This is a genomic window from Streptomyces sp. NPDC053432 (assembly GCF_055585365.1).
Genome location: NZ_JBVJKF010000009.1, coordinates 259,635 through 305,963 on the forward strand (window position 1 = coordinate 259,635; position 46,329 = coordinate 305,963).

The following is a 46,329-nucleotide window of genomic DNA, read 5'->3' on the forward strand; positions in this document are numbered from 1 at the left end:
CACGTCTCCCTCCTCTCTTTTTAGAGGCGGTTGCGCTGGTTCCTGTGGGGGTTGGCTGGGGTGGTCTGCCCTCTGTAGCCGTGACCCAGCCAGGTCTTGGCCCCCCCCCCCGGGACCCCCGCCCTCGGCCGTATCCGGACGTGACGGACGGCCGGACCCCACCGCCTGTAGGGGCCCGGCCGTCCGGGTTCGCGGGACCTGCGCGGGGCTACAGCCCCTGCCAGGCCGGTTTGTTGGCGTAGGTGTGGCGGAAGTAGTCGGCCAGCTTCAGCTTCGACGCGGCGGCCTCGTCCACCACGACCGTGGCGTGCCGGTGCAGCTGCAGGGCGGAGGCCGGGACCAGCGCGGACAGCGGGCCCTCGACGGTCTGCGCGACGGCCTCGGCCTTGCCCTCGCCGGTGGCCAGGAGGATCAGGTGGCGGGCGTCGAGGATGGTGCCGATGCCCTGGGTGATGACGTGGTGGGGCACCTGGTCCATGTCGTCGTCGAAGAAGCGCGCGTTGTCCACGCGGGTCTGCTCGGTCAGCGTCTTGATCCGGGTGCGGGAGGCGAGGGAGGAGCAGGGCTCGTTGAAACCGATGTGCCCGTCGGTGCCGATGCCCAGCAGCTGCAGGTCGACGCCGCCGGCCGCGGCGAGCGCCCGGTCGTATTCCTCGCAGGCGGCGACGATGTCCTCGGCGGAGCCGTCGGGGCCCATGAAGGAGGCCTCGGACAGACCGAGGGGCTCCACGACCTCGCGCAGCACGACGGCCCGGTAGGACTCGGGGTGCCCGGCCGGCAGGCCGACGTACTCGTCGAGCTGGCAGATGCGGGCCCTGGAGGCGTCCACCTCGCCCGCCGCGACCTTGGCCGCGAGGGCCTCGTAGATGGGCAGCGGGGTGGAGCCGGTCGCCACGCCGAGCAGGGCGTCGGGCTTGCGGCGGACCAGGGCGGCCATGGCCTCCGCGATGAGCTCGCCGCCTGCCTTGGCGTTCGGGACGATGACAACTTCCACGCGGGCCTGCCAATCTCGAGTGCGGGTGGTATAGACCAATCTACCAGAACCGGGCTCCTTCCCGCTGGGCTCCGCCCAGTCCCATGGTGATCCGGACGGCCCCGTCCGGCCTCCCGGCCGAGCCGCTTCCCGGGGGCGCGGCGGCGCCGGGGCCGAGATGCCGCTGCGCGGCGCCCCGGGCTCCGCCCGGACCCGCTCCTCAAACGCCGGAGGGGCTGAATTCGGCGGACGCCAGCCGTCGGCTGCCGGCCCGTTCCGGCCTCCGCCGGGGCAAAGCCTGCCCCTCCGTCTGAGCCGCGCGGGCGGGCGGCACCGGGCGAAGCCGCCCCTCCGGCGTTTGAGGAGCGGGGTGCGGGGCGGAGCCCCGATCCTTGGGCCGCGCCGGCGGGCGGCCCGGCCCGAAAGCAGCCCCGCCGGCGCTTGAGGCCCGGGAACCGGTGGCTAGTGCCGTGACCGGAAAGGTTCACCGGGTCGCGCTGCCCGGCACGGCACCTCGCCGCGTTGTCGGACCACGGCGGTACGTCCAGTACGAGCCGTGGCCCTCCGCCTTGCGATGCACCGCACCGGACAACGCGACCCGGCAAACCCTTCCGGTCACGGCACTAGGCAAGGGCCAGCTGGAGGCCGCCCGTGGCGTTCAGGTGCTGGCCCGTGATCCAGCGGGAGTCCGGGGAGGCCAGGAACGCCACCACGTCCGCGACCTCCTCCGCCTCGCCGATCCGGTGGAAGACCGACCGGGACGCCAGGTGTGCACGGGTCGCCGCGTCGGCGAGGAGGCCCGCGTTCAGGTCGGTCTCCGTGATGCCGGGGCCGACCGAGTTCACCGTGATCCCCCGCGGCGCGAGCTCCGCCGCGAGCGACCGCGTCAGCGCGTTCGTCGCGGCCTTCGCCGTGATCGTGGCCAGGATCGCCGGCAGGGCCAGGTCCGGGGTGCCCGTCACGTTCACGATCCGGCCGCCGTCCCGCAGCCGCGCCAGCCCGTACTTGATCACGAAGAGCGGGGCCTTGGCGTTCAGGGCCATCGTCCGGTCGTACGTCTGCTCGTCGATCTCCCCGATGCCCGCGAAGGCCGCCGCCCCCGCGTTGTTCACCAGGACGTCCACGCCCTCCGTGTGCGCGGGATGCGCCTCGTACGCCGCCCACAGCGCCCGCGCGTCCCCCGGCACGCCCAGCTCGGCCCGGATCGCGAAGGCCGCCCCGCCGGCCGCCTCGATCGCGGCCACCGTCTCCTCGGCCGCCGCCTCGTCGCGTCCGTAGTGCACCGCGACCAGCGCGCCGTCCCGCGCCAGCCGCTCCGCCACGGCCCGGCCGATACCCCGGCTGCCGCCCGTGACCAGCGCCGTCTTCCCCTTGAGCACGCCCATGACGCGCCCCCCTTCGCAATTAGCTAGCGGTCGCTACAGAAAGGACCGTATCAGATTCACTAACGGCCGCTATAGAATTCGCGCATGGTGACAGGACAGCGCGGCAGGCCCCGCTCCTTCGACCGTGACGCCGCCCTCGACAAGGCCATGCTCGCCTTCTGGGAACGCGGCTACGAAGCGACCTCGATCTCCGACCTGACCGCCTCGCTCGGCATCGGCGCGCCCAGCCTCTACGCGGCGTTCGGGGACAAGCGCAAGCTCTTCGACGAGGTCGTGGGGGTCTACGGCCGCCGCTACGCGGACTTCGCGGCCGTCGCCCTGGCCGAGGAGCCCACCGCCCGCGCGGCGGTCGGCCGCATCCTGCGCGAGGCCGCCGGGATCTACACCGACCCGGCCCACCCGCCGGGCTGCATGGTGATCAGCGCGGCCGTCAACACCACCTCGCAGGAGGTCGCCGAGGCCCTGCGCGAACGGCGCAACGCCAACCTGGAACTCTTCGAGCGCCGCATCCGGGCCGACATGGCCACCGGCGCGCTGCCCGCGGACACGGACGCGCGGGCACTGGCCCGGTACGCCGGCGCCGTGCTTCAGGGGATGTCCCAGCAGGCGCGCGACGGGGCGGGCCGGGGGGAGCTGGAGGCGGTCGCGGCGCGGGCCCTGCTGGCCTGGCCGGAGTAGTTCCGCGGGAAGTCGTTCCTCTGGGCCACGGTGCCCGACGGGACCCTCAACCCGTCCGGCACCGTAGCCCGGAGTACTTACGGCCTGCGGGTGTGCGGTTCCCGCAGCCGTGGAGAGGTGCCTGCGCGGTCAGGGCAGATCACGCGGCTTACCTCGATCCGTCCTCCTGTGCGGGGAGGGCGGAGGCTTGAAAGCAATTGTGGACTAGACCATTCTGTTCTGTCCATCCAATGACGGGAGGATGAATCCCGTCGGTTCCTCCAACAGTACGCGGCCCCCGGGCATTCTGGATACTCCTGAGTACCGTCGTGGGGAAAGTCATGCGGCGTACCCGGGGTACGCTCGCCACGTGCCCTCCATGAACGACCTCGTACGCCAGCACACCGCTCTCGGTGAAACCGACCTGGAGTGGCTCCACCTGCTGGTCTCCGAGTGGCAGCTGCTCTCCGACCTCTCCTTCGCCGACCTCGTCCTGTGGGTTCCCACCCTCGACGGCAGTCGGTACGTCTCGGTCGCGCAGATGCGCCCGAACACCGGCCCCACCTCGTACCAGGACGACATGGTCGGCCATCTGGTCCCGCGCGGCCGCCGTCCGCTGCTCGACGCCGCGCTCGACGAGGGCCGCATCGTGCGCGAGGGCGACCCGGAGTGGCGCGAGGAGGTGCCCGTCCGCGTCGAGTCGATCCCCGTCCGCCGCGAGGGCCGGGTGCTCGGAGTGATCGCGCGCAACACCAACCTGCTCACTGTGCGTACACCGAGCCGGCTGGAGCTGACGTACCTCCAGTCCGCCTCGGACCTGGCCCAGATGATCGCGGCGGGCGCCTTCCCCTTCCCCGGCCAGCAGGTCGACATGGACGCCTCCCCGCGCGTCGGTGACGGCCTGATCCGGCTCGACGCCGACGGCGTGGTCACCTACGCCTCCCCGAACGCCCTCTCCGCGTACCACCGGCTCGGCCTCGCCTCCGACCTCGTCGGCCAGCACCTGGGCAACACCACCGCCGAACTCGCCCCGACCCGCGGACCGGTGGACGAGGCGATCGTGAAGCTCGCCAGCGGCTGGGCCCCCCGGGAGACCGAGGTCGAGGGCAACGGCGGGGTGATCCAGCTCCGCGCCATCCCCCTCAAGCCCAAGGGAACCCGCATCGGTTCCCTGGTGCTCTGCCGCGACGTCACGGAACTGCGCCGTCGCGAACGCGAATTGATCACCAAGGACGCGACCATCCGGGAGATCCACCACCGGGTGAAGAACAACCTCCAGACCGTGGCCGCGCTGTTGCGGCTCCAGTCCCGCCGGATGGATTCCCCGCAGGGCCGCGAGGCGCTCAACGAGGCCGTGCGCCGGGTCGGTTCGATCGCGATCGTGCACGAGACGCTGTCCCAGAATCTGGACGAGCGGGTCGAGTTCGACGAGATCGCCGACCGGGTGATCGCGATGGTCTCGGAGATCTCCCCGGGCAAGGTCGACTGCCGGCGCACTGGCCGCTTCGGGATCCTGGACGCGGAGGTCGCCACTCCGCTGTCGATGGTGCTGACCGAGATCCTGCAGAACGCCCTGGAGCACGCCTTCGCCCCGGCCGAACGGGGCACGGTGGAGGTCTCGGCGGTCCGCTCCGGCACCGGCCGGGCCGACGGCCGGCTGCTCATCACGGTGGTCGACGACGGCCGCGGCCTGCCCGAGGGATTCGACCCCCAGCGGGCCGGCAACCTCGGGCTGCAGATCGTACGGACCCTCGTGGAGGGGGAGCTGGGCGGCACCTTCGACATGGTCCCGGCGGAGCCGCACGGTACGAAGGTCGTCCTCGACATCCCCTCCAGCCCGCAGAAGTAGCAGCCGTACCGTCACTCAACGTGACGCGGCACCCCGGACAGCACTGAACCCCGGACCGAATGGTGATCGGTCCGGGGTCCAAGAGCACGTTGCCAAGCGCTTATTCGGGTACTACGCGCTGCACGTCGAGGCTCGAAAGTCGTTGTCAGGCGCTGGCGTTGCGCGCCCGGTTGCGAGCGGCGCGGCGCTTCATGGCGCGGCGCTCGTCCTCGCTGAGACCGCCCCAGACGCCGGAGTCCTGACCGGACTCGAGCGCCCACTGCAGGCACTGCTCCATGACGGGGCAACGGCGGCAGACGGCCTTGGCTTCCTCGATCTGCAGCAGCGCAGGACCGGTGTTGCCGATGGGGAAGAAGAGTTCCGGGTCTTCCTCACGACAAACGGCGTTGTGACGCCAGTCCATGGCTGCTCCATCTCCTTGTATTGCGGGCAGGTTGCTTGTGAATGTGAACGCTTTCACGAATCCCCCCGTGAGGGAAGGTCGACCGCCTGGTTTCCCGGGTGGTCAGTCAGAGATTCGTGGAGGGGTTCTGGCGCTCTGTGTGGGTGCCGGGTTCTGCGGGCTGTCCCGATCGCCATGAAGAGATTCGCAAACCTCGGACGGGGATACAACCCCTTCCGGAAAGTTTTTTTTGATTCGTCGGTGTCTACTAGGTCACAGCCCTACATCTTGAGGGTGGACCGGCGTGTAAACGTTCGAGTGAAAGGACTTTGGGCCCTTCTACTCACACAATCACACGCAGTGCTCGGCGTACGCCTGCGAACCGAACGCTGGTGCGCAGGCCGAGGTGATCGCCGTCCATCTGGAACGGGAGCGGAACCTTCGAATGCAAGGTGAAGTCGGTCAGATCGTGCAGAGTCACCGCATGCTTGCCGTGCGGACCCCGCTCAGGAGTCGAGGTCAGGAGCTGTGTCGCGTACCGCGCGACCGCCGGAGTTGACAAACGGTCCAGCGCCAATACGTCAAGTGCGGTATCGAACGAGGCTTCGGGGGAGGCGTAAAGCGGACGATTCCCCAGATACGTCCACGGGGAGGTGTTGCACACTATCGACAGCACCAGATCCGTCACCGGATCGGCTCCGGGGCGCTCCAGCGTGACCGTGCCGTGCCGCCGGTTGGGTTCCTCCCAGAACTGGCGCATCAGCTGTCGTACGTAGAGCGCATGCGTCGAACGCTTGCCCCGCTCCCGCTGCTGCTCGACCCGGCCGACCACTCCCGCGTCGAAACCGAAGCCGGCGCAGAAGGTGAACCAGCGCGACGGGACCGACTCGTCCTCCGTGCCCGGGGCGCCGGCGGCCAGGCCCAGGCCGATCGTCCGCTCGCGTTGCTCCCGCAAGGCGTCCAGCAATGCGCCGGTCGCCTCGACCGCGTCGTTCGGCAGACCGAGTGCGCGCGCGAACACATTGGTGGAGCCGCCGGGGACCACCGCCAGCCGGGGCAGGCCGTCCGGATCGGGCCCGTCGTGCAGCAGTCCGTTGACCACCTCGTTGACCGTGCCGTCGCCGCCCAGCGCCACCACGAGGTCGAGCCCCTCGTGCGCGGCCCTGCGCCCCAGGTCCCGGGCGTGCCCCCGGTACTCGGTGGTCACCGCCTCCAGCTTCATCTCGCTGGCCAGGGCGTGGGTCAGGACGTCGCGCGTGCGCGCACTGGTGGTCGTCGCTGCTGGGTTGGCCACGAGAAGTGCACGCATGGGCGCCAGCCTACCCACCCCCGCATATGCCGACCCTACTGCCCGTCCCCCTGCCCTTCTCTCCGGGGGACAGGGCGCGCGGCTACCCTGCTGGGGTGAGTAAGAAGCAGCCCGTCCAGGCCCCCGCCGCCGCACCCGCCGCCGCATCCGTCCCCGGCCCCGCGCTGCCCCGACGGCTGACGGCCGCCGCCGCGCTCACCGCCCTGGAGGGGCTGGCGCTGGCCGGACTCGGCGTCTACATGCTCTTCGTGGGCATCGCGGGGGACCCCGACTCCCCGCAGCAGGCCGAGACCGGCGGGATCACCCTCCTCGTACTCGCCGCGCTGCCGCTGATCGGCGCGCGCGGCCTGCGCCTGGGCCGCCGCTGGAGCCGCGGCCCGGCACTGATCACCCAGCTGATGGCGCTGCCGGTGGCCTGGACCCTGTACAACACGGGTGGCGCGATGATCGCGGCCGCCGTGGCGCTGGCCGTGGCGGCGGTGGCCGTCCTGGTGCTGCTGGTGAACCCCACCGCGACCGAAGCCCTCGGCATCGGGCCCGGCGAACAGGCCCGATAGCCCTCGTACGTCCTGCTCCTACCGCTCCGCCCGCTACCGCTCCGCCTACTCCTCGACGAGGAGCTTGTCGCGGAGCTGGGCCAGGGTGCGGGCCAGCAGGCGCGAGACGTGCATCTGGGAGATGCCGACCTCCTGCGCGATCTGCGACTGGGTCATGTTCCCGAAGAATCGGAGCAGCAGGATCCGCTTCTCCCGGGGCGGCAGCCCCTCCAGCAGCGGCTTGAGGGACTCGCGGTACTCGACGCCCTCCAGGGCCTCGTCCTCCGCGCCCAGGGTGTCCGCGACCGCCGGCGACTCGTCGTCGGTGTCCGGGACGTCCAGCGAGAGCGTGCTGTAGGCGTTGGCCGATTCCAGCCCCTCCAGCACCTCCTCCTCGGAGATCCCCAGTCGCTCGGCCAGCTCGTGCACGGTGGGTGAGCGGCCGTGCTGCTGGGACAGTTCCGCGGTCGCCGTCGTCAGCGAGAGCCGCAGCTCCTGCAGGCGCCGGGGAACCCGCACCGCCCAGCCCTTGTCGCGGAAGTGCCGCTTGATCTCCCCGACCACCGTGGGCGTCGCGTACGTGGAGAACTCGACCCCGCGGTCCGGGTCGAACCGGTCCACCGACTTGATCAGGCCGATCGTGGCGACCTGGGTCAGGTCGTCCAGCGGCTCGCCGCGGTTGCGGAACCGCCGCGCCAGGTGCTCCACCAGCGGCAGGTGCATCCGCACCAGGCGGTTGCGCAGCTCGGCCTTCTCCGGCGAGCCGTCGGGCAGCGCCCGCAGCTCGACGAAGAGCGCCCGCGCACCGCTGCGGTCGCGCGGGTCCGGCAGCACCGGCGGCACCGGGAGCCCCGGTGCCGCGGGCGCCCCGGCGCCCTCGGAGGCGCCGGGGAAAGCCTCCGGAGGCGTGGCAGCGGCCTCCGGGGGCTGTACTTGATCCTGCTGGTTCTCGCTCATAGGGCCCGCCCGTCGCTCCGCCGAGTCCAAAAAGCCGTCTTCCGCATCCGCTTCAGCCGGGTGCGGCCGGGCGTGCTGCTGTTCAGGGATGCCGCCGTCGACCTCGTGCCGTACCCGGGGCCGATCCCCGCCCCGCACCGGGATCTCCCCGCCGCTCACGCCGGGCCTGGTCCCGCGCCGCGCTGTTTGTAGAGGCTGATGCTCACCGTCCGGTTCTCCTCGACCGTGGCCTCGACCTTGCCGGCCAGCGCCGACAGGACCGTCCACGCGAACGTGTCGCGCTCCGGCGCGCGCCCGTCGGTGGTCGGCGCCGACACGGTCACCTCCAGCGAATCCCCGATGAGGCGGAAGACGCAGCTGAGGACGGAGCCCGGCACGGCCTGCTGGAGCAGGATCGCGCAGGCCTCGTCCACCGCGATGCGGAGGTCCTCGATCTCGTCGAGGGTGAAGTCCAAACGTGCCGCGAGACCGGCCGTGGCCGTTCGCAGCACCGACAGGTAGGCACCCGCAGCGGGCAGCCGGACTTCCACGAAGTCCTGGGTCCCGGGCTCGCCTGCGATCTGGGACACCCTCACCTCCAAGGTGGTACGAGCTCTGTTCGCCGGTGACGCTATCGCGATCCGGGCGATCGTGTCGCGGCACCCCTTTGGCCCCGCTGGAACACCCCGGCCGACCGTGCCGCTGCCCAGTGACTGATGGTAAGCCCATGGGTACGCACAGTGGCTAGAGGTCTGCGGGGTCCAAATCAGGGGAACCGGCGGAGGGTTGACCTACCCCGCCTCAGACGATCGAACCGTCGACAAAACACCACCGCCAGGTCTCTCCCGGCTCGAAGCTCCGCATCACCGGGTGACCGGTCTGCTGGTGGTGCGCCGTCGCGTGACGGTGGGGCGAGGAATCGCAGCAGGCCACGTGCCCGCACGCCAGGCACATCCGCAGCTGGACGGGGTGACTGCCGAGCGCCAGACATTCCGGGCAGGTCTGGGCAGAGGGGATGGGCTCGGGGCGCGGCAGTTCGGCAACGTGGGTGCACTCGCTCATGATGGCCAGCGTACGACCAGGGTGCGGGCGCGCGACGGATGAGGATGGATCTTCGATGGAGGTATTGCCGCTGGTGGCGCTGATCGCGGCCAGCGCCGCCGTAGCCGGGGCGGCCCGCCGTACCCCGGTGCCCGCGCCGCTGCTGCTCGTCGCGGTGGGACTGGTCGCCGCGTACGTGCCGGGTGTGCCCTCGTACGCCCTCGATCCGCACATCGTGCTGCCGCTGCTGCTCCCGCCCCTGCTGTACACGGCCGCCGTCGACAGCTCGTACCTGGACCTGCGGGCGAACATCCGGCCCGTCGCGCTGCTGTCGGTCGGCTACGTGCTCTTCGCGACGCTCGCCGTCGGCTACGCGGCGTACCTGGTGATGCCGGCCCTCTCCCTGCCGGTCGCCCTGGTGCTCGGCGCGGTCGTCGCACCGCCCGACGCGGTCGCCGCCACGGCGATCGCGCGCAAGCTCGGGCTGCCGAACCGGATCACGACCATCCTGCAGGGCGAGTCCCTGGTCAACGACGCCACCGCGATCACCGCGTACAACGTCGCCCTCGCGGCCGTGATCGGCACGAGCGCCGGCTGGGCGGGCGGGATCGCGGAGTTCCTGGTGGCCTCGGTGGGCGGGGTCGGGGTCGGCCTGCTGCTGATGGTGCCCATCCACCAGCTGCGCACCCGGCTGAAGGAGCCGCTGCTCCAGAACACCCTGTCGCTGCTGATCCCCTTCGTGGCGTACGCGGCGGCCGAGCGGGTGCACGCCTCGGGGGTGCTCGCGGTGGTCGTCGTCGCCCTGTACCTCGGACACCGCAACTGGCAGGTCGACTTCGCGACGCGCCTCCAGGAGGAGGCGGTGTGGAAGGTGATCGCCTTCGTGCTGGAGTCGGTGGTCTTCGCGCTGATCGGGCTCCAACTGCCGGTGGTCCTCAAGGGGCTGGGGGAGTACGAGGGCCTGAGCGCGGCCTGGTACGCGATCGCGGTGTTCCTCGCGGTGGTGGTGGCCCGCTTCGTCTGGGTCTTCCCGGCGACCTTCCTGCCGAGGCTCTCGGAACGTGTCCGCGACCGGGAGCCCGACACCGACTGGAAGGCGCCGGTGATCGTGGGCTGGGCCGGGATGCGCGGGGTGGTCTCGCTGGCCATCGCGTTCTCCATTCCGATCAGCGTCCCGCACCGCAACCTGATCCTCTTCCTGACCTTCACGACGGTCATCGCCACCCTCGTCGTCCAGGGCCTCACCCTCCCGCCGCTGATCAGGCTGCTGAAGCTGCCGCCGAAGGACGTGCAGGCGGAGACGCTGGCGGAGGCGCAGGCGCAGAGCGAGGCCTCGCGGGCGGCGGAGGAACGCCTGGCGGAACTCCTGGAACAGCCGGAGAACAGCACCCTGCCGCCACCGCTGGCGGACCGGCTGCGGACGGTGCTGGAGCGGCGGCGCAACGCGGTGTGGGAGCGGCTGGGGGAGGTCAACCCGGTGACGGGGGAGTCGGCGGACGACGTCTACCGGCGCCTCGCGGGCGAGATGATCGAGGCGGAGCGGGAGGTGTTCGTGCAGTTGCGGGACGTGCGGCGGATCGACGACGAGATGCTGCGGGTGTTGCTGCGCCGGCTGGACCTGGAGGAGGCGGCGGCCTACCGCGAACAGGGCTGACGCGGCGGCCGTCTGTCGGGCGCGGCCCCGCTCCCCGGGCTCCGCCCCGCACCCCGCGCCTCAATCGCCGGCGGGGCTCGATTTGGCCGGGGCCGTCTGCCGGGTGCGGCGCGGCTCCCGGGGCTCCGCCCCGCGCCCACCGGACAGGCGACGGGAACCCAGCCTCGCCGGCGTTTGAGGCGCGGGGTTCGGGGCGGAGCCCCGGTCTTTGGGCCGCGCTGGGCAGCGGGCAGCAGCCGTTTGAGGCGACGGGCTACGGGTGGCCCGTGATGACCGCGGTCAGGGTGGTGCCGTCCGGGAAGGCGCCGGAGGCGGTGAGGTCGGTCAGGGCCCAGAGGAGCTTCGCCACATAGATCCGCTCCACCGGCAGCGCGTGCCGGTGTTCGAAATCGGCGGCGAAGGACTCCAGCCGGTCCGGGACCCGGGCGTAGCCGCCGTGGTCGTAGCCCTCGGCAAGGGTCCAGGAGCCGGCCGGGCCGCCGAAGGCCCGCGCCTGGAGGGAACGTATCTCCGCGCCCAGGAACCCGCCCGCCAGCACCGGCACGCCCAGGGCCCGCTGCTCCGGCCCCAGCCCCGCGGCCAGGCCGGCCAGGGTCCCACCCGTCCCGCACGCCACGGCGACCACGTCGGCCGCACCGCGCAGCTCCCGGCCCAGTTCCGCGCAGCCCCGCAGGGCGAGGGTGTTGCTCCCGCCCTCCGGAACCACGTACCCGCCCTCCGCATCCGCCGCGGCCACCAGCCGCGCCAGCACCTCCGGCTCGGCCTTGCGCCGGTACTCCGACCGGGTCACGAAGTGCAGCCGCATGCCGTCGGCCGCGCACCGGGCCAGCGAATCGTTCAGCGGCCGCCCGGCCAGCTCGTGCCCGCGTACGATCCCCACGGTCTCCATCCCGAGCAGCCGCCCCGCGGCGGCCGTGGCCCGCAGGTGGTTCGAGTACGCCCCGCCGAAGGTGACCAGCGTCCCGTGCCCCGCCTCCACGGCGGCCCGCAGGTTCGGCGCGAGCTTGCGCCACTTGTTCCCGGGCAGCTGGGGGTGGACGAGATCGTCCCGCTTGAGCAGCAGCCGCACGCCGTGCCGGACGAACCGCTCGTCGCGGATCTCCTGCAGGGGTGAGGGCGGGCGGGGGCGCAGTTCGGGGTGGTCCACCCGTCCATTGTCATGGGGAAGTCCCGCCCGTCCGCTCGTCGCGGCGGTACTCACCGAGTGGGCGGCCGCCGTCGACCCTGAAGTGGATCTTGGAGCGCCGGAACCCGTCCGGGCCCGCTGTGCGGCGGTTCATGGACTGCCACGCGCGGCCGCAGGCTCCCACGAGTACTCCGACGGCGGCGAGGGTCGCCGCGCCCGTTCCGTGCAGGACGAGGGCGAGTACGAACACGAGGATGCAGGCGAAGATCACTCCGTTCCACAGCCGGGCCGGCATGGAGGGGTCGTGCGGCCGAGGCGCCGCCCCGCCGCTCTCCGGTTCCTGCTGTGAGCCGGGCGGGACGGTGGGATCATCCGGGTGGTGGCACATGACCGGGATCTGCTTCCTGTCGCTGGGAGGTATCGGGGGTGGCTGTTCAAGGCTCCCTCAGGGACGGGGCGTTGCAGCAAGCCGGACATGTTGACTTCCTGCCACAACAGCTGCGGAGGGGAAATGGCTGAGCTGGAACACGTGGGCGACGGAGTCGGCGGACGCCTGAAACCGATCGGTGACGACGTGTCGCCCGAGGCCAGGCGGTTGGCGGAGGAGCTGCGGACCGTGTACGCGGGGCTGGACATCTCGCTTCGCAGGTTCGCCGCCCAGTGCGGTTACGAGCCGAGCGCCGTCTCGCGCTATCTGAGCGGGAAGAGCGTTCCCCCGTGGGCGTTCGTGGAGAAGCTGATGGCCATGTCGGCCCGCCGGCTGGGCAAGGCGACGGCCCAGGACGCGGTGACCCATCTGCGCCGGGTGCATCGGCGTGCGGTGCCGTCGGGGCAGGCCACGAACAGGGTGCAGGAGCTGCAACACCTGTTGGAGGAAGCGGAACAGGAGGTCGACGGCTTCCGTGCGCGTGAGGCCGTGACCGTCACGTTGTTGCAGGAGCGGCAACAGCAGGTCGCGGCCATAGAGATCCAGCTGCGGTCCGTGGAGGCCGCTCGCGGTCTGGACCGTGAGGAGCACGAGGCCGCCATGGCCGACCACCTCAGGGAGGTGGAGGAGCTGCGCGCCGAGAAGCTGCGGCTGGAGCAACAGGTCGAGACCCTGCGCCTGGAGCTGGCGGATGCGCACCAGTCGGTGATCCTGGCGGACGCGAAATGCGAGCAGCTCGCACACCAATTGGAACAGGCCGAGGTCCGTGAAGCCGGTTCCGGGGACGTGAAGGAGGGATCCGCCGACGACTCGCTGTACTTAGAGGTGATCGCGGAGCTGAACGAGAAGATCAGGCTTCTCGAAGAGGCCAGGAACACGAGGGGAGCGGCGGAGCAGAAGCCCCGGTCCGCGGAAGACAATTCCCTCGTCCGGCCGTACTACAAGAGCATCCTGATTCCCCTCGATCCGTCGAGCGGGAAGCCGGACCCGCAGGAGTGGGCCCGGGACCAGGACCGCCCGCCGCCCCCGCCCGGCATGCGACTGCCGTTCGGTGTCGACTGGCCCGACCTGTGGGTGTTCGATCCCCTTGAGCAGGAGTACGTCCTGCGCCTGCCGCCGGGCATGGAGTTCCCGTCGTCGTAGCTGCGCTCCGCCGCCTTGCGCGGGGGCCGGGGCGGAGCGCCGCCCGGGCTACTTCAGGCGTTCGGCGACGCGGTCGCGCATCGACGCCATCGTGAAGCCCTTCGGGTCGATCTTGCCCGGCTGCCATTCCAGGTGGCCGATGACCGAGCGGGAGGTCCAGCCGTGGACCCGGCAGACCGCCGCCGCCGCGCGCGCGATGGCGTCCAGCTGGACCGCCGGCCACGGGTCCTTGCCGTCGCCGAGGTTCTCGCATTCGAAGCCGTAGAAGTGGCGGTTGCCGTCGGTGTCCGCCTCGTTGTCGGGCGGGAGGCGCTTCTCGGCGATGACCGCCGCCAGGACGTCGGAGTCCCCGGCGCCGGCGTGGTTGGCGCGGCCGTAGCCGACCAGGTGGACGCGGCCGTCCTTGGCGATCACGCCGTGGCAGAGGGGGCCGGGGAGCTCTTCGTGGCCGTCGCGGCAGAGGCGGACGGTGTACGGGGTGCCGTGCGTGACGGTGTGGTGGATCATCACCCCGTGCACCGGGCCCCACGGGCCCCTGTGGTTGCGGTTGTGGGTGCGCCAGGCGCCGACCTCGACGACGGTCAGGCCTTCGCGGCGCAGTGCGTTGATGAACCGGTCCGCGGACATGGGTGCGGCCATGGCCGCCTCCTTCGTTGCGGTGCTGACGGACACCCTGTGTGTCCGGCTGGTCACGCTACGGTTTAGCGGAGGCGGCCCTTCCGTCGCTAGGGCGGGATCCGGCCAGCTTCTAGGCGGAAGCCAGCCACATGTCGGGGCCGAACACCTCGTAGTGGATGTCCGCGGCCGCAACGCCCTTGGCGAGCAGTTGCTCGCGCACCGCCCGCATGAAGGGGAGCGGGCCGCAAAGGTAGGCCTTGGTGCCGGGGGCGACGGGGACGGGGCCGAGGTCCATGAGGCCGGTGCGGTGGCCGGGTTCGGCCGACTCCTCGTACCAGAAGTGGGCGGCGGCGTCCGCGAGCTTGTGGGTCAGGGCCTGGTGGTCGCCGCGCAGCGGGTGGTCGGCGGGGGAGCGGTCCGCGTGCACCACGGTGACCGGGGCGGTGTGCCCGGTGTCGGCCAGGTGCTCCAGCATCGAGAGCATCGGGGTGCAGCCGATGCCCGCGGAGGCGAGCAGGACCGGGGCGTCGGAGTCCCGCAGGGTCAGGTCGCCGTACGGGGCCGAGACGCGCAGGGTGTCGCCGACGCGGACGCGGGCGTGCAGGTGGCCCGAGACCTCGCCGTCGGGGCCCGCGGCGGCCGGGCCGTGCACCCGCTTGACGGTGATGGCGCGGACCGGGGAGCCGGGGGAGGTGGAGAGGCTGTACTGGCGGATCTGGCGGGCACCGTCGGGGAGTTCGACCTGGACGGAGACGTACTGGCCGGGCAGGTGCGCGGGGGCGGGCGCGCCGTCCGCCGGGGTGAGCCGGAAGGTGGCGCAGTCCGCGGTCTCCTCGATGCGGGCGGTCACCGTCCACTCACGCCAGACGTCGCCGGCCAGCACCTGCCGCTCGGCGTACAGGCGCTCCTCGATGGCGATGAGGGCGTTCGCCATGAGCCAGTAGACCTCGTCCCACGCGGCGGCGACCTCGGGGGTGACGGCCTCGCCGAGCACCTCGGCGATGGCCTCGAACAGGTGCTGGTGGACGACCGGGTACTGCTCACGGGTGACGCCGAGGGAGGCGTGCTTGTGGGCGATGCGGTTCAGCATGACGTCGGGGCGCGTGGCCGGGTGCTCGACGAGGTACGTGGCGAAGGTCGCGATGGAGCCGGCGAGGGCCTGCTTCTGGAGGCCGGCGTTCTGGTTGCCCCGGTTGAACAGGTCGCGGAGCAGCTCCGGGTGGGCTGCGAACAGCTTCGTGTAGAAGAGCTCCGTGATCTCGCCGATGGCGGCTCCGACGGCGGGCAGGGTGGCTCGTACGGTCGCCGTCGACTTCTCGGAAAGCATGCAGGACTCCTCGCGTGTGGTGGTGCGGCGGTGCGGATAATTGGCATCTGAGATGCGCATTTTGAGGCCGAAAAAAGGTCCGCCGCGGTGCGGACCTCCGTTCGGGCTTGCCGTCAGGCTGAGCCTAGGCGGGCCGAAGGTGAGCGGAAACCGGCCATCCGGCCCGGATCGTCAGGGCCGTTCGGCCCCTGTCGGAGGACCGCCCGAAATGCCCAGCAGCATCGGCCCCGTGGGGGCCGCGACCAGGTCGTCGACCGTCAGCGGGTCCAGTGCGGCGAAGAAGGCCTCCTGCGCCCGGCGCAGCGCGCCGCGCAGGATGCAGGCCGACCGCAGGGGGCAGGGGACGGTGCCGTCGCAGTCCACGACGTCGCCGGGGCCCTCCAGTTCGCGGACCACCCCGCCCACCGAGGCGGCCCGCCCGGCGGTGGTCAGGGTGAGCCCGCCGCCCCGGCCGCGCCGGGCCTCGACCAGACCGAGGTGCTGCAGCCTGGCGACCACTTTGGCGGTGTGCGTGTAGGGGACCTGTATGGTCGCCGCGACGTCGCGCGTGGTCGGCAGGTCCGTCTCCGCGACGGCCAGGCGCATCAGGATGCGCAGCGCCAGGTCGGTGAATCGGGTCAGCCTCATGGGCTGACCGTAGAAAACTTGCATCCTCAATGCAAATTAATGGCCGAAAGTGGTGGGGGCCCAGGGGCGTGCGGGGCGTGCGGGGGAGGGCGCGAGCCCCAAAGAATGCCCCGCACCCGTACGGAGTAGTCCCACCCTTTTGTGTAATGGTCTCATCACGCTACGTACTGAAAGGCTGCACCCCGCAGATCCATGGAGTGATCGAAGGGGAAATTCATGTCGGTCCAGGCAGGTTCCGAATCCGAGACCCGGACGCCGCAGCGCAGTCTCGGGACATCGGCCGCGCGGAACTTGGCAACCACGACCAAGTCCGCGCCGCAGATGCAGGAGATCACCTCACGGTGGCTCCTGAAGATGCTCCCGTGGGTCTCGGTGCAGGGCGGCACCTACCGCGTCAACCGCCGGCTCAGCTACTCCGTCGGCAACGGCATCGTCGAGTTCGTGAAGACCGGGAACCAGGTCCAGGTCATTCCCGCCGAGCTGGGCGAACTCCCCCTCCTGCGCGACTACGAGGACGAGGCGGTGCTCACCGAACTCGCCCAGCGGTGCCGCCAGATCGACTTCGAGGCCGGACAGGAGCTCACCTCCTTCGGCAGCCCCTCGGACCAGGTCTTCCTCCTCGCCCACGGCCGCATCGACCACGTCGGCCCCGGCCCCTACGGTGACGACGCCGTCCTGCAGACCGTCGCCGACGGCGCCTTCTTCGGCGAAGACTCGCTCGTCGATGAAGAATCGATTTGGGAGTACACCGCCCGCGCCGCCACCTCCGGCACCGCCCTCGTCCTCACCCGCCAGGACTTCCAGCTGCTCGCCGACCGGGTCGACTCCCTGCGCGAGCACGTGGAGCGCGTACGGACCACGCCCGAGCAGCGCACCAACAAGTACGGCGAGGCCGCGATCGACCTCTCCGCCGGACACCGCGGCGAGGCGGTGCTCCCCGGCACCTTCGTCGACTACGAGGCCCACCCCCGCGAGTACGAACTCTCCATCGCGCAAACGGTCCTGCGGGTGCACACCCGCGTCGCCGACCTCTACAACCAGCCGATGAACCAGACCGAGCAGCAGTTGCGGCTCACGGTCGAGGCGCTGCGCGAGCGCCAGGAGCACGAGATGCTCAACAACACCGACTTCGGCCTGCTCCACAACGCCGACTACGACCAGCGCATCCAGCCCCACGACGGCGCCCCCAGCCCTGACGACATGGACCAGCTGCTCAGCATGCGGCGCGGCTCCAAGCTCTTCCTCGCGCACCCCAAGGCCATCGCCGCCTTCGGCCGCGAGTGCAACAAGCGCGGGCTCTACCCGGAGTCGGTGGAGATCGACGGCCATCGCGTGCCGTCCTGGCGCGGAGTGCCGATCTTCCCCAGCAGCAAGATCCCGATCAGTGACGCCCGCACCACCTCCATCCTCTGCATGCGCACCGGCGAGGACGAGCAGGGCGTGATCGGCCTGCACCAGCCGGGCATCCCCGACGAGATCGAGCCGAGCCTGTCGGTCCGCTTCATGGGGATCAGCGAGCAGGCGATCATCTCGTACCTGGTCACCGCCTACTTCTCCGCCGCGGTGCTGGTGCCGGACGCCCTCGGCATCCTGGAGAACGTCGAGATCGGCCGCTGGCGCTGAGCGCGGGGAGCGCAGTGAAGGGGGGATCGCCGTGAACGCCATGAGCACCGCTCTGACCGCGGGCGAGGGCCAGGAGGCCGGGGTCCTGCTGGAGCGTGCGAGGGAAGCGGTCGGCCCGCGGCTGCGCCGGGCGGTGGAGAGCCTGCCCGGTTCGATGCGGCGGGTCGCGATGTACCACTTCGGCTGGGAGCACGAGGACGGCACGCCTGCCGCGGGCAGCACGGGGAAGGCCATCCGGCCGGCCCTGGTCCTGGCCGCCGCGCAGGCCCTGCGGGGGCCGGGCGGGGAGGTGGAGGACTCCGTACGGACCGCGGCGGTCGCCGTGGAACTGGCGCACAACTTCACGCTGCTGCACGACGACGTCATCGACCGGGACGTCCAGCGGCGAGGTCGGTCCACGGCCTGGACCGTCTTCGGCATCCCTGACGCGATCATCACGGGCGACGCCGTGATGGCGCTCGCGCTGCGGCTGCTCGCGGAAGACCCGCATCCGGCCTCCGCGGAGGCCGCGGCCCGGCTCACGGCCTGCGTCATCGAGCTGTGCGGGGGCCAGCAGGCCGACTGCGCCTTCGAACAGCGTCCGCACGTCTCGCTCGACGAGTGCCTCACGATGGCCACCGCCAAGACCGGGGCGCTGCTCGGCTGCGCGTGCGCACTGGGCGCGCTCTACGCGGGGGCCGGCCCTGAGGAGGTCGAGGCGATGGACGCCTTCGGCCGGGAGGCCGGGCTGGCCTTCCAGCTGATCGACGACCTGATCGGCATCTGGGGGGATCCGGGACACACCGGCAAGCCCGCCGGGGCGGACCTGATCGCCCGCAAGAAGTCCCTCCCCGTCGTCGCCGCCCTCAACTCGGGCACCTCGGCCGGGGAGGAACTGGCCGCCCTGTACGCGGGACCCATGACCGGGGACGACGTACGCAGGGCCGCCGAGGCGGTGGAGCGGGCCGGCGGCCGCGACTGGGCGCAGGCCCACGCCGCGGACCGGATGGGCCGGGCGGTGCAGCAGCTGTCCCGGGCCGTCGCGGACCTCGGGGCGGCAGGCGGGCTGCTGGCGCTGGCGGAGTTCGTCACGCGCCGCACGAGGTGAGCGGAAGGATTTGAGCGGGGGGAAGGCCTGTTCCGGCACCGTACGGCGCCGGAACAGGCCTTTCCGCATGCTGGGCCCAACTCTAGGATTCCTCAAGGACGTTGAGACTTGAGCGAAGGGTGTGCCCAGTGGTACTGGAGATACGTCAGGCCGGTCAGCCGGACCGGGACGCGGTGGCGCGGCTGCTCGACGAGGCCTTCCGCACCGACCCGGTGAGCAGCTGGGTCTTCCCGGACCCTGCCCACAGGGCCGCGGTCCACGGGAAGTTCCTCGGGGTCTTCGTCGACGTCGCCCTCGCCGAAGGCCGCGTCGACTACGCCGTGGACGGCTCGGCGGCCGCGCTGTGGCTGCGGATCCCGGCGGGGGAGCCGGAGGGCGAGGACGAGATCCCGGCGAAGATGCGGGCCGTGGCCGACCCGGACAACGAGCGCTGCGAGCTGGTCGGCCGGCTGACGGGCGCGGTGCACCCCACGGCGGAGGAGCACGAGTACCTGCTGATGATCGCCGTCGCCCCCGGCCGGCAGGGCCAGGGCCTGGGCTCCGCACTGATGCGCCCGGTACTGGAACGCTGCGACCGCGAGGGCGTACCGGCGTACCTGGAGGCGAGCAGCGAGCGCAGCAAGGCGCTCTACGAGCGGCTGGGGTGGGAGTTCACGGGAGAGGCGGTGCGGCTGCCGGACGGCCCCCTGATGTGGCCGATGTGGCGCAAGCCGCAGCCCTAGAGAATCGGCTTGTCTAACCACTGCAAGTGAAGTACTTTACTCGCAGCGCCCCGGGGCGGGGTGCTGCCCAAAGGAAGAGACTCGCTTGCGCAAGCTCACGTACTTCATCGCCACGTCGGTCGACGGCTTCATCGGAGCCCCCGACGGCGACGGTGACTTCTTCTACTCCCACGTCGATCCCGAGTTCCTCGACCTCCTCACGGCCGAGTACCCGGACACCGTCGCCCGCCTGGGCCGCGACCACCTCGGGATCGCCGACGCGCCGCTCCAGCGCTTCGACACCGTGCTGATGGGCCGGGCCACCTACGACGTGGGGTTCAAACAGGGCGACAGCAACCCGTACGGCCACCTGCGCCAGTACGTGGTCTCGCGCTCCCTCACCGCCTCCCCGGACCCGCAGGTCGAGCTGATCGGCGGCGACGTGGTGGCCAAGGTCCGCGAGCTCAAGGCCGAGGACGGCCTCGGCATCTGGCTGTGCGGCGGAGCGGACCTCGCCACCCAGCTGATCGACGAGATCGACGAGTACATCGTCAAGACGTACCCGGTGTTCGTGGGGACCGGCATGCCGATGTCCCGCGCCGGATTCGGGGTGCGGCCGCTGGAGCTCACCAGCTGCACCGCCCTCGGCGGCGGCCAGGTCATCACCTCGTACGCGGTCAAGCGCTGACCGGGCGAAAGCGGGAAACCGGCCTACCGTAGAGGTATGGCCGGTGAACAGCAGCAGTGGCGCCCGCACGAGACGATCGCCCCGCACGCCGGGCACGAGCAGCAGACGTGCCCGACGTGCGGGAGCCCCGTCGATACGGTGCTGAGGCGGCGCAAGTCCCTGGGGATCTTCATCCCGTACTGGACTCCGGGCCCCTGCCGGAACCCGGAGTGCCCGGAGTACACCGCCCCGGAGGGCTAGGTCAGCCCTTCGTCCCCATTCCGGAGGCGACCAGGCCGTTGGCCCACAGCTGGTTCACGCGCGAGCGCTCGGTGCTGTTCGGATAGGCGTTCGTGCACGACGTGCCCGGGCCGCCGCCCGACATCAGCTCGCTGCACGGCCCCGAGTAATGGTCCGGCAGACCGAGCACGTGACCGGTCTCGTGGGCGGTCACCCGGGTGGAGTCGTACTGCTGGTTCTGCCGGTAGTCCAGGAAGATGTACCCCCGGCCGTGCCCGTCCGTGCTGGCGTAGGAGCCGCGCGAGTCGTTGCCCTCGTAGTACGAGAAGTTCCCGCCCGAGGACACCTCCTGCAGCTTCACGTTGGACACCGAGCTGTTCCATATCTGGGTGGAGCGGGCGATCTGCGTACGGAAGCTCGGCGCGTTGCGGGTGTTGTAGGTGACGGTCACGGCCAGCACGCCGGGGTTCGCGGCGCGCTGCTCGGCGACCGAACGCTGCACGGCCTCGAAGAATGCCCGGTTGGCGGCCTCGTTCTCCGTCGAACGCTCGTACGCGGCGTACGTCGAGGCGTTGCCGGCGGCGGGCGCGGCGCTGGCGGTGGGGGCGATTCCGCCGAGGGCGGCGGCGAGACCGAGGCCGATGGTTCCGGCCAGAGCGGCCTTACGGGAGTGGCGCATGTGGGGGAGCTCCTACTCGTCCGGTGCGGTGGGGGGTGGTCGTTCGGTACCGGAGTCTGCGGGAGCGGAAGCGGGCGGCGGATGATGTCAGCCGCCGATAGCACGGACTTATCGGGGAGGTTTCGGAAGGCCAACCTCCGTGAGAATGGCGGGATTCGAGGGCCTGAAGACGGCTGGTGCGGTTCGCCCGGCCCGGCCTACCCTCTGGGGCATGGAGCTTGAGGTCAGGCACCTGCGGGCGCTGTGCGCCATCGCCGACGCCGGCAGTCTGCACAAGGCCGCCCGGCAGCTCGGCGTGAGCCAGCCCGCCCTGACGACTCAGCTGCGCCGCATCGAACGGGCCCTGGAGGGCGAACTGTTCCTGCGGGAGCGCACCGGCTGCCGGCCCACCCCCTTCGGGCACACGGTCCTCGGCCGGGCCCGGCCGCTGCTCGCCGAGATGGCCGCGCTGGTCGCGGAGGCGCGGGCGCAGGCCCGCGGACACCGGCTGAGCATCGGCTCCACCGCCAGCCGGGCCCTGCCGGGCTGGCTGCGCCGGCTGCACCGGCGGCTGCCGGACACCGAGACCTCCCTGGTGGTGGACGTCTCCGCCAACGCGCTGCTGCGGATGGTCGCTTCCGGGCAGCTGGACGTGGCGTTCGTGCACGAGGTGGAGGGCAGCCCGCTGACGGTGCCGGCGGGGCTGGAGCTGCGGGTGCTGATGGAGCGGGAGCCGCAGTTCGTCTCGATGTCCAAGGACCATCCGGCCGCGAGCTCGCCCGTGGTGGCGTTACGGGACCTGGCCGGCGACCGGTGGACGGTGGACCCCTCGGTGGACGGCGAATGGGACGGCCTGCGGCGGGTGTTCGCGGGCGCCGGACTCGACCCGCCGGTGCTGCACGCGGACTACCACACGGCGACCTCGCTGATCGTCTCGGGCGAGGCGGTGGCGCCGTGCCAGCCGACGTCCGGGCCGCGGGACGACATGGCGATCCGGCCGCTGTCCGGGGATCCGCTGGCGGTGCGGCTCCTGTTGGCGACGCGGCCGGGTGCGCACGCGGAGGTCTTCGAGGACCTGCGTGCCGCGTACCGCGAAGCGGCCCTGCGTGCCGCGCCGTACCGTGCCTGGCTCCGCCACCACGCGAGCCCCCTCCTGGAAGCGGCCTAGCCCACCCGCCCCCCCGGGGCTCCGCCCGGGACCCGGTGCCACGCGCCCCGATCGCCGGCGCGGCTCAGACCCCCGGGGCTCCGCCCCGGACCCCGCGCCTCAAACGCGGGCGGGGCTGTATGTGCCCCCGGCGCACCCGCCCGACCGGGCGGCGCCGCCCGGCCCCGGACCCCGCGCCTCAAACGCCGGCGGGCTGGTTCTGCGCGCTGTCGGCCCCCATGTGCGAGTAGTTCCCGGGTCCGGGCGGAGCCCGGGGAACGGTGGAAGGGCGGGTAGGGGAGCGGCTCCGCGCAGCGGCACCACGATCGGCGGCCCCCCACGGCATCGCGCTTGACTTCACCCAACCGCGATATATCGTGTTCACCAGAAGACGCGATATGTTGCGAGCGTCCTCGCGAGAAGCAGCCCGGTCCCGCACGCACCGAGAAAGGATCAGCACCATGGCAGAGCAGAAGACGTGGTCGGCCGCCGAACCGCAGAAGCTCACCTTCGAGGAGCCGGTGACCGAGCTCCGCGTCCGGCTCGTGAGCGGCACGGTCAACGTCGTCGCCGCCGAAGACGGCCCCGCCCGGCTGGAGATCGGCGAGGTCGACGGCCCGCCGCTGTACGTGGTGCAGGAGGGCGGCACCCTCACCGTCTCCTACGAGGACCTGCCATGGAACGGCGCGCAGGGCTTCAAGGAGTGGTTCGACCGCAAGCCGTGGAAGGCGTGGTCCGGCAAGTCCGCGACCGGCCGCAAGGCATGGGAGCGCAGCGCCTCGGTCACCCTCACCGTCCCCGCCGCCACGCGGGTACGCGTCGGCGTGGTCGACGCGACCACCTTCGTGTCCGGGATCTCCGGCGGCACCGACGTCCACGGGGTGTCCGGCGACGCGACCCTCGTGGGCCTCTCCGGCCAGGTCAAGGCGCACACCGTCTCCGGCAGCGTCGAGGCCCAGTCCGTCACCGGCGAGCTCGGCTTCCACTCGGTCTCCGGCGGTCTGACCGTGGTCGACGGAACGGCCACGAACGTACGCGCCGACTCGGTCAGCGGTGACATGCTCATCGACCTGGACCTCGACCCCGCCGCCGCCCGGCCCGTCGACATCGCCCTCAACTCCGTCTCCGGCCAGGTCGCGATCCGCCTCCCGCACCCCGCCGACGCGCGGATCGAGGCCAACACCGCCACCGGCGGCGTCTCCAACGCCTTCGAGGACCTGCGGGTCTCCGGCCAGTTCGGCTCCAAGCGGATCACCGGCACGCTCGGCGCCGGCACCGGCACCCTGCGGGCCACCACCGTGTCCGGCGGGATCGCGCTGCTGCGCCGGCCGGCCGCCGACACCTCGGAAACCCCCCTCGCGCTCGACAAGAAGGTGCTCTGACATGCCGCCCGTCTTCGCCCACGGCCGCCTCCGCCTCTACCTGCTCAAGCTCCTGGAGGAGGCGCCCCGCCACGGATACGAGGTGATCCGCCTCCTGGAGGAGCGTTTCCAGGGCCTGTACGCCCCTTCCGCGGGCACGGTGTACCCGCGCCTGGCCAAGCTGGAGGCCGAGGGTCTGGTCACGCACGCCACCGAGGGCGGGCGCAAGGTGTACTCCATCACCGAGGCCGGCCGCGCCGAGCTGGCCGACCGCAGCGGTGAACTCGCCGACCTGGAGCTGGAGATCCGCGACTCCGTGACCGAACTGGCCGCCGAGATCCGCGACGACGTCCGGGGCGCCGCGGGTGACCTGCGGCGCGAGATGCGGGCGGCGGCGTCCGCGTCGGCGACCCGGGTCGACGACGAGTCCTGGAAGACGATCAAGGAGGAGATGGGCAGGGCGCGGGCGGAGTGGAAGGAGCAGGCGCGCCGGGCGAAGGACGAGAGCCGCCGGGCCCGTGAGGAGGCGCAGGCGGCCCGCCGCCAGGCCAAGGAGGCGCAGGAGCGGGCCCGCGAGGAGGTCCAGCGGATCGCGGGGCAGCTGCAGGAGCAGTTCGCCAGGTCGGGGGGCGTGCTGGGGAACCTGGCCGGTGCGTGGCTGGGTGGCTCGGCACCGAGTGCGCCGTCCGGCTCGGCCGCCGTGACGGACTGGGCCGAGGACCTGGTCCCGTCCGGGGACCCGGCCCGTGACCTCGACCGGCTGCTGGACCGCTTCCGCGACGAGGTACGTGATGCGGCGCGGGACCACGGAGTGACGGCGGCCCGGGTGTCCGAGGCCCGGGCCGACCTGGCGGCGGCCGCGGCCCGCCTCTCGGCCACCCTCCGCGGCAAGCCGTAGCCCCGGCCGCGGCCCGCCCGCAGGGGCTCCGCCCCGGCCCCCGCTCCTCGGACGCCCGCTCGGGGCTGGGGGCCGGTGCGCCCGCGCCGGGGGTCAGGCCGCCAGGGCCGACTCCGCTGTCGAGTAGGTGACTCCGTGGTCCGTCAGGACCTCCGCCGGGGTGCCGGGGCGGGAGAGGAGGGCCAGGAGGAGGTGCAGGGTGCCGATGTGGCGGTCCTTGCGGCCGAGTGCGATGCGCAGGGACTGCTCCAGGGCCTTCTTCGCCCCCTGCGCCAACGGGACGTGGCGGCCCTCCGGTTCCGGGCGGCCCAGGGCCGAGCGGAGCGAGGAGCCCAGGGTGCGTCTGCGCGGTTCCGGGGCGGACAGGGCTCCCTCGCCGTGCGTCTCCTCGACGCGCGAGACGATCTCGGTGAGGTCGATGCCCAGGTCCGCCAGGGCCTCCTCGTCGGCCCTGGACATGCCGCCCCGGCGGCGGGCCGCGGCGAGGTCCGCCGCCACCGCGGCCCGGTCGACGCCCAGCGGGTCCAGGGCGCCCAGCGCCAGCAGGGAGAGGAGCAGGTGCTCCTCGGTGACCGTGGCGGCGCCCGCCCCGCGGGCCTCGGCGACGGCGCCCGTGACCGCGGCGCGTGCGTCCCCGGTGAATCGCTCGAACATCAAAGCCTCCCATGCTTCTTGTGCACGGCCTGCCGGCTCACACCCAGCTCGGCCGCGATCTCCTGCCAGGACCACCCCTGCGCGCGGGCACTGCGTACCTGTACGGCCTCCAGCTGCTCCAGCAGTCTGCGGAGGGCGGCCACGGCACGCAGGCCCACGCGCGGGTCGCGGTCACCGGCCCGTTCGGCGAGATCGGTAGCTTCCGTCATGCATGTCAATGTAGGTTGACGCGGGAGGGGCGTCAACCCCAGTTGACACGCGGGAGGTGGGAGGCGGATGTCAGGGAGTGAGGACCACCTTGCCGAAGAGGTCGCCCGATGCGACCTTCTCGAAGCCCTCCCGCGCCCGGTCCAGCGGCAGGACCTCGTCGATGACCGGCCGCAGGCCCGTCGTGGCGCAGAACGACAGCAGGTCCTCCAGCTCGTCCTTCGAGCCCATCGTCGAGCCGACCACCTTCAGCTCCAGGAAGAAGATCCGGGTCAGCTCCGCGTGCGCCGGCCGGTCGCCGCTCGTGGCGCCGGAGATGACCAGGGTGCCGCCGGGGCGCAGGGACTTCACCGAGTGCGACCACGTCGCCGCACCGACGGTCTCGATCACCGCGTCGACCCGGTGCGGGAGACGGGCGCCCGGCTCGAAGGCGTCCACCGCGCCCAGTTCCACGGCCCGCTTGCGCTTGCCCTCGTCGCGACTGGTGGCGTAGACCCGCAGGCCCGCCGCCTTGCCCAGCGCGATGGCGGCGGTCGCGACCCCGCCCCCCGCGCCCTGGACCAGTACCGAATCACCGGGGCGGACGCCCGCGTTGGTGAAGAGCATGCGGTACGCGGTCAGCCAGGCCGTCGGGAGGCAGGCGGCCTCCTCGAAGGACAGCTCGGCGGGCTTGCGCAGCACGTTCCAGGCGGGCACGGAGACCTGCTCGGCGAAGGTGCCCTGGTAGCGCTCGGTCAGGATCGAACGGGGCTCGTCCGGGCCGACTCCGTGGCCGCTCTGGCCGATCACGGAGTGCAGGACGACCTCGTTGCCGTCCTGGTCGATCCCGGCGGCGTCGCAGCCGAGGATCATCGGGAGGCTCTCCTCGCCGAGGCCGACTCCGCGCAGCGACCACAGGTCGTGGTGGTTGAGGGAGGCGGCCCTGACGTTCACGGTCACCCAGCCGGGCCGGGCCTCGGGTGCGGGGCGTTCGCCCAGCACGAGGCCGTTCAGCGGCTGGTCACGGTCGATTCGGGCGGCATAGGCAGCGAACATGCGGCGACGCTACCGCTGGGTAGGCGCGGGGTTCCAGCCCCTTCGGGACCGGGGAGGTGAGGTCTTCGTCGCACCCGGCCGGTACGCGGGCGCGGTCCGCGGCGGCTGCCGGGCCGGCCGGCGGCACACGCCGCGACCCCACCGGGCGGGCCGTCGCGCACGAAGGCGGGGCCCCGGCCGGATCACTCCGGCCGGGGCCCCGCCCCCACTGCTCAGCTCGGCGCTCAGGCCAGGCGGGCCACGCCGTCGGCCTTCGCCGCCGCGGCCACGGCCGTGGCGACGGCCTCGGCGACGCGCGTGTCGAACGGCGACGGGATCACGTAGTCGGCGGTGAGCTCGTCGTCCGCGACGACACCGGCGATGGCGTCGGCGGCCGCGATCTTCATGTTCTCGGTGATCCGGGAGGCGCGGACCTTGAAGGCGCCCGCGAAGATGCCCGGGAACGCGAGCACGTTGTTGATCTGGTTCGGGAAGTCCGAGCGGCCCGTGGCCACGACCGCCGCGTACTTGTGCGCGACGTCCGGGTGGACCTCCGGGTTCGGGTTCGCCATGGCGAAGACGAACGCGTCCTTCGCCATCGAGGCCACGGCCTCCTCCGGAACCGTGCCGCCGGAGACGCCGATGAAGACGTCCGCGCCGGCCAGCGCCTGCTCCAGCGAACCGGTCTGGCCGGTCTTGTTGGTCAGGCCCGCGATCTCCGCCTTGACGTCCGTCAGGTCGGTGCGGTCCGCCGAGACGACGCCCTTGCGGTCGGTGACGCAGACGTCGCCGATGCCCGCGTCCACGAGGATCTTCGCGATGGCGATGCCCGCGGCGCCGGCGCCCGAGATCACGGCGCGCAGGTCGCCGAGCGTGCGCCCGGTGAGCTTCGCGGCGTTGCGCATGGCGGCCAGCGTCACGATGGCCGTGCCGTGCTGGTCGTCGTGGAAGATCGGGATGTCGAGGGCCTCCTGGAGGCGGCGCTCGATCTCGAAGCAGCGGGGAGCGGAGATGTCCTCCAGGTTCACGCCGCCGAAGGACGGCGCGAGGCGGATGACCGTCTCGACGATCTCGTCCGTGTCCTTGGTGGCGAGCGCGATCGGAACCGCGTCCACGCCACCGAACTGCTTGAAGAGGATGGCCTTGCCCTCCATCACGGGGAGGGAGGCCTCGGGACCGATGTCACCGAGTCCGAGCACGGCCGTACCGTCGGTGACGACGGCGACCACGTTGGACTTCCAGGTGTACTCGTTCACGAGCTCGGGCTGCTCGGCGATGGCGGTGCACACCTTCGCCACGCCCGGCGTGTAAGCCAGGGACAGGTCGTCCTTGTTGTTGACCGGCACGGTGGCCTGGACGGCCATCTTGCCGCCACGGTGCAGCGCGAACACCGCGTCCGGGTTGTTGTCCGTAACGCTGCTGTCACTGCGAGGGTTGACGATCTCCGCTGCCACTTGATGTGACCCCTTAAGTCCTTTGAATCGTTGAGGGTGGCCACTCCTGGTTAAGGGGTGGGCGGGCACCGAGTACGTACTCCGCTTCGACGGTTGGCCCGTCTCCGCGGAGGGGAGGTTCGTACGCGCGGGCGCGCCGCACGCGCGCCCTGAGCCCCGGATGAGGGGTGTAAGGATCTGTTCTACCCGAAGAACACTCACCCAGACGAGTCGATTCCGTCTCGACTGTAGGTCTTCTGTCCCGCTTTTGGCCAAAAGTCCAAACCTTGATGTCCGGCAGGCGAGACGGACCGAAGAAACTCTTGAGAAAACGCCTGGTCACGGCAGTATCTGCGGCAGCGACGGCCCTGTCCCGCAGTCCTGTTGGGTCACCCCGGTCGCCCGTTATGCGATTTTGACCTGACGGGCAGCCTGAATGTCTCAGTCCGAATGGCAAGATGCCGTAATCACACAAGGTCGCGACACTCGATGGTGCGTGTCCGACCGCTTCTCGATCCTTTTCCACCAGCCGGAGGAACGAAGCCATGACCGCAAGCACCACCCGTCGTACGACCGCCGCCCGGTCCCGGATCGCCGCGGTCGGCGCGATCGCGGTCGCCGGCGCCCTGGTCCTCACCGGCTGTGGCGACCAGACGAAGAGCAGCAGCTCCTCGACCCCCTCCGGCGGCACGCAGAAGGACAGCTCCGCCCCGCTCTTCTCCGCCCTGCCGAAGAAGATCCAGGACGCCGGTGTCATCAAGGTCGGCACGGACTCCGCCTACGCCCCGATGGAGTTCGTCGAGAACGGCAAGATCGTCGGTGTCGACCCCGACATCGCCGAGGCGCTCGGCAAGCAGCTCGGTGTGAAGTTCCAGTTCACCGCGGGCACCTTCGACGGCCTGATCACCTCGATCTACACGGGCCGCGAGGATGCGATCATGTCCTCGATCACCGACAACAAGAAGCGCCAGGAGGGCCTGGACGACAAGGGCCAGAAGATCGGCAAGGGGATCGACTTCGTCGACTACTTCTCCTCCGGCCTCTCGCTCCTCGTCAAGAAGGGCAACCCCGAGGGCATCAAGTCCATGGACGACCTCTGCGGCAAGACCGTGGCCGTCCAGCGCGGCACGATCTACGAGGACACCTTCAAGGCCCAGGCCGAGAAGTGCGGTGACAAGAAGCTCACCATCCAGGCCTTCGACACCGACGCCGAGGCGCAGACCCGCGTCAAGGCCGGCGGCGCCGTCGCCGACCTGAACGACTACCCGGTCGCGGCCTACACGGTGAAGACCTCCGGTGGCGGCAACGACTTCGAGATCGCCGGTCAGCAGAGCGACGTCGGCCTCTTCGGCATCGGCGTGAGCAAGGACAACACCCAGCTCCGCGACGCCCTGAAGCAGGCCCTCGACGCCGCGATCAAGGACGGCTCCTACGCCAAGGCGCTGGAGAAGTGGAACGTGCAGGACAGTGCCGTCAAGTCCGCGACGATCAACGCCGGCCAGTAGGTCAGTCCCGCCCCGCTCCACGCTCCACTGAAGGGCAGTCATTGTGACTGACAAGATCGAAAAGGGTCCGGCCGACAACCCGCCGGCCGGGCCCGGCGCCTCGGGTACCCCGTACGAGGCCATCAAGGCCATCCCGGTGCGGCACTACGGCCGCTGGGTCAGCGGCGTCGTCGTCGTCGCGCTGCTGGCATGGATCGTCTACGCGTTCTACAACGGCAACGTCATCTGGGCCACGGTCGGCGACAAGCTGTTCGACCCGGCGGTTCTGACCGGTCTCGGCAACACCGTGATCATCAGCGTCTCGGCGATGGCGCTGGGCCTCGCGCTCGGCATCGTGTTCGCGGTGATGCGCCTCTCCAAGAACCCGGTGACGGGCGCCGTCTCCTGGCTCTACATCTGGTTCTTCCGCGGCACCCCGGTGTACGTCCAGCTGCTGGTGTGGTTCAACCTGTCGCTGATCTTCCAGTACATCAACCTCGGTCCGATCTACAAGAACTACACCGTCGACGTCATGACCCCGTTCATGGTCGCCCTCCTGGGCCTCGGCCTGAACGAGGGCGCCTACATGGCGGAGATCGTCCGCGCCGGCATCCAGTCGGTCGACGAGGGCCAGACCGAGGCCGCCCACGCGCTGGGCATGCCGCAGTCGAAGACCATGCGCCGGATCGTGCTCCCGCAGGCGATGCGCGTGATCATCCCGCCGACGGGCAACGAGTTCATCAACATGCTGAAGACCTCCTCCCTGGTCTCGGCGGTGCAGTACACCGAACTCCTGCGGGCTTCGTCGAACATCGGCAACACGGCCGGCGCCATCATGGAGATGCTGTTCGTGGCCTCCTTCTGGTACCTCGCCCTGACCAGTGTGTTCAGCGTCGGCCAGTACTACCTGGAGCGCCGCTTCGCCCGTGGTTCCACCCGGAACCTGCCGCCGACGCCGTTCCAGCGTCTGAAGGCCAACCTGAACATGTTCCGCCGCACGGAGGTCGCGCGATGACCGCTCAGCCGATGGTCAAGGCCGAGGGCGTCCACAAGTCGTACGGCGCCGCCCACATCCTCCGCGGAATCGACCTGGAGGTCGCCCCCCGCGAGGTCTTCTGCCTGGTCGGTCCGTCCGGCTCCGGCAAGTCCACCTTCCTGCGGTGCATCAACCACCTGGAGCGCATCAACGCCGGCCGGCTCTCGGTCGACGGCGAGCTGGTGGGGTACAAGCAGAAGGGCGACAAGCTCTACGAGCTGAAGGACAGCGAGGTCGCGGCCCAGCGCCGGGACATCGGCATGGTCTTCCAGCGCTTCAACCTCTTCCCGCACATGACGGCCATAGAGAACGTCATGGAAGCCCCGGTCATGGTCAAGGGCGAGTCCAAGGCGGTGGCGCGCGAGCGCGCCGTGCGCCTGCTGGACCGCGTGGGCCTCGGCGACAAGGGCGGGAACTACCCCTCCCAGCTCTCCGGCGGCCAGCAGCAGCGCGTGGCGATCGCCCGCGCGCTGGCCATGGAGCCGAAGCTGATGCTCTTCGACGAGCCCACCTCGGCGCTCGACCCGGAGCTGGTGGGTGACGTCCTGGACGTCATGCGGGACCTGGCCGAGTCGGGCATGACCATGATCGTGGTCACGCACGAGATGGGCTTCGCCCGCGAGGTCGGCGACAACCTGGTCTTCATGGACGGCGGCGTCGTGGTGGAGTCCGGAAACCCGCGCGACGTGCTGGGCAACCCGCAGCACGACCGCACCAAGGCGTTCCTCTCCAAGGTGCTCTGAGCGCTCCGCGGGAAACGTGGTCGGGGAGCTGTGGGCCGGCCGTGGCCGGTCGCGCAGCTCCCCGCGCCCCGGAAGGGGCAGCGGCAAGGGGCGGTACGGATATTCCGTACCGCCCCTTGCCGCTGCCCCGTGAAGTTACTGCTTCAGACCTAGGACCAGTGCGTCCGAGGGGGAGCGCCAGACCGTGCGGGCCTCCGCGAAGCCGGCGTCGAGCAGCGTGCGGACGTGCCAGGCCTCCGGCGGGGTGTCCCCGTCGGCGTGCTCGCCGTAGATCGCGAAGCGCTGCTTCACCGGCTCGGCCAGCAGCGGGTCCGCGGCCGCCAGGGCCCACCACTCGCGCCAGTCGGCGACCCCGGCCGCCTTGGCCCTGTCCATGGCGGCGTGCCGGTGGGCGTGCTCGGCGGCGTCGATGCGCGGGGTGGCCGGGTCGGGCATGTGGTCGGCGTTCATGAACACCCCGCCCGGGGCCACCAGCGGCGCGAGCTGCCCGTAGAGGACGGCGAGGTCCTCGCTGTGCAGCCAGTGCAGGGCGGTGGCCGTCAGGACCGCGTCGTACGTCCCGTGGGGGAGCGCCGAGCGCCAGTCCGGGTCCTTGAGGTCCGCGGCGACGAAGGTGACGCGCGGGTCGTCGGCGAAGTGGCCCGCGGCGATCGTCAACAGGGCCGGGTCCAGATCGACGCCCGTACTGGTGGCTCCCGGGAACCGCTTGAGGACGCGGTCCGTAATACTTCCCGTACCGCACGCGAGGTCCAGTACCCGGGGGGTGGGGCCGACCAACGCCTCGACCATGTCCAGCATCACCCGGAACCGCTCCTCGCGGTCGGGCATGTACCACTCCTGCTGCCTGTCCCAGCTGTCCTGCCAGGCCTGCCAGTACCCCGCGGTGGTGTCGGTCGTCGTCGCCGCAGCTGCCGCATCCGTCGTATCCGCCATCACGAACCCCCTCGTACGTAATACCCTCGAAGACGTCTCAGCCGTTACCGAGACACTAATCCGCATCCGTAAGGACTACAAGTGGAACTGGCCCATTACTCGGACTTCGCCGTGCGCCTGGTCAACACCGAGGAGCCGGCCCGCAACAAGGACTCGCTCACCTCGGTGGACGCCGTCCGCGCCCTGTTCGGCGCCAGCCAGCAGATGGCCCGCCGCGTCACCGACACCGACGTGACCCGCTTCCGCAACGTCCGCGCCCGGCTGCGCGCCGTCTTCGAGGCCGCCGACGGCGGCGACCACGTCCTCGCCGTCGACCTCCTGAACTCCCTGCTCATGGAGTTCCCCGTCAGCCCCCAGGTCTCCGGCCACGAGACCCTCGACGAGACCGGACGCCCCGACTGGCACATCCACCTCGCCGACCACCCCTCGAACGCGTCGGCCGGCTACGCCGCCATCGCCTCCTTCGGGCTGGCCTTCCACCTCACCGAGCACGGCCCCGACCGCCTCGGCCTCTGCCAGGCCGCTCCCTGCCGCAACGCCTACCTCGACACCTCCACCAACCGCTCCCGGCGCTACTGCTCCGACCGCTGCGCCACCCGCGCCAACGTCGCCGCCTACCGTGCCCGCAAGCGCCTGGAGGCCGAGGCGTCCGCCCGCAGCGGCCGCAGCGCCGACACCGCCCAGGACAGCCACGCCCTCAGCGAACGCTGACCCTCCTCGCGCGCCCGCAGCCGCAGGACCGCCGTCGCCAGCACCAGCTCGTCGGGCACCGGCCCGTAGACGGTGCTGTCGCCGGTCTCGTTGTACGGGTTGTCGCCCAGAACCCACCAGCAGCCACCCGGCCGCCGCTCCGCCGCCCGCTTCACCACCAGCAGGTCCTGCTGGAAGGGGTGACGCAGCACGACCACCGAACCCGGCCGCACCCGGGCCCCGTAACGGACCAGCAGCTGGTCGCCGCTGAGCAGCGTGGGCACCATCGACGCCCCCGTCACCTCGACCAGCCCGAACTGCTTCCGCGGGCGTCTGTTCTCCACCATCCGTGTCCTCCTCGTCACACCCGCATGCTGCCGCACGGCCCCGTACGTTCGCTCACCGGTCCGGCCGAGCACCTGGACTTTTGTCCTAAGCCCATGGGGGCGCCCGCGAAATCCGGTTCCCCAGCGAGTAATCTCCCCCCTGAGAAGACGATCACGAGGAGGACACACTCCAATGCTTTCCCGCCTCTTCGCCCCCAAGGCGAAGGTCTCCGCCCACTGCGATCTGCCGTGCGGCGTGTACGACCCTGCCCAGGCCCGCATCGAGGCCGAGTCCGTCAAGGCCGTGCAGGAGAAGTACCAGGCCAACGACGACGCCGACTTCCGCGCCCGCGCCATCACCATCAAGGAGCAGCGCGCCGAGCTCGCGAAGCACCACGTCTCGGTGCTGTGGAGCGACTACTTCAAGCCGCCGCACTTCGAGAAGTACCCGCAGCTGCACACCCTGGTCAACGACACCCTGAAGGCCCTCTCGGCCGCCAAGGCGTCGAACGACCCGGCGACCGGCGCGAAGGCCCTTGAGCTCATCGCCGAGATCGACCGCATCTTCTGGGAGACCAAGGCCGCCTGATCCGGCGCCCTGTGCACCCGGTGCGCCGCTGCCCGGCGCACATGCGAGAACGGCCCGACTGCCTGCGTGGCAGCCGGGCCGTTCTCGTCAGCGCTTTCGCTCAGTCGTCGGCGTCGTCGTCCTCGTCGTCCAGACGGGCCAGCCAGGTCGCCAGGCGCTCCACCGGGACCTCGAAGTCCGGGTTCAGGTCGACGAAGGTCCGCAGCTGCTCGGCGAGCCACTCGAAGGTGACCTCCTCCTCGCCGCGCCGCTTCTCCAGCTCCTCGATGCCGCGATCGGTGAAGTACAAGTCGGGCTCCGTGTCCAGGGGGGTGTTTCCCGCCAGGATAATCCGCCTGCCCGCGGGAACCTCCCGTCAGCGGCGGCCCCGGGTCTAGCCTGGACGCCCAACGAGCGGGGGGCGTGGATGACGGACGGGCGCACGGGCGGATCCGGACGCGCCTACGAGCTCCTGGAACCCCTCGTTCTGGCCGCGACCGTACGCGTCCACGCCCCGCCGGACGGGTATGGAACCCCTGGGCCCACTGCCACCTGGGGGAGCGGCTTCTTCGTCGCCCCCGGCTGGGTCCTGACGTGCGCGCACGTGGTCGGCGAAGGGGGTGGGGCCACCATGCGCATCACCGGGCGCGAGGTCGGCATCACCTACCCCTCGGGAGCCGGCGGCGCCACCTGGACCGTCGTCGGGCGGGTGGAACGCGTACTGCCCGAGCGGCTGGAGGAGCGGCGGCCCGCCCGCGGCGCCCTGTGGGACCTGCCCGACCTGGCCCTCGTGAAGGTGCTCTCGCCCGTCTCCCACGCCTGCGTCTGGCTGACCGACCGCTCCAGGCCCCGCTTCGACGAGGCCGCCTACTTCGGCTGCACCGAGGACCTCGGCACCCCCGAGATCACCGGCCGCACCACCCGGCTGCTCGGCGTCGCGGGCAACGGCGCCGCCATCCGGCTCGGCGACGACGACGAGATCGAGCCCGGGATGTCCGGCGGACCCGTGGTCGACCTCACCCGCGGCGAGGTCGTCGGCGTGGTCAAGGCCCGCCGGAACACCGGCGGCGGCGGACTCGCCGTGTCCGTGGTCCAGCTCAGGACCCTGCCCGCGGGCGGCGACGGGCAAGCCGGGCTCTACCAGCGCGTCATGCAGGCCCACGACCGCCACCACTACGACGAACACCTCAGCGACCTCGACACCCGCCGGACCTGGACCGACGTGCAGGACGAGCTCGCCGCCCCGGACGGAGACCCCTACGGCGGCCGCGGCCGGCTCGCCCCCGGCGAACGCACCACCCTGTTCGGGCTGCTCGCCGAACTGCCCCCGCCGGGCTCCTCCGAGACCGTACGCGCCCTCGTCGAGGCGGCCCGCGGCGAGGAACCGGACCCGCATCCGCCCGCCCCGCTGAGCTGGCGCGACGGGATCGGCATGCTGTACGACCCGCCGAGCGGGCGGGGCGAGGCCGAGGCGATGCTCCGCTACGCCACCGACGTGAGCGTGGCCGACCACCGCGAGCCGTCCCCCGCCGGCGCGGACGAGGACCTGTGGGAGTGGACCCGGGCCGCCGCCGTGCGGCTGTGGCGCCCCCAGCGGCGCGAACTGGGCGAACGCCGTGAGCGGGGCCTGCTCGACCGGGCGGAGCGGCTGCACGCCGTCGCCGGGCGGGTACCCCGCGGGCCCGGGACCCGGCAGCCGGGCGGCCCGCCCGCCGGGGCCTCGGCCCTGCTGGAGCTGTGGGCGCACGCCTGGGAGACCGACGTCTACGACTGGCGGGTCTCGGTGCTCGCCGGCCCCGCGCACCCGGGGCGGCTGACCCCGGTGGACTCGGGCGTACGGGCCGTGATGCGCGAGCTGCCCGAGGTGCTGCGGGACCCGCTCGCCGAGGCCTTCCGCCGCGCGGACACGGACGAGGCGGCCGCCATGCTCGAAGTCGCCGTCGGCCCCGAGCTGTTCGGGGCCGCGGTCGACGAATGGAAGCTGGCGGGCGGCCTGCCCGTGGGGGTGCAGCGGCCGGTCGTCTTCCGGTGGGCGGCGGGCAGCCGGGCGCCCGTGCCCGCGGCCGCCGCCCGGTGGGCCCGCGTGCAGGCGGGGCCGGTCCTGGACGAACGGGCCGACTGCGTGCGCGGCCGCCCCCGCAGCCCGTCCCCGTTCTGGCTGGCCGCGCTCCCCGACAACACCGTGCCCGTGCACTGCCGGGCTCCCGCGCGGGAACCCGCCCTCGGCTCGCTGCACGCCGTACGGGACGCCGGCTACGGGGTCGTGATGCTCCGGCGGCCCCCCGCCGACCCGGCGGCCCCGTGCGCGCCGTACCACCGCGGGCAGCGGGAGGAACTGGGCGACGCCTTCCGCGGCGAGACGCTGCCCAGCCGCCTGCAGCACCTGCGCAGACGGCTGTACGACGCCGATCCCGACGCCTACTGGGCCTCGGGATCGGGACTGGTGTGGGAGGACCCGGCGCGGCCGCTGCCGGACGACGAGCCCCTGCAAGGGGATCTGTGACGGCGCGGCGGGACTCGACGAGGGAGCATCCATGAACGACGAGTGGCTCATCTACCGCGGTGTCGGCGAACCCCACGACGGGATCGACGCACTGCCCGACCCGCCGCCGTGGCGGGACTTCGACGGCGCCCCGGCCGGCGAACCGGACGGACCCGGAGCAGCGGACACGGCGGCCGGGCCCGCCGACGGGGCCATCGCGCGGCGGCTCGGGGCGCACCGGCAGGCCGCCGAGCTGCACCGGCCCGAGCCCGAGGAACTGGAAGCCGTCAACGCGGCGTTGTACCTGCGCCGGCCCCTGCTCGTCACCGGCTTCCCCGGTACCGGCAAGTCCACCCTCGCGCACGCCGTGGCCCACGAGCTGAAGCTCGGGCGGGTGCTGCGCTGGCCGGTGGTCTCGCGGACCGTGCTCCAGGACGGGCTGTACCGCTACGACGCCCTCGCACGCCTCCAGGACGTACAGATCGCGGCGACCGGAGGCGCCCACGGCGTCGGCCCCGGCGGCGTGCCCGGCATCGGGAAGTACATCCGGCTCGGGCCGCTGGGGACCGCCCTGCTGCCCACCGAGCGGCCCCGCGTGCTGCTGATCGACGAGCTCGACAAGAGCGACATCGACCTGCCCAACGACCTCCTCAACGTGCTGGAGGAAGGCGAGTTCGCCCTCCCCGAGCTGGAACGGGTCGCCGACACCGAACCCGAGGTACGGGTGCTGACCGACGACGGCGCGAAGGTGACCGTCCGCGGCGGCCGCGTGCGCTGCCGCGCCTTTCCCTTCATCATCCTGACCAGCAACGGCGAACGGGACTTCCCGGCCGCCCTGCTGCGCCGCTGCATCCAGCTCAAGCTCGGCCAGCCCGGCGAGAAGCGGCTCGCCACCATGGTCCGCGCCCACCTCGGCGAGGAGGCCGCCCGCGCGGGCGCCGACCTGATCCGGGAGTTCCTCAGCCGCTCCCAGTCCGAACTGGTCGCCGCGGACCAGCTGCTCAACGCCGTCTACCTCACCCACTACGCCGCCCCGCCCACCCGGGAGGACCTCGCCGACCTGCTCATCCAGCGCCTCGACCGCCCGAGGTGACCGGCCGTGCCCGAACCTGACCCAGCCGTGCCCGAACCGGCCGTGCCCGAACCGGCCGTGCCAGAACCGGCCGTGCCAGAACCGGCCGTGCCAGAACCGGCCGTGCCAGAACCGGCCGTGCCCGAACCGGCCGTCCACGGATCCGGCGTGCCCGAGCCCGCGGCACCCGGCATCCGCGAACTGGCCGCGCTGCTGAGCGCCGCCGGGCTCGATCCGTCCCCCGAGGAGATCGCCGACGCGCTGTGGCTCGCCGGGCGGATCCGGCGCCCGGTGGAGCGGACCGCAGCCCCACCCGCACGGGTCCGGGCGCCCGGGACCGAGGAGGAGGAACCGGTCCGGCCGCCCCCGGCGGAGCCCGAGCGGGCCGAGCCGGAAGAAGAGGACCAGGTAAGGCTCTACGCACCCGGATCGCGCCGGCCCGCCGAGACGGAAACGCAGGGCACCGGGTTCCCCGGGCAGACCGCCGTGCCCGTACGGGTCCCGGGCGCCGCCGCACTGCCCCGCATCCTCGACATCCAGCGGGCCCTGCGCGCCCTCCAGCGGCACCGGCCGCCCGCCCCGCCCACCCGCAGGGTGCTCGACGAGCCGGCCACCGCCGAGGCCAGCGCACGCGCCCTCGGCCTGGTCATCCCCGTCCTCAGGCCCGAGAGCCGCCGCGAGGCGACCGTACGGCTGGTGATGGACGCGTCGCCGTCGATGGCCGTCTGGCAGGACATGTTCGAGGAACTGCGCTCCGTCTGCGAGCGGCTGGGCGCCTTCCGGGACGTCCAGGTGCACTACCTGCACCGGCTCGACGACGGCACGGTGGTCCTCGGCCGCGGCCCCGTCGCGGGCGCCGGAGCCCGCTCCGCGGACCAGCTGCGCGACCCGACCGGCCGGGCCCTGACCATGGTGGTCTCCGACTGCGCCGGACCCATGTGGCGCGAGGGGTCCGCCCAGCGGCTCCTGCACCGGTGGGCCGAATGCACCCCCTGCGTGGTCGTCCAACCGCTGCCCCAGCGCCTCTGGGGGCGCAGCTGGCTGCCGACCGAGCGCGGCACCCTCGCCCGGGTCGACGGAGGCGGCGGGAAGCTGCGGTTCCGGCCGGACCGGCCGCCCCTGCCCGGACGGCTCACCGGCGGCCTGACCGTGCCCGTGCTGCCGCCGAGCGCGACCGCCCTCGGGGCCTGGGCCCGCCTCGTCGCCGGGCTCGGCAGCGGGCCGGTGCCGGCCGAGGTCGGCCGGGTCCTCGCCGACCACCCCGGCGCGCCCCCGCCGCCGCCCAGGGCCGCCCGGCCGCCGCGCGAACTGGTCGCCCGGTTCCGCTCCTCGGCCGCGCCCCGGGCGGTACAACTCGCCGTGTACCTCTCGGCGGCCCCGCTCACCCTGCCCGTCATGCGGCTCGTCCAGCGCACGATGCTGCCCGACTCGGAACCCTCCGACCTCGCGGAAGTGCTGCTCAGCGGGCTGCTGCGGCGCACCGGGCCGACCGCCGGGCAGTGGTACGAGTACGCGCCCGGCGTCCAGGACGTCCTGCTGGGCCCCCTGGGGCGGGACGAGGCCGCACTGGTGCTCAAACACTGCTCGGAATACGTGCTGGCGCACTTCGGGCGGGGCGTGCGCAACTTCCCCGCCCTCGCCGTCTCCCAGCTCACCGGAGCCCCCGCGCCGACCGCCGACGCCCCGCCGGACGCCACCGCCGGGGAACGCCTCGGGCGGCTCCCGCAGGCCTTCGCCGAGGTCTCCGCGAAGGTCGTACGCCGCTACCTGCCCGGCGTCCCCGGAGAGGAACCGGGGGAGGGCCCGCCGGCCCGGGAACCGCTGCCGCCGCCCGTACGGGCCCGGGTCGTACGGGCCGCCCGCGCCCGGCTCGCCGACGGCGAGACCGACGGGGACCCGCGCACGCTGTACGAGGCCGTCGCCCTGCTGCGGCGGGCCGTCGCCGCCCCGCCCGGCCCCGGCGACCCGCCGGAGGAGGCCGAGACCGAACTGGCCGTGGCCCTGCTGCGGCTGTGGGCCGCCCAGCGGGACCCCGAGCTGCTCACCGAGGCCGAACGGGCCCTGGCCGGCCTGCGGACCCCGCTCGCGCGGGCCGTCCGGGGCCGGGTGCTGTACGAACGGGCCCTGGCGGCCGTACCCGACGCGGAACTGCTGGAGGCGGCCGACCGGGAGTTCGCCGCAGCGGGCGCCGCCGCGGCCGCCCCGCGGCTGCGCCGGGACTGCGCCGTCCGGCGCGCCGACACCCTGATCCGGCTGAGCGCCCTGCGCGAGGACCCCGCCGCCCTGCGCGAGGCCCGCGCCGCCCTCGAACCCCTGGCGGGGGCGGCCCCCGGCCCGAGCCCCGTCTTCGTCCCGCACCCGGAACTCCAACTGGCCCTGGGCCGCGTCCTGCTGGCGCTGCTGCCCCACACCCCGGCCCCCGCCGACCGCACGGCCCTGGCCGAGGAGGCCGCCGCCCGCCTGGCCACGGCCCTCACCGCCCTCCTGGCCGGCGCCGACACCGCGAGGGTGGCGGGCGTACGGGTCGAGCTGGCCGGGGCGCTGCGGTACCTGCCGTGGCGGCTGGGAGAGGCGGCCGGGCTGGTGGCGACCGCCCTGGAGGAGGCCGGCGGGGACCAGGAGCTGCGGGTGGCCGCCCTCGTGTGCCAGGCCCGGCTGCACCGGGCGCGGTACGCGCGGGACGAGGACCCGGCGGCGCTGGAGGACGCGGCCGAGGCCTACGGCCGGGCCCGGCGGCTGATCCCCCGCGACGCGGAGGCCTTCGCGGAACTGCTGTACGAGTGGGGCGACGTACTCCTGGACCGGGCGCGGGCCGCCGACGGGCGGCCGTTCACCGGCGCGGCCGTGCGCGTACTGCGCGACAGCCGGTCGGCGGTCCCGCAGTCCGACCCCCGGGCCGCGCACCGGCTGCGGCGGCTGGCCACCGGGCTGCGGCTGCGCCACGCGTACGAAGGCGACGCCGTGGACCTGCTGGAGGCCGAACACCTGCTGGAACTGGCCGCCAGGCAGAGCCGGAGCCCCCTCGACCGGGCCCGGGCCCTGCGGGACCACGGCGACGTACAGCAGGAGCTGCACGCCCACACCCGGACCCTGGACCGCCTCGACCGGGCCGCCGACTCCTACCGGCGGGCCTGGCGGGCGGCCCTGGAAGCCGACCGGGCCGACGGGCCGGAGCACGGGGAGCACGGGGAGCACGAGGAGCGCGCGGGCACCGCCCTGCACCTGGCGGCCCGCGTGCAGGAGCAGCGCGGGGAGGTCCTGGAACGCCTCGCCCGCCCCCGGGCGGCCCTCGACGCGTACCGCTCCGCCCTGGACCTGTGGACGCGGCTCGGCCCGGACGCCGACGAGGAGCGGCGCGAGGCCGTGCGCGCCCGTACGCGTGCCCTCGAAGCCGACCTCTGAGCAGTTTCCGCACGCCGGAGGAGGGAAAAGGGCAGTGGACCGTCGAAGCCGCAGGAATCCGAAGCAACAGGGGGACGGGCAGCCCATGGTGACTCAGCATCAGGAAGCGGTCTCGCGCCGCGAGTGCTCCGGCGCGCTGCCGGACCTCTCCGGGCTGGACCTGGCCGCACTGCGCGGGATCGACGACTCCGTCCTCGCCCACGTGATCGAGGGCATGGTCGAGCGCGTGACCCACCCCGCGGAGATCCTGAACGCCTACGACGACCCGACGTAGGCGTTGCGCGATACCGACGCTGGTTTGACCACTTTCCGCCGTTAGCCGGGACCTGCCGGAGGGCAGGGATGGACCGTCCACAGCGGGGAGGTGCAGCGATGAGCCGAACGATCACGAGCCGGCACGGGCCCGCCGCACGCCACCCGGCGGGGCCGTCTGCCGGTGCGGCGCCGTTACCGGGGCTCTGCCGCTGGATTCGGCTGGTGTCCGTCGTTCGGTGCGGCGCCGTTCCGGGGGCTCTGCCCCCGCGCCCCCGCTCCTCAATCGCCGGAGGGGCTTGGGTTTCCCGGTCGGGGGCTTCGATCGTGCGGGTCGGTCCGCGGGGGCCCTCCGGGGCGACTCCTCGTCGCCGCGCCTGCGGCCGCGGCGCCATGGGGAGGGTGGTCGCGCGCTCCTCCCGCGGGGACGCCCCTGCGCGCCCCCGCTCCCCCCGCACCGGGAGGGCGCGGCCGGGGTGGGGCCGCGCAGGAGGGTCCCCGCAGGAGGAGCGCGCAACAGGGCCCGGCGGTCTTGCCGCGGCCGCAGGCGCGACGACGAGGAGTCACTCCGGAGGGGCCCCGCCCCAACTGGCCGGTCCCGCCCGGGGACACCCCCCAGCCCCGCCGGCGTTTGAGGCGCGGGGGCGCGGGGGCGGAGCCCCCGGAACGGCGTCGCACCCGCCGCACCTGCCGCACCCCGCCCCGCCGGCGTTCGAGGCGCGGAACCCCCGGACGCCCGCGCGAGCAGGGGCGGGGCCGTGACCGCCGTGCCCGCCGCCTTCCACGTGCCCACCCGCACCCTGCGGGCCATCGCCTCCACCGAGCCCAGCACCGACGGCACCCGACTCGTGCGCGACGTACGGCGCTCCAAGCGGCTGCTCCTGCTGCGCGCCGTCCTCGACGCCGCCCCCGGCGGCCGCTCCGGGGCGGCCGCCGACCACTGGGCCCTGCTGGAGGAGGCCGAGCGCCGCGATCCCGACGCGGTGCGCGACGTCCTGCACTACCCGGCCACCGGCGTCTGGGCCGAGGAGACGCTGCGCCGCCTGCACGCCCCCTCCGGGCCCCCGGCCGACCTCGCGCACCTCGGGGCCCTCGCCGTCGCCGCCGCCCTGCGCGCCCGCATCGCCTTCACCCACACCCTGCGGCCCCTGCACGGCCGGCTCGTGCTGCCCACCCTCGGGCTGCTGCGCCCGGACCGCCCCGGCCCGCTCACCCTCACCGAGCGCTCCTGGGACCCCGAGGACCCCGCCATCCTGCCCCTGCACGCCCTGCCCGGAGGCCGCACCGCCCTCGACGACCTCGACCCGTACCGGGCACCCGGCCCCGCCCGCCCCGCCCCCGTCCGGCCCGCCCGCAGGCTCACGCCCCGGGGCCACAAGCGCTGGGACACCCAGTGGACCGGCGCCCTCACCCTGCTCCGGCGTTACGACACCGCCCGCGCCCAGGAGACCGTCCAGCTCCTGCGCTCCGTCGTACCCCTCGGCGGCGGCTCCCGGTCCAGCGGCGCCACCCTCCCCGCGGCCGCCGGCTCCGTCCTGGCCCGCGCCCAGGCCCCGCCCGCACTGGCCGCCACCCTCGTCCACGAGGTGCAGCACGGCAAACTGACCGCCCTCACCGACGTCCTGACCCTGCACACCGCCGACCGCACGCCCCGCCACTGGGCCCCCTGGCGCAACGACCCCCGCCCGCTGGAGGGACTCCTCCACGGCACCTACGCGCACCTCGCCCTCGCCGGGTACTGGCAGCGCGCCGCCCTCTACGGCGCCCGCGGCGCCTGGGCCCAGCACGCCCGGATCCGCGCACAGGTGGCCTGCGTCCTGCCCGTCCTGTGCGCGCACGAGCGACTCACCCCGGCCGGAAGGGAGTTCACCGACGCCATGGCAGCCGCCGAACGGGCCATGGATGAACTCCCGCCCCCCGGTGACCACCACACCGCCGCCCGCCGGGCCGTCGACCGCGAACGCCGCGCCTGGTGCCAGGAACACCCCGAACTCGCCCCGTTCGTACGAGGTTGACGGAGCGTCCGCTGCGGTAGGTTTTCAACCCCGTCCACTGCCACTGCCCGGATTCCAGGGAGACGGCCGTATGACCACCGGTACTCGGCAGGACCAGGGCCCAGCCGCCGGCCCGCAGCGCTTCGTCATCAGCTTCGCGGGCTTCAACCGCCCCTGGGCCGTGTGGATCGCCCACCGCCTGGAGGAGCACGGCCACCGCGTGTCCCTCCAGCGCTGGGACCCGCAGAACAGCACCGGCCTCGACCAGGCCCTCGACGACCTCGCCCGCTCCGGCAGCCGGGTCCTCCTGGTCCTGTCCGAGCGGTACTTCTCCGCCGGCACCCACACCGACGAGGAGTGGAACGCCGCCCTGCGCACGGTCACCGACGACCACCCCGACCGGTTCGCGGCCGTCTGCCTCACCGATGCGCCACTGCCCAGCGCCGTGGCCGTGCTGGAGAAGACCGACCTGTGGGGCCTGGACGCCTACGAGGCCGAGTACCGCGTGCTGCGCCGCCTGGAGCTGCCCACCGAACGGATCGGCACCGAGACCGGCCGCCGCGGCCCCCGCTTCCCCAACGACCCGCCCGAGATCTGGGGCCGCGTCCCGCGCCGCAACCCCCGCTTCACCGGCCGCAACGACGTCATCGGCACCCTGCGCCAAGCCCTCGTCGAGGCCCCGCCCGGCGCGTCCACCGTCACCCTCCTCGGGCTCTCCGGCGTCGGCAAGACCCAGGTCGCCACCGAATACGCCTACCGCTTCGCCTCCGAGTACGACGTCGTGTGGTGGGTCCCCGCCGAAGACCGGCCCACCCTGCGCGAACGCCTCGCCGACCTGGCCCCCGCCCTCGGACTCCCGCGCGGCGCGGGCAGCTACGGCGAGCAGATCCGGGCCGTACTGGAAGCGCTGCGGCGCGGATCCCCGTACAGCCGCTGGCTGATGGTCTTCGACGGCTGCGACAACCCCGACGACCTCATCGACCTGCTGCCCTCCGGCGCGGGCGACGTCATCATCACCTCCCGCAACCGTGAATGGGCCACCCGCCACACCAGCCTCGTCGAAGTCCCGCTCTACGCCCGCCCCGAGTCCGTCACCTTCATCCGCCGCCGCGCCCGCCGCCTCACCACCGACGAGGCCGACCAGCTCGCCGAGGCGCTGGAGGACTACCCGCTCGCCCTCGACCAGACCGCCGGCTGGCTCGCCGACTCCCCGCTGACCGTCGGCGACTACCTGGCGCTGCTCCAGCGCCGGCTGGACTCCCGCGAGGCCGTCACCGTCTCCGACGACTACCCGCTGCCCTTCCCCACCGCACTGGCCATACTCCTCAACAACGTACGGGAGAACTTCCCCGACGCCCTCGCCCTGCTGCGGCTGTTCGTCTTCTTCGCCCCCGGGCCGGTGCCGCTGCGGCTGCTGCGAGAGTTCCCCGCCGACGACGTGCCCGAGCAGCTCGCCGGGCTGATCAACGACCAGATCCGGTGGAACGCCGCCCTCAACAAGCTCGTCCAGTTCTCCGTCGTGCGCCTTGAGTACTCCGACCTGTCCGTCGACGAGGGCGGCGGCGGCCTGGAAACCGTGCAGCTGCACCGCATGGTCCACGGCATCGTCCGCGAGAACCTCTCGGAGGAGGAGGCCGAGCCGCTCTCCCGCGCCGTCCGCCAGGTCCTCGCCGCGGCCGACCCCGGCCGGCCCGCCGACTCCCGGCTCTGGCCCCGCTACGCCGAACTCATCCCGCACCTGGGCCCCTCCGGCGTCGTCACCAGCAGCAACCCGCGCATCCAGACCTTCCTGCTGCACTGCCTGCGCTACCTCATCCTCGCCGGGGAGTACCGCACCTGCCTGAGGCTGTCCGAGGAGACCGACCTGGTCTGGCGGACCATGCTGGGCGAGGACCACCCCAAGGTCCGCGAGCTCAGCTACCACTACGGCGGAGCCCTGCGGAACCTCGGCCTGTTCCGGCGCGCCGAGGCCCTCACCCGGGCCCGCGCCACCGAACTCCAGCAGGAGCGGGGCGACCGCGACCTGGAGACCCTGCGCGCCAGCAGCTCGTACGGCGGGGTCCTGCTGTGCATCGCCAAGTTCGAGCCGGCTCGGGAGATCTTCGAGCACTGCCTGACCACCTACCGCGAACTGCTCGGCGAGGACGACTCCACCACCCTGGCCGCCCAGAACAACCTCGCCGCCACCTACCGCCTCCTCGGCCGCTACCAGGACTCCTACGACCTCGACCTGGACACCCTGCGGCGCCGCGAACGCGTCCTGAAGGCCCACCACATCTCCACCCTGTCCTCGGGCATCGCCTGCGCGATGGGCCTGCGCCTGATGGGCCGCTACCGGGAGGCGCAGACCCGCCAGGAACAGGGCCTCAAGATCAACACCCAGGTCCTGGGACTCGACCACCCGCAGACCCTGCGGGCCGAGCACAACCTCGGGCTGTGCCTGCGCCGCTCCGGGGACATCGCGGGCGCCGGCCAGCGGCTGCGGATCGTGTGGGAACGGGCCACGCGCGTCTTCGGCGTCGACTACCCCTGGACGCTGATGGTGGCCTCCGACTACGCGACGTACCTGCGGGAGTACGGGGACGTCGGCGAGGCCCGCCGGATCTCCGAGGACGTGGTCCGCGGCTACCAGTCCCAACTCGGCCTCGCCCACCCGTACAGCATCGGCACGGTCGGCAACCTCGGCCTGATCCTGCGCGCCCAGGGCGAACGGGCGGAGGCCCTCTCCCTCGCCGAACAGGCGCTCGTCGGCATGCGGGGCGCGCTCGGCGACCGCCACCCGTGGACGCTGGGCTGCGCGCTGAACGCCACCGGCCACCGCAACATCACCGGGCACCGGGAGGACGCGCTGTCCCTGAGCCGGGAGACCCTGCGGGGCGCGGAGGAAGTACTGGGCCCGGACCACCCGATGACGCTGAGCGCACAGATCGCCCTGGCCGCGGACCTGCGGTCGGTGCGGGAGGACGAGGAGGCCGGCAAGCACGAGGACGCCGGCATCAAGGCCCTGACCCGCACGCTGGGCCCCCAGCACGTCCACACGGTCTCGGCGAAGCAACGAGTCCGCCCGTACTGGGACTTCGAGCCGCAGCCGTAGCCGGTACGGGCGCCCCCGCGTGCGGGGCCTTCACCCCCTCGGCCCCGCATCCGCGTTCGGCGGCTGCCCACCCGCCCCCTGGGTGGGGGTGGGGTGTGGCGGGTGTCCCTCGCGCGAGGGGACTTGGCTTCTTCGGGCAGGGTGGGTGGGGACGGTGCCGCCCGGCGAGGGTGCCGCGTGCGGCGGGGGTGGGCGAGGGCGGCGCCCCGGCCGGCCGGAAGTCAGAGAAGTCTTGGGGATTTCCCGTCGGTCCCATAGTCCTTCCGTGTCGGGACGGCCTGTCAAGGGCGCTCCTCCTTCGTCGTCGCGTCGCTTCGCGACGGCCTTCGGCCGCCCTTGACAGGCCGTCCCGCCACGGAAAGACAATGACCAACGGGAAACCCCCAAAAGAACGGGCCGGGAGGGACAGCAACAACCCGGGCCGCCCGCACTGTCCGGGCAGAGCCCGGGAGCGCATCCGATCGCTACGCGCTCCTGTCCGACGGCGTCTGCGAGCCCCTGTGGCCGGACATAAACCGCCCAAGATCGCTACGCGCTTCTGCCTGACAGCGTCTGACCCCCAACGGGGGCTGG

At 72.5% G+C, this 46,329-nt stretch carries 44 protein-coding genes; 24 read left to right on the top strand and 20 right to left on the bottom strand.

Annotated elements, in window-relative coordinates:
• Positions 1-208: 208 nt before the first annotated feature.
• Together nagB and ACZ6Y1_RS17900 are read right to left on the bottom strand one after the other, a co-directional pair.
• Entirely contained in the window at positions 209-994 is a 786-nt protein-coding gene (gene nagB, locus ACZ6Y1_RS17895) for a glucosamine-6-phosphate deaminase (RefSeq protein ID WP_469629859.1), read from the bottom strand.
• Positions 995-1,596: 602 nt separating this feature from the next.
• Complete coding sequence (locus tag ACZ6Y1_RS17900; RefSeq protein ID WP_469629862.1) at positions 1,597-2,358, bottom strand: SDR family oxidoreductase; 762 nt, start codon at positions 2,356-2,358, stop codon at positions 1,597-1,599.
• Positions 2,359-2,442: 84 nt separating this feature from the next.
• Here ACZ6Y1_RS17900 and ACZ6Y1_RS17905 point away from each other — a divergent pair, with 84 nt between their 5' ends.
• Positions 2,443-3,036, top strand: coding sequence for a TetR/AcrR family transcriptional regulator (locus ACZ6Y1_RS17905; protein WP_469629864.1), 594 nt, complete (start codon positions 2,443-2,445; stop codon positions 3,034-3,036).
• Between the two features lie 358 nt (positions 3,037-3,394).
• Positions 3,395-4,864 carry a sensor histidine kinase gene (locus ACZ6Y1_RS17910; protein WP_469630003.1) on the top strand — a complete coding sequence of 490 codons (1,470 nt, stop codon included), beginning with the start codon at positions 3,395-3,397 and terminating at the stop codon, positions 4,862-4,864.
• Positions 4,865-5,009: 145 nt separating this feature from the next.
• On the opposite strand, the gene ACZ6Y1_RS17915 is transcribed toward ACZ6Y1_RS17910, so the two are convergent.
• Together ACZ6Y1_RS17915 and ACZ6Y1_RS17920 are read right to left on the bottom strand one after the other, a co-directional pair.
• Entirely contained in the window at positions 5,010-5,267 is a 258-nt protein-coding gene (locus tag ACZ6Y1_RS17915) for a WhiB family transcriptional regulator (protein ID WP_003953983.1), read from the bottom strand.
• A gap of 322 nt (positions 5,268-5,589) precedes the next feature.
• The gene (locus tag ACZ6Y1_RS17920) at positions 5,590-6,555 is read right to left on the bottom strand and encodes a diacylglycerol/lipid kinase family protein (RefSeq protein WP_469629867.1); all 966 of its coding nucleotides are present in this window, start codon (positions 6,553-6,555) and stop codon (positions 5,590-5,592) included.
• Positions 6,556-6,650: 95 nt separating this feature from the next.
• Between ACZ6Y1_RS17920 and ACZ6Y1_RS17925 the strand changes: the two genes are divergently transcribed.
• The gene (locus ACZ6Y1_RS17925) at positions 6,651-7,112 is read left to right on the top strand and encodes a hypothetical protein (RefSeq protein ID WP_469629871.1); all 462 of its coding nucleotides are present in this window, start codon (positions 6,651-6,653) and stop codon (positions 7,110-7,112) included.
• Between the two features lie 45 nt (positions 7,113-7,157).
• Here the strand turns inward: ACZ6Y1_RS17925 and ACZ6Y1_RS17930 are convergent, their stop codons facing one another.
• From ACZ6Y1_RS17930 to ACZ6Y1_RS17940, 3 genes are all read right to left on the bottom strand, one after another.
• Positions 7,158-8,207, bottom strand: coding sequence for an RNA polymerase sigma factor SigF (locus ACZ6Y1_RS17930; protein ID WP_469629873.1), 1,050 nt, complete (start codon positions 8,205-8,207; stop codon positions 7,158-7,160).
• Complete coding sequence (locus ACZ6Y1_RS17935; protein ID WP_365165629.1) at positions 8,204-8,617, bottom strand: ATP-binding protein; 414 nt, start codon at positions 8,615-8,617, stop codon at positions 8,204-8,206. The genes ACZ6Y1_RS17930 and ACZ6Y1_RS17935 overlap by 4 nt, the downstream gene beginning before the upstream one ends.
• A 211-nt stretch (positions 8,618-8,828) precedes the next feature.
• Positions 8,829-9,089 (bottom strand): UBP-type zinc finger domain-containing protein, encoded by a 261-nt coding sequence (locus ACZ6Y1_RS17940; RefSeq protein ID WP_403883647.1) that lies wholly within the window; start codon positions 9,087-9,089, stop codon positions 8,829-8,831.
• Positions 9,090-9,144: 55 nt separating this feature from the next.
• Here ACZ6Y1_RS17940 and ACZ6Y1_RS17945 point away from each other — a divergent pair, with 55 nt between their 5' ends.
• Positions 9,145-10,722 (top strand): Na+/H+ antiporter, encoded by a 1,578-nt coding sequence (locus tag ACZ6Y1_RS17945; protein WP_469629877.1) that lies wholly within the window; start codon positions 9,145-9,147, stop codon positions 10,720-10,722.
• Positions 10,723-10,975: 253 nt separating this feature from the next.
• Here the strand turns inward: ACZ6Y1_RS17945 and ACZ6Y1_RS17950 are convergent, their stop codons facing one another.
• Positions 10,976-11,869, bottom strand: coding sequence for a 1-aminocyclopropane-1-carboxylate deaminase/D-cysteine desulfhydrase (locus tag ACZ6Y1_RS17950; protein ID WP_469629881.1), 894 nt, complete (start codon positions 11,867-11,869; stop codon positions 10,976-10,978).
• A 10-nt stretch (positions 11,870-11,879) separates the two neighbouring features.
• Entirely contained in the window at positions 11,880-12,143 is a 264-nt protein-coding gene (locus ACZ6Y1_RS17955) for a hypothetical protein (RefSeq protein WP_469629883.1), read from the bottom strand.
• Positions 12,144-12,359: 216 nt separating this feature from the next.
• Here ACZ6Y1_RS17955 and ACZ6Y1_RS17960 point away from each other — a divergent pair, with 216 nt between their 5' ends.
• On the top strand, positions 12,360-13,418 hold the full coding sequence (locus ACZ6Y1_RS17960; RefSeq protein ID WP_469629886.1) for a helix-turn-helix domain-containing protein: 1,059 nt from the start codon (positions 12,360-12,362) through the stop codon (positions 13,416-13,418).
• Positions 13,419-13,466: 48 nt separating this feature from the next.
• Here ACZ6Y1_RS17960 and ACZ6Y1_RS17965 read toward each other — a convergent pair whose 3' ends face one another.
• The 3 genes from ACZ6Y1_RS17965 to ACZ6Y1_RS17975 form a co-directional block, all read right to left on the bottom strand.
• Positions 13,467-14,057 (bottom strand): N-acetylmuramoyl-L-alanine amidase, encoded by a 591-nt coding sequence (locus tag ACZ6Y1_RS17965; RefSeq protein WP_469629890.1) that lies wholly within the window; start codon positions 14,055-14,057, stop codon positions 13,467-13,469.
• A gap of 109 nt (positions 14,058-14,166) precedes the next feature.
• On the bottom strand, positions 14,167-15,363 hold the full coding sequence (locus tag ACZ6Y1_RS17970) for a globin domain-containing protein (RefSeq protein WP_469629893.1): 1,197 nt from the start codon (positions 15,361-15,363) through the stop codon (positions 14,167-14,169).
• Between the two features lie 171 nt (positions 15,364-15,534).
• Entirely contained in the window at positions 15,535-15,990 is a 456-nt protein-coding gene (locus ACZ6Y1_RS17975; protein WP_469629896.1) for an RrF2 family transcriptional regulator, read from the bottom strand.
• Positions 15,991-16,206: 216 nt separating this feature from the next.
• Between ACZ6Y1_RS17975 and ACZ6Y1_RS17980 the strand changes: the two genes are divergently transcribed.
• The 5 genes from ACZ6Y1_RS17980 (at position 16,207) to ACZ6Y1_RS18000 (ending at position 20,329) form a co-directional block, all read left to right on the top strand.
• Complete coding sequence (locus ACZ6Y1_RS17980; protein ID WP_469629900.1) at positions 16,207-17,613, top strand: family 2B encapsulin nanocompartment shell protein; 1,407 nt, start codon at positions 16,207-16,209, stop codon at positions 17,611-17,613.
• 40 nt (positions 17,614-17,653) lie between these two features.
• Positions 17,654-18,700 (top strand): family 2 encapsulin nanocompartment cargo protein polyprenyl transferase, encoded by a 1,047-nt coding sequence (locus ACZ6Y1_RS17985; protein ID WP_469630007.1) that lies wholly within the window; start codon positions 17,654-17,656, stop codon positions 18,698-18,700.
• Positions 18,701-18,834: 134 nt separating this feature from the next.
• The gene (locus tag ACZ6Y1_RS17990; protein ID WP_469630010.1) at positions 18,835-19,422 is read left to right on the top strand and encodes a GNAT family N-acetyltransferase; all 588 of its coding nucleotides are present in this window, start codon (positions 18,835-18,837) and stop codon (positions 19,420-19,422) included.
• Between the two features lie 85 nt (positions 19,423-19,507).
• Positions 19,508-20,089 (top strand): dihydrofolate reductase family protein, encoded by a 582-nt coding sequence (locus ACZ6Y1_RS17995; protein ID WP_469629903.1) that lies wholly within the window; start codon positions 19,508-19,510, stop codon positions 20,087-20,089.
• A 36-nt stretch (positions 20,090-20,125) separates the two neighbouring features.
• Positions 20,126-20,329, top strand: coding sequence for a hypothetical protein (locus ACZ6Y1_RS18000; RefSeq protein ID WP_469629906.1), 204 nt, complete (start codon positions 20,126-20,128; stop codon positions 20,327-20,329).
• A 1-nt stretch (position 20,330) separates the two neighbouring features.
• On the opposite strand, the gene snpA is transcribed toward ACZ6Y1_RS18000, so the two are convergent.
• Entirely contained in the window at positions 20,331-20,987 is a 657-nt protein-coding gene (gene snpA / locus ACZ6Y1_RS18005) for a snapalysin (RefSeq protein WP_469629909.1), read from the bottom strand.
• A gap of 211 nt (positions 20,988-21,198) precedes the next feature.
• Between snpA and ACZ6Y1_RS18010 the strand changes: the two genes are divergently transcribed.
• From ACZ6Y1_RS18010 to ACZ6Y1_RS18020, 3 genes are all read left to right on the top strand, one after another.
• Positions 21,199-22,134: a LysR family transcriptional regulator gene (locus tag ACZ6Y1_RS18010; protein WP_469629912.1), complete on the top strand. Its 936-nt coding sequence runs from the start codon at positions 21,199-21,201 to the stop codon at positions 22,132-22,134.
• Between the two features lie 440 nt (positions 22,135-22,574).
• On the top strand, positions 22,575-23,495 hold the full coding sequence (locus ACZ6Y1_RS18015) for a DUF4097 family beta strand repeat-containing protein (protein ID WP_469629915.1): 921 nt from the start codon (positions 22,575-22,577) through the stop codon (positions 23,493-23,495).
• 1 nt (position 23,496) lies between these two features.
• The gene (locus ACZ6Y1_RS18020; protein WP_469629918.1) at positions 23,497-24,372 is read left to right on the top strand and encodes a PadR family transcriptional regulator; all 876 of its coding nucleotides are present in this window, start codon (positions 23,497-23,499) and stop codon (positions 24,370-24,372) included.
• Between the two features lie 93 nt (positions 24,373-24,465).
• Here ACZ6Y1_RS18020 and ACZ6Y1_RS18025 read toward each other — a convergent pair whose 3' ends face one another.
• The 4 genes from ACZ6Y1_RS18025 to ACZ6Y1_RS18040 form a co-directional block, all read right to left on the bottom strand.
• Positions 24,466-25,026 (bottom strand): Clp protease N-terminal domain-containing protein, encoded by a 561-nt coding sequence (locus ACZ6Y1_RS18025; RefSeq protein ID WP_469629921.1) that lies wholly within the window; start codon positions 25,024-25,026, stop codon positions 24,466-24,468.
• Positions 25,026-25,235, bottom strand: coding sequence for a helix-turn-helix domain-containing protein (locus tag ACZ6Y1_RS18030; protein WP_042818984.1), 210 nt, complete (start codon positions 25,233-25,235; stop codon positions 25,026-25,028). The genes ACZ6Y1_RS18025 and ACZ6Y1_RS18030 overlap by 1 nt, the downstream gene beginning before the upstream one ends.
• 70 nt (positions 25,236-25,305) lie before the next feature.
• Complete coding sequence (locus ACZ6Y1_RS18035; protein ID WP_469629924.1) at positions 25,306-26,268, bottom strand: zinc-binding dehydrogenase; 963 nt, start codon at positions 26,266-26,268, stop codon at positions 25,306-25,308.
• 224 nt (positions 26,269-26,492) lie between these two features.
• A complete protein-coding gene (locus tag ACZ6Y1_RS18040; protein ID WP_469629926.1) occupies positions 26,493-27,701 on the bottom strand; it encodes an NAD(P)-dependent malic enzyme in 1,209 nt (402 codons plus the stop codon).
• Positions 27,702-28,225: 524 nt separating this feature from the next.
• Between ACZ6Y1_RS18040 and ACZ6Y1_RS18045 the strand changes: the two genes are divergently transcribed.
• Genes ACZ6Y1_RS18045 through ACZ6Y1_RS18055 form a run of 3 tightly spaced genes read left to right on the top strand, consistent with a single transcriptional unit; the run spans position 28,226 to position 30,943 of the window.
• Positions 28,226-29,185, top strand: a complete 960-nt coding sequence (locus ACZ6Y1_RS18045) for an ABC transporter substrate-binding protein (protein WP_469629930.1) — start codon at positions 28,226-28,228, stop codon at positions 29,183-29,185.
• Between the two features lie 43 nt (positions 29,186-29,228).
• Positions 29,229-30,179, top strand: a complete 951-nt coding sequence (locus tag ACZ6Y1_RS18050; RefSeq protein WP_469629934.1) for an amino acid ABC transporter permease — start codon at positions 29,229-29,231, stop codon at positions 30,177-30,179.
• The gene (locus tag ACZ6Y1_RS18055) at positions 30,176-30,943 is read left to right on the top strand and encodes an amino acid ABC transporter ATP-binding protein (RefSeq protein ID WP_469629936.1); all 768 of its coding nucleotides are present in this window, start codon (positions 30,176-30,178) and stop codon (positions 30,941-30,943) included. The genes ACZ6Y1_RS18050 and ACZ6Y1_RS18055 overlap by 4 nt, the downstream gene beginning before the upstream one ends.
• A 135-nt stretch (positions 30,944-31,078) precedes the next feature.
• Here ACZ6Y1_RS18055 and ACZ6Y1_RS18060 read toward each other — a convergent pair whose 3' ends face one another.
• Entirely contained in the window at positions 31,079-31,876 is a 798-nt protein-coding gene (locus ACZ6Y1_RS18060) for a class I SAM-dependent methyltransferase (protein ID WP_469629939.1), read from the bottom strand.
• Positions 31,877-31,957: 81 nt separating this feature from the next.
• On the opposite strand from ACZ6Y1_RS18060, the gene ACZ6Y1_RS18065 reads away from it, so the two are divergent.
• Positions 31,958-32,587 carry a CGNR zinc finger domain-containing protein gene (locus tag ACZ6Y1_RS18065; RefSeq protein WP_469629942.1) on the top strand — a complete coding sequence of 210 codons (630 nt, stop codon included), beginning with the start codon at positions 31,958-31,960 and terminating at the stop codon, positions 32,585-32,587.
• Here the strand turns inward: ACZ6Y1_RS18065 and sodX are convergent.
• Entirely contained in the window at positions 32,491-32,913 is a 423-nt protein-coding gene (gene sodX / locus ACZ6Y1_RS18070) for a nickel-type superoxide dismutase maturation protease (RefSeq protein WP_469629945.1), read from the bottom strand. The genes ACZ6Y1_RS18065 and sodX overlap by 97 nt on opposite strands.
• A 172-nt stretch (positions 32,914-33,085) precedes the next feature.
• Between sodX and sodN the strand changes: the two genes are divergently transcribed.
• Positions 33,086-33,481, top strand: a complete 396-nt coding sequence (gene sodN, locus ACZ6Y1_RS18075) for a superoxide dismutase, Ni (protein ID WP_030709803.1) — start codon at positions 33,086-33,088, stop codon at positions 33,479-33,481.
• A 100-nt stretch (positions 33,482-33,581) separates the two neighbouring features.
• Here the strand turns inward: sodN and ACZ6Y1_RS18080 are convergent, their stop codons facing one another.
• A complete protein-coding gene (locus ACZ6Y1_RS18080; RefSeq protein ID WP_469629951.1) occupies positions 33,582-33,770 on the bottom strand; it encodes a DUF6104 family protein in 189 nt (62 codons plus the stop codon).
• Positions 33,771-33,887: 117 nt separating this feature from the next.
• On the opposite strand from ACZ6Y1_RS18080, the gene ACZ6Y1_RS18085 reads away from it, so the two are divergent.
• From ACZ6Y1_RS18085 to fxsT, 6 genes are all read left to right on the top strand, one after another.
• Positions 33,888-35,963, top strand: coding sequence for a VMAP-C domain-containing protein (locus tag ACZ6Y1_RS18085; RefSeq protein WP_469629953.1), 2,076 nt, complete (start codon positions 33,888-33,890; stop codon positions 35,961-35,963).
• Positions 35,964-35,994: 31 nt separating this feature from the next.
• Positions 35,995-37,035, top strand: coding sequence for an AAA family ATPase (locus tag ACZ6Y1_RS18090; RefSeq protein WP_469629956.1), 1,041 nt, complete (start codon positions 35,995-35,997; stop codon positions 37,033-37,035).
• 147 nt (positions 37,036-37,182) lie between these two features.
• A complete protein-coding gene (locus ACZ6Y1_RS18095) occupies positions 37,183-40,416 on the top strand; it encodes an SAV_2336 N-terminal domain-related protein (RefSeq protein WP_469629959.1) in 3,234 nt (1,077 codons plus the stop codon).
• Positions 40,417-40,501: 85 nt separating this feature from the next.
• Positions 40,502-40,690: an FxSxx-COOH cyclophane-containing RiPP peptide gene (gene fxsA, locus ACZ6Y1_RS18100; protein ID WP_469629962.1), complete on the top strand. Its 189-nt coding sequence runs from the start codon at positions 40,502-40,504 to the stop codon at positions 40,688-40,690.
• A 736-nt stretch (positions 40,691-41,426) separates the two neighbouring features.
• Complete coding sequence (locus ACZ6Y1_RS18105; protein WP_469629964.1) at positions 41,427-42,683, top strand: aKG-HExxH-type peptide beta-hydroxylase; 1,257 nt, start codon at positions 41,427-41,429, stop codon at positions 42,681-42,683.
• Positions 42,684-42,753: 70 nt separating this feature from the next.
• Positions 42,754-45,756, top strand: a complete 3,003-nt coding sequence (fxsT, locus tag ACZ6Y1_RS18110) for an FxSxx-COOH system tetratricopeptide repeat protein (RefSeq protein ID WP_469629966.1) — start codon at positions 42,754-42,756, stop codon at positions 45,754-45,756.
• The last annotated feature ends 573 nt before the right edge of the window (positions 45,757-46,329 follow it).

Coding starts and splice junctions, on each gene's coding strand:
- ACZ6Y1_RS18085 (WP_469629953.1), top strand. CDS start 33,888: ATGACGGACGGGCGCACGGGCGGATCCGGACGCGCCTACGAGCTCCTG.
- ACZ6Y1_RS17915 (WP_003953983.1), bottom strand. CDS start 5,267: ATGGACTGGCGTCACAACGCCGTTTGTCGTGAGGAAGACCCGGAACTC.
- ACZ6Y1_RS17965 (WP_469629890.1), bottom strand. CDS start 14,057: ATGGCCGCACCCATGTCCGCGGACCGGTTCATCAACGCACTGCGCCGC.
- ACZ6Y1_RS18000 (WP_469629906.1), top strand. CDS start 20,126: ATGGCCGGTGAACAGCAGCAGTGGCGCCCGCACGAGACGATCGCCCCG.
- ACZ6Y1_RS17945 (WP_469629877.1), top strand. CDS start 9,145: ATGGAGGTATTGCCGCTGGTGGCGCTGATCGCGGCCAGCGCCGCCGTA.
- ACZ6Y1_RS17960 (WP_469629886.1), top strand. CDS start 12,360: ATGGCTGAGCTGGAACACGTGGGCGACGGAGTCGGCGGACGCCTGAAA.
- fxsT (WP_469629966.1), top strand. CDS start 42,754: ATGACCACCGGTACTCGGCAGGACCAGGGCCCAGCCGCCGGCCCGCAG.
- ACZ6Y1_RS17985 (WP_469630007.1), top strand. CDS start 17,654: ATGAGCACCGCTCTGACCGCGGGCGAGGGCCAGGAGGCCGGGGTCCTG.
- ACZ6Y1_RS17955 (WP_469629883.1), bottom strand. CDS start 12,143: ATGCCGGCCCGGCTGTGGAACGGAGTGATCTTCGCCTGCATCCTCGTG.
- fxsA (WP_469629962.1), top strand. CDS start 40,502: ATGGTGACTCAGCATCAGGAAGCGGTCTCGCGCCGCGAGTGCTCCGGC.
- ACZ6Y1_RS18020 (WP_469629918.1), top strand. CDS start 23,497: ATGCCGCCCGTCTTCGCCCACGGCCGCCTCCGCCTCTACCTGCTCAAG.
- ACZ6Y1_RS17970 (WP_469629893.1), bottom strand. CDS start 15,363: ATGCTTTCCGAGAAGTCGACGGCGACCGTACGAGCCACCCTGCCCGCC.
- ACZ6Y1_RS18060 (WP_469629939.1), bottom strand. CDS start 31,876: ATGGCGGATACGACGGATGCGGCAGCTGCGGCGACGACGACCGACACC.
- sodX (WP_469629945.1), bottom strand. CDS start 32,913: ATGGTGGAGAACAGACGCCCGCGGAAGCAGTTCGGGCTGGTCGAGGTG.
- snpA (WP_469629909.1), bottom strand. CDS start 20,987: ATGCGCCACTCCCGTAAGGCCGCTCTGGCCGGAACCATCGGCCTCGGT.
- ACZ6Y1_RS17910 (WP_469630003.1), top strand. CDS start 3,395: ATGAACGACCTCGTACGCCAGCACACCGCTCTCGGTGAAACCGACCTG.
- ACZ6Y1_RS18090 (WP_469629956.1), top strand. CDS start 35,995: ATGAACGACGAGTGGCTCATCTACCGCGGTGTCGGCGAACCCCACGAC.
- sodN (WP_030709803.1), top strand. CDS start 33,086: ATGCTTTCCCGCCTCTTCGCCCCCAAGGCGAAGGTCTCCGCCCACTGC.
- ACZ6Y1_RS17975 (WP_469629896.1), bottom strand. CDS start 15,990: ATGAGGCTGACCCGATTCACCGACCTGGCGCTGCGCATCCTGATGCGC.
- ACZ6Y1_RS18045 (WP_469629930.1), top strand. CDS start 28,226: ATGACCGCAAGCACCACCCGTCGTACGACCGCCGCCCGGTCCCGGATC.
- ACZ6Y1_RS18025 (WP_469629921.1), bottom strand. CDS start 25,026: ATGTTCGAGCGATTCACCGGGGACGCACGCGCCGCGGTCACGGGCGCC.
- ACZ6Y1_RS18010 (WP_469629912.1), top strand. CDS start 21,199: ATGGAGCTTGAGGTCAGGCACCTGCGGGCGCTGTGCGCCATCGCCGAC.
- ACZ6Y1_RS17920 (WP_469629867.1), bottom strand. CDS start 6,555: ATGCGTGCACTTCTCGTGGCCAACCCAGCAGCGACGACCACCAGTGCG.
- ACZ6Y1_RS17905 (WP_469629864.1), top strand. CDS start 2,443: ATGGTGACAGGACAGCGCGGCAGGCCCCGCTCCTTCGACCGTGACGCC.
- ACZ6Y1_RS17940 (WP_403883647.1), bottom strand. CDS start 9,089: ATGAGCGAGTGCACCCACGTTGCCGAACTGCCGCGCCCCGAGCCCATC.
- ACZ6Y1_RS17900 (WP_469629862.1), bottom strand. CDS start 2,358: ATGGGCGTGCTCAAGGGGAAGACGGCGCTGGTCACGGGCGGCAGCCGG.
- ACZ6Y1_RS18015 (WP_469629915.1), top strand. CDS start 22,575: ATGGCAGAGCAGAAGACGTGGTCGGCCGCCGAACCGCAGAAGCTCACC.
- ACZ6Y1_RS18030 (WP_042818984.1), bottom strand. CDS start 25,235: ATGACGGAAGCTACCGATCTCGCCGAACGGGCCGGTGACCGCGACCCG.
- ACZ6Y1_RS17980 (WP_469629900.1), top strand. CDS start 16,207: ATGTCGGTCCAGGCAGGTTCCGAATCCGAGACCCGGACGCCGCAGCGC.
- ACZ6Y1_RS18055 (WP_469629936.1), top strand. CDS start 30,176: ATGACCGCTCAGCCGATGGTCAAGGCCGAGGGCGTCCACAAGTCGTAC.
- ACZ6Y1_RS18035 (WP_469629924.1), bottom strand. CDS start 26,268: ATGTTCGCTGCCTATGCCGCCCGAATCGACCGTGACCAGCCGCTGAAC.